The following is a 57,671-nucleotide window of genomic DNA, read 5'->3' as shown; positions in this document are numbered from 1 at the left end:
CGTCCCTTGAGGTAATGCAGCGTGATGCAACCCGCATGCGCGGTGACAAACCCTTTGTATTTACATCGTTGCGCGGCGGCAAAGGTGCGTCAGACATTGTTGAATTGCTTGCCAGCATCGGCGGATTTAATGCACCGGACTAGACCATCACAGCATCGTATAGGTCCTGCCGATCCAAGCCTTTAGCGGGCTTGTGAAAGCTGACCTCGCCGCGTTTCATCACCGTAAATTCGCCCCCCAGTTCGAAGGCAAAATCGAAGAACTGTTCGACTAGGATAATTGCCATATCGCCTTGCTCACACAGGATGCGAATGACGTTTCCAATTTGTTGAATAATGTTGGGCTGAATGCCTTCGGTCGGTTCATCAAGTAGCAAAACCTTAGGTCGCGTAATCAACGCGCGGGCGATCGCGAGCTGTTGCTGTTGCCCACCGGACAGATCCCCGCCTCTGCGCGCAGCCATTTCCTTTAGAACAGGAAACAGCTCATAGATTTGCTCTGGCACGCCATGTTCCGCCTTGTCTAGACATGCAAAGCCAGTCTCAAGGTTTTCAACAACGCTCAACATTGGAAAAATTTCGCGCCCTTGAGGAACATAGGCGATGCCCGCTTTCGCCGCATCAAACGCGCTCAAGTGTGATTGAGGCGCGCCATCAAGCTCGATTGTACCGTGTTCATAGGGGTGACGGCCTGCGATGGCTTTGAGCAAACTGGTTTTACCAACGCCATTAGTACCCATCACGCAGGTCACCTCACCCGCTTTCGCACTAAGCGAAACGCCATTGAGGATCTGACTTTGACCGTATTTCAGAGTGAGGTCTTGAACATTCAACATAGATTAGCGCCCCAGATAGACATCAACGACGTCTTTGTTCTTTGTCACATGATCGAGCGAGCCTTCTGCCAACACGGAGCCTTGATGCAAAACAGTTACTTTGCAGTTCAAGCGTCGCACAAAATCCATGTCATGCTCGACCACGATGACGGCGCGTGTTTTGGCGGCCCGCACAAGAATGTCTGTCGTCTGTTCGCGCTCAATAGTGGACATGCCGGCAGCGGGTTCATCAACAAGCAAAAGGCGCGGATCTTGTGCAAGCAACATCCCGATCTCTAGCCACTGTTTTTGACCATGGCTGAGCGCACCGGAGATCTGATCCAATGCATCTGACAATCCAATCTCATCACTTATCGCGCGCACCCGTTCTTCTGTGTCCACGCTTGCGCGATTGAGCAACAAATCAAGTGGTCGACGCGGGTTCTTGAGCGCGAGCGTGATGTTCTCACGCACAGTCTGCTCTTCGAACACTGTTGGTTTTTGAAATTTGCGACCAATCCCTGCCTGCGCAATTTGGCTTTCTGACATGCCGAGCAACGACATAGATTTTTCACCCCAGATGACATAACCTTCGTCCGGCTTTGTCTTGCCCGTCACGATATCCATAAAGGTAGTTTTTCCTGCCCCATTTGGACCGATGATCGCACGTAGTTCTGGTTCGGCAATTTGCAGCGAGAGGTTATTGATCGCTTTAAATCCATCAAAACTGACACTGACTCCCGAAACTTCCAAAAGCGTGTTCATGACTGTTTTCCTTTACGTGCGAGCAGATCAAACAAGCCACCGATGCCTTTGGGAAAAAACAAAGTAACGGCAACGAATGTCAGACCCAGCAGCACAAGCCACCAATCCGTCCAATTGATCACATAAATTCCAAGGTTGATGTCGGGCGCACTGCCACCGGTGAACCAAGATGACATAAGGGACACAACCGCAGCACCAATCACCGCACCATAAAGCCGCCCACGCCCACCGATGGCCACCCAAACAGCCAAATAGATTGAAGCGATCGGCGCAATTTCTGCAGGGTTTATAATGCCCGCTTGCGGATAGTAAAGCGCACCGGCGATGCCTGCCACCATGGCAGTGACGGTAAAAATGAACAGCTTATAGCTTTCCACGTGATACCCCAAGAAACGCACCCGCGCTTCGTTGTCACGAATAGCGCGAATGACAGAGCCGAACCTGCCAGAGGTCATCCAAGCAAACAAAAGATACCCTGAACCCAGCGCCGCGGCAGATGCCCAAAAGAACCAAAGTGACAGCGTGGCTTGGGAAGTCTCTTCTAGCCCAGGGATGTTTTGAAGACCCGACAAGCCATTATTGCCGCGCAGACCTGTATCATTCTGAAAGAAGTACAAGGACAGTGCGAGGGTCATCGCTTGGGTCAAGATGGACAGATAAACCCCCGTAACACGGCTTCTAAAGGCCAACCAACCGAATACAAAAGCCAGCAAGCCAGGCACCAAGACGACAGCAAGCAGTTGCAATGTGAGTGAATGCGAGAATGCCCAGATCGCTGGGAATTCAGAACTGCCAACAACGCCAAATATCTGGCTGCCAATCGCTGTCGTAATTTCGTCTGGCGTTGGCGGTAGGATGTTATTTTCAAGGGATGAGACGACAATATCTTTGGTTCGCTCGTACATGAGCCACATGCCAATTGCATAGCCACCGATGCCAAAGAACGCGAAATGCCCAAGACTTAGAATACCACAATAGCCCCAAACCACATCCATTGCGACAGCAACAAGGCATAGGCACAAAGTCTTGCCCAAGGTCTTTAGAAACGACGTAGAAATCAGAGCAGTACCGGCCGCCTCGCTCATGATCGACACCAGCGCGGTAAAAAGTGAGAGGCCCAACAAAAACCAAAGCACAGATGGGTTTTTAGCAATGAATGAATTGTTCATAATCAATCTCCTGCCGCGCGGCCCTTGAGGGCCACGATGCCTTTGGGGCGAAATTGGATGAATAAGATGACAAACAAGATCATATAGGTTTGCGCTGCCAATGTGTTTGACGGGTTTAGCCATTCGATCCCTTTTTGACCAAAGCCAATCATTGCGGCCCCAGCGAGCGTGCCCCAAACGTTGCCGACCCCGCCGACAACCACAGTCATGAAACTTTGTACGATGTAGTCGGAACCCATTTCTGACGTGACCTTGGCATATAGCCCAATCGCCACCCCCGCGATGCCTGCGATGCCGGACCCAAGCCCAAAGGTCATCATGTTGATCCGGTCCGGATTAATCCCCATCGATGACGCCATGCCGGGGTTTTGTGTGACTGCGCGCACTTCCAAACCAAGTCGCGTGCGCTTGAGGATATAGATAATCAGCCCAAGGAACATCAGCGCCAGCACAAATATAGCGATGCGGATATAGCTGATCTGGATCACATCGTTCAGCACCCACGCACCCGCGAGCCAGTCAGGTGATGTTAGCGGGCGGGCTTGCGTGCCAAAGATATTCTTGGCCAATTGCTGCAATGCAATCGAAATACCAAAGGTGGCCAGCAGCGTTTCCAAAGGACGACGATACAGACGGCGGATCACCAAACGTTCCATCATCACCCCTGCGCCGAAAGTAACCACAAAAGCCAACGGCAAAGCGACAATCAAAGACAGCGTATAGTTGGTAATAAAGAGCTGCACGACATAGCCTGTATAAGCTCCCATCATGATAAACTCACCATGGGCCATATTGATCACCCCCATGACGCCAAAGGTGATCGCCAGACCAATCGCCGCAAGGAAAAAGATAGAAGCAAGCGACAAAGCATCCAACGTCAAATCCACGGTTTGCGCGGTCGCAACACGGCTTTCCACGGCATCCAATGTGGTTTGCGCAGCAGTTGTAATTTCAACGTTCGATTCATCATATATCTCGTAAAATACATGCTCAGAAAGCGCTGCATCACGCACGGTTTCAGTGATGAGAACAGGAACTACACCATCGGCTGCGAGCACTGCGTAAGCAGCCTCACGGTTTGCCGGATCATTCATCTGCGTTAACGCAAACCCACCGATACGCCCATCAACTATGTTTGCTTCTAGTGCTGATTTGATCTCTGCGCTTGTCTGCTTGGCAGGGGCAAAGCCTGCCTCGACCAACGCGGCGTATGATGCATCAGGTGCCTCCATGGGATCAAACTGCGTCGCGATATTCCCATCTGGAAGGGATTTGGCTACATCGGTTTTCGTATTCAAAATCTGGTTCAAAACAGCGCGGGCCTCTACCGATGTATCAGAGGACAAGCTGTTGATAGCGGTGATGCGATCTTGAGCGTCCTCCGCAAAGCGCGCAGACAAAAAATTCGCCAATTGGATCTTGCGTGCCTTCAGAGCGACATTCACTTCGGGCTCAATAGAAGCCAGTAACGGGCCAAGCTGCGCAGCCGAAGGGCGGCGAGCAATTGAGGCTACAGCAGTTTCGCGGCGCGACAGATCAGGATCGATCAATTGAAACTGCACCAAAGCAGTTGCAATCAAACGCCTAACGCCTCCATTGGGTTTAAGCTGTTTAAAATCTAATTTGGCCGCAGAGCTCGTGGCTTGGGTGTCTATATCAGTCAGCGAAATGCTATCGCCTTCTGCTATTCCGATAAAGAACATCCCGTCGTCACGCTGCCACACGTTTTTCTCGGCCCATTGCTCCAAAAAATCAGTCGCTTGAGGCAAACCAGAGGCAACAATATCATCAATCGTTGCGCTCACGGAATTGCGCGAAGGCTTCGCTATCTCGGCTTCATGGGTCTGTAAAATCGGTTGAAGTGTTTGTGCGATCGCGGCGAATGCGCTGCAGATCACCATGATTAAAGCAAGAAGTGCAGAGCGCATCAGAAGTCTTTCAATTAAGGAGTGACAGGCGCACAGAGATTTCGAGGGAGAGACTGCGCGCCTGCCAGCAAGGCTTAGTAGTTAGATGTCAGCTGAATGCAGGTTTCTGTTTCAACGTTATACATACCACAGCCAAGGTCTTTCCAATCTGACTTGAGCACTGCAGATGCTGGCAAGAAATCTGTCCAAGCATCGCCTGGCACTTCGGTCGTCTGGCTAATGATGTCGAATTGACCATCCGCCTGGATCTCACCAATCAGGACAGGCTTCGCCAAATGGTGGTTTGGCAACATGACCGCAGTACCGCCGGTCAGGTTAGGGAATTCCTGTCCATACATCGCTGTACGCACCGCATCGACATCTGTTGTTCCAGCCGCTGTCGCCGCGTTCACCCACATGTTGAAGCCAATATAGTGTGCTTCCATCGGATCGTTTGTCACACGCTCTTCACCCGCAAAGGCTTTCCATGCTGCGATGAAGTCTGTGTTCGCGTCAGATTCGGCAGATTGGAAATAGTTCCAGGCTGCCAAGTGGCCCACCAGGTTGGATGTATCCAAGCCTGACAACTCTTCCTCACCAACAGAGAAGGCAACGACGGGAATATCGTCAGCCGAGATGCCCGCAGCAGTCAGCTCTTTGTAAAATCCAATGTTTGCATCACCGTTGATCGTGGAAATCACGCCAACTTGCTTGCCATCTTCACCCAGCGCCACGACGTCCGCGACAATGGTAGCCCAATCAGATTGGCCAAATGGCGTGTAGTTCACAAAAATATCTTCCGACGCGATACCCTTGTCCATGAGATAGGACTCAAGAATGTTGTTCGTCGTACGCGGATAAACATAGTCTGTCCCCAACAATGCGAACTTTTCGACGCCCAGTTCTTCAAGGAAATAGTCTGTCGCAGGAATTGCTTGCTGGTTTGGCGCGGCACCTGTGTAAAACACGTTCTTGGAGCTTTCTTCGCCCTCGTACTGCACGGGGTAGAAGAGCAAACCGTTCAATTCTTCGATGACAGGCAAGACGGATTTGCGTGACACAGAAGTCCAGTTGCCAAAGATCACATCGACTTCGTTAACTGTCAAAAGCTCACGCGCTTTTTCAGCAAACAACGGCCAATCTGATGCAGGATCGACAACGACAGCTTCCAATTCACAGCCAAGCAAGCCGCCTTTGGCATTTTGCTGTTCGATCAGCATGAGCATCGCGTCTTTCAGCGTTGTTTCAGAAATCGCCATAGACCCAGACAAGGAATGTAAAACACCGACTTTGATTGGGTCAGCACATTCAGCGACAGCAGCGGAACCAGCGACGCAAAGGACGCTAGCAGAGAGTGTTGAGAGCAGAGTGGAACGAAGTGACAAAGGAAAATCCCCTAAAATTTCGCGGCGCATAACGTGCGTTTGCTAGGCAAGGCCCAGTCTAAATGCTATGCGAGTTACGCAGCTTCTTGTTGCAGCCATGCGGGGGTCGTTATCTGCCAGGATTGCACCCTCGCGTGGCACTGAAATGTCCGTCCTCGGACAACCAGACCCTTGTTCACTGACGTTCAAAACGAAAGCGGTCGGGACACCAATTATTTTAATACACCGATTTTTGCTGAAAATTTTATCAACCGGCGTCGAGCTGCTTAAATTTTTTGCGTAATTTGCAGCCTGCGAAACGATCACTTTAGATAAACTCCGCTTGATCAACGGCTTTGACCAAAATTATTAGGCTCGCCGGCCCTCTGAGACAGGTTTCAGAATCTGCTTGTCAGAAACAATTATTTGAGGATTTTACTGCTGCATTTCCAATGAGACGTTATCGCATCCAATTGATGTTCCGGTAACGCATATAATTCATCGAGCACGCGTGACGCGACGTGACCGTCTTGGACGAGGATGTGCATCGCATATCCTAAAGTGGTGATTGTTGTGGGCAGCATATTACAGCCTACCGTATCGCCGTCGACAATGATCAGGGGGAAATACCTCTATATAATCTCATCTTCATCAAAAAGGGGGGCTTCTTCAAGCTGAGTGGCCAAATCATCCACCGCAGCTTCCGCCAAATCTGCAGACTGAACAGCTGCGACATGCAACAATGCGTCGCCTTCATGAACGATGGGCATCATAGCGCGGCCCACGATGATACCCGAATAGCGCGTTATCACGTCAATTTCATCGTCCCCAAAAGGATCAGAAATTGCGGCGACGACATCGCCCTCTTCGACAAGATCACCCTCACTTTTGAACATGCGAAGCAACCCACCAGCGGGTGCACGAAGCCAATTGCTGTTAGAACATAGAATTGAACGCGCTTTGGGCTTGGCGATACCTGCCACGCGCAGCATCTTAACGGCTTTTAGCACACGCAAAATTCCAGCCACTCCCGCACGCACGGACATTTCATCAAACCGCATGCCTTCCCCTGCTTCGTATAGCAGGACATCAACGCCGATCTTCTTGGCCTCTTGGCGCAAACTGCCATCACGCAACGCACTGGTCAGAATAACCGGCGCACCAAATTCCTTAGCCAAAGCCAATGTCTTTTTGTTGCTCGCTGAGACGCGCATTTGCGGCAAGTTTGTCCGGTGAACTGCCGCTGAATGAAGATCAATCCCCAACGAGCAACGCAAAACAATTTCTTCCATAAAAATATGTGCAAGTCGCGACGCCAAGGATCCATTTGGCGAGCCCGGGAAACAACGGTTTAAGTCACGACGGTCCGGTAAATACCGCGAGTGATTGAGAAAACCGAAGGTGTTCACAATCGGCACAACGATCAGCGTGCCATGCAGGGACTTGAGGTTTTTTGTACGCAACAAACGCCGCACAATTTCCACACCGATGACTTCGTCACCATGGATGCCAGCGCTGACAAAAATCGTAGGCCCCTCACGACGGCCATGAATAACATGCGCAGAAAGCGTGACGGGCGTATGATCTGACAGCGTGCTGACAGGGATATTGACGGTTCTACGTGTTCCAGCCGCGATCTGCTCGCCTGCGATCTCGAAACTAGCGCGTTTGCTCATCCTTTGCCCTTCGTTTTGGTCGCGTTGGGTTTCGCGTGTTTTTCAAGGTATTCAATGATCTTGCCCGCAATGTCCAAGCCGGTTGCTTTTTCTACGCCCTCTAATCCTGGCGACGAGTTCACTTCCATCACCACGGGTCCGTGATTGGCGCGCAGCATATCGACACCGCATACGTTTAACCCCATCGCTTTGGCCGCTCGAATAGCCGTGGAACGTTCTTCTGGTGAGAGCTTGATCACCTCTGCAGACCCGCCGCGATGCAAGTTAGAGCGAAAATCCCCATCCGCGCCGGTCCGTTTCATTGCGGCCACCACTTTGCCACCAACGACGATAGCGCGGATATCAGACCCGCCCGCTTCTTTGATAAACTCTTGCAACAGGATGTTGACGCCAGCCCCACGAAAAGCTTCGACCACAGACTTCGCAGATCGCTTGGTATCCGCCAGAACAACCCCGATCCCTTGCGTGCCTTCCAAAAGCTTGATGACAACAGGAGCGCCGCCTGCAAGTTCCAGCACTTCTTCGGTTTGCTTGGGATCATGTGCAAATGTCGTGACAGGTAGACCGATACCGTCGCGCGCAAGCAACTGCATAGAACGCAATTTATCCCGAGACCGGCCAATCCCCACGCTTTCGTTCAAAGGGTAAACACCCTGCATTTCAAACTGCCGCAACACCGCCGTGCCGTAAAATGTGATTGAAGCGCCAATGCGCGGAATAACAGCGTCATAGCCCACGAGCTTTTCGCCATTGTAATACACTTCAGGCCTGCGCGAAGCGATGTTCATATAGCAGCGCAATGTATTGATGATATCCAGCGTATGCCCGCGTTCTTCTGCGGCTTCTTTCAGACGTTTGTGGCTGTAGAGTTCGGCATTTCGAGCAAGCATTGCGATCTTCATAGCTTTGATCCTTCAAAAGAGGGTTTGTCGCTTACAAGGTATGATTGGCTTGGATGCACGACGATGTTTTTGTTGCGAAGGGCGCGGCGGCCCAAAATAAGAGGGAAGCGCATTGTTCCCCGATCTGTCAGTGAAATATCAATTTTCCATTTGCGGCCAGCAAGGATCAAAGCCGTGCGAATAACGATGCGTGTTTCCGGCGTCCCGCTGGTATTGGTAATATCGCGTTTGGTGAACACCGGGAATTCACAGATCTGTTGCACAGATCCGTGCATGGCCGGCGGGCGAAAGCGCACCCATTTGACGCCCTCTTTGTGAAAAACGGTGATGTCTTCTGCATGCAGCGCTGTCGTCTTTGCCCCTGTATCGACCTTAATTGCAAAATCATTTAGGCCAAGTTCGGGTAGGCTGATACATTCACGCCAGCCAATCACGCTAAGGGGGTGTAAGACGTGCTGTGAGACATTTTTCATTTTAAGAATTTCAATCAATAAAGGAGTGATCGTCTATCATGCGCGATACCGGTGCGATATACCAGCACATCTGTAAGCGCTCGCAGCACGAACGTTTGGTTTGCTCGCCTCACTGCGCACGGCATGTTCATTGACGTACACTACGGCGGCGACGTCACTTAAACTCTGGTAATGCGTCGCGTTCTATGGCGCTATGGGACCAACGACAGCGACCCATTTGAAGAGAACACCATGGCATTCAGAACAGCAATTATCGGCTTAGGCATTATGGGACAGCGTATGCTTGAGAATATGTCGCTGCACCCTGAATTTGCTGTCACTGCAATTTGGGATCCAGACCCAACCGCCTGCGACACCGCCAAGAAAATGGCTCCCACGGCACATCAAGCGTTAAGTGCTGAAGATGCAATTGCACATGCGGATCTTGTCTATCTTGCCTGCCCGCCAGCGCCCCGCAAGGCCTACGCGATTGCTGCCGCACAGCAAGGCAAAGCTGTATTCCTTGAGAAACCGTTGGGCATTGACGTGGACGAAAGCCGCGAAATGGTCACCGCGCTTAAAGCCTTGGGCGTGCCTGCTGCTGTCAACTTCACACAAGCCGCCGGTGCCCCCTTGCGAGACGTTTCAGACGCGATTGAAACCGGCGCGCTGGGTCAGCTCATGGGCGTTGATATCATTGTGACCTATGCAAATTGGCCACGTGAATGGCAAAAGGCGGCAGACTGGCTGCGCTTTCGCGATGAGGGCGGCATGACCCGTGAAGTGATCTCGCACTTTTTGTTCTTTAGTGAGCGTGTTCTGGGACCCTTGGAATTGGTCTGGGCGCATTCCAGCTACCCAGAACAGTCGGATTTGTGCGAAACACATGTCGCAGCGCGATTGCTAAACGCCGAAGGGCTTCCTGTGACGCTGATGGGCAGTGTCGGTGGCGCGCAGCCTGACAGACAAGAAGTCACGATAAAGGGCTCAAAAACCAGCAGACGCATTTCCAACTTTTTGAATGACGCCATATCGTCTGGCGGCGACTTCATACCAACTGGAGACACGCCAGCCGACCCTAGAGCCACCGGTTTGAAAGCCCAATTGGATCATCTCGCGCTATGCTTGCACGGCAAACCGAACCGCTTGGCAACGTTGGATGAAGCGTTGAGAGTGCAAATCTTGATTGAAACGATCTTGGCCGAAAGTAAGTAAATCGAAGGCATACGCTATGACACATCAAACCTTGAGCGCATCGATTGAAACTTGTCATTGGGGCTATTTCGACGCAACGCTCGTACCGGCAATGACAATAGAAAGTGGCGACGAAATTACAATCGACACCATTTCCGGCGGCCCGCAGAATTTACCCAGTTCCGGCTTCCAAGTTCCGCCAGAACTTCTTGAGTTACATGCTGCTGGCGTTCCTGCGATGCCGGGGCATATTCTCACGGGTCCTGTCGCCGTTTCAGGCGCTTTGCCCGGCGATGTCTTGCAAGTTGATATATTGGAAGTGTCGCTGCGCCAAGACTGGGGCTTCAACTTCTTTGGTCCGTTGAAAGGCACGCTGCCAAACGATTTCCCCAACCAACACCAGACCATCATCCCGCTTGATGCAAAGCGCGGTATCGCGACATTGCCTTGGGGATTGGAATTGGAGCTTTCCCCTTTTTTTGGTGTGATGGGCGTCGCGCCGCCCCCAGCTTGGGGCCGCATTTCCACGATTGAGCCAAGGGTTCATGGTGGCAATCTCGACAATAAAGAGCTGATTGCCGGCACGACACTTTATCTGCCTGTTTTTGCTGAAGGAGCATTGTTTTCGTGCGGCGACGGTCACGGCGCGCAAGGCGATGGCGAAGTCTGCGTCACAGCGATCGAAACTGCGCTGCGCGGACGGTTTCGCCTGACGGTATTAAAAGACAAAGGGCTCAGCTATCCACAGGCAGAGACCAAAACTCATTACATCACGATGGGCATGGCACCTGACCTTGAAGTCTGCGTTGAAATGGCCTTACGCGATATGATCACACTTGTTTCACAACGTGCCGGCATTAGCGCCGAAGACGCCTATATGCTTTGTAGCTTGGCTGGGGATCTGCGCATCACACAGACCGTCAATCGCGAAAAAGGCGTCCATATGATGATGGCAAAACACTTGATTGACGGGTTTTGAACGCGCGTTAAATCGAAACATAACTTGAAAGAAAGTACTCTCATGGAATTTCGTGCGAACCATCACTACCCATCGCGTCGCTCAGCAGTTTTCGCAGATAACATGGTTGCAACGTCCCACCCTTTGGCCGCGCAAGCAGGTCTGACAATGCTCAAGCGCGGCGGCAACGCAGTGGATGCAGCGATTGCCACAGCGATTACACTAACCCTTGTCGAACCCTCCGGAAACGGAGTCGGGTCTGACGCCTTTGCAATTGTTTGGAATGGAAAAGAATTGCATGGTCTCAATGCATCAGGACGCTCCCCCGCAGCTTGGACACCAGAGCGTTTTGCACAGCACAAAGAAATGCCATTCCGAGGCTGGGAAAGCGTGACAGTGCCCGGTGCCGTCTCCGCTTGGGTAGCTTTGTCAGAACGATTTAGTGCCTTGCCATTCAGCGAGCTTTTTGAACCAGCGATCAATTATGCGCAAAACGGCTTTATCGTTACGCCCGTGATAGCGCAACTTTGGCAGCGCGCTGCCGTTGAACTTGGCGAATACCCGGGGTTTGCAGAAGCCTTTTTGCCCAACGGCCAACCCCCAAAAGCAGGCGAGCGATTTATAAACAAGCCCTTGGCCAAGACCTTTAAGCAAATTGCAGATACAAAAGGCGAGGCGTTTTATAAAGGACCATTAGCCCAATCCATATGTGATTTTGCATCGCAACATGGCGCTGCTCTTACTCTTGACGACATGGCCGCCCACAAAGCAGATTGGTGCGGTACCATCGCTCAAAAATTTGATGATGTGGAGCTGCATGAAATCCCGCCAAACGGTCAGGGGATAGCAGCACTTATGGCTTTGGGCATTCTATCACACACGTCTATTCGCGAGCTTAGCGCAGATGATCCACGTGCGTTTCATCTTCAGATTGAAGCCATGAAACTTGCCCTAGTGGATGTTGAAAACTTCGTCGCCGATCCAGAACATATGACAGATGTGTCAGCGTCTGATCTTTTGGATGAAACCTATCTCGCGACCCGCGCGGCTCTAATCGATCCAGAAAAAGCGCAAGACTTTAACATTGGCGCGCCCAAAAATGGTGGCACGGTCTATCTGAGCGCCGCAGACGCCTCTGGCATGATGGTATCGTTCATTCAGTCGAATTATGCGGGATTTGGCTCCGGCGTTGTCGTGCCCGAGACTGGCATTGCACTTCAAAATCGCGGTGCCGGTTTCTCGACAGATCCAAGCAATCAAAATTGCGTCGGCCCAAACAAGCGACCATTCCAAACGATCATTCCGGGATTTTTAAAAGGGCCAAACGGCCCAATCATGAGCTTTGGTGTGATGGGCGGCCCAATGCAAGCCCAAGGGCATGTGCAAATGGTATTGCGCACGCAACTTTGGAAACAGGACCCCCAAATGGCGGTTGATGCACCGCGCTGGCGATTTGTCAAAGGGATGAGCATCGCGTGTGAAGATACAATGCCCAGCGCAACAATAGCGGCACTGTCTGCAATGGGGCACGAGATCTCGCTTGAATCCCCTGACAACGCCTTTGGCTTTGGCGGTGCGCAGCTAATTTGTAGGCTCGATGATCAAGGATATGCCGCCGGTTCAGACCCGCGCAAAGACGGTGCCGCAATGGGCTTTTAGTGCACGACCTTGGCCATATAAGAACTTCACTCGTCTGCGCCGTATCGCGCGCCACGTTCTAATTGTTCTTTCGTGCCGATCACATCGTTCAAACCATCAAAATCGAACATACGCTCTGCAAACGGTTTATTCGATCCATTGCTCCGCAGGCTTTGATAATAGTCTTTCGCGGTACGCGCCAATGCACGCACAATCCCGCCCGGAAAAATAACGATTGAAAACCCTTGTTCTTCTAAGTCATCAGCGCCTGTAATCGGTGTCGCACCCCCTTCCACCATATTCGCTAGTAGCGGGATACGCGCTGAAAATTGCGTTCCGATGGTTTCAAGCTGCGCGCGCGTTTTTGGGGCCTCAATAAACAACACGTCTGCTCCAGCTTCAATATAGGTCTGCGCACGATCAAGCGCTGCAGAAAACCCCTCCACCGCGATTGCGTCGGTGCGCGCAATGATCAAAGTGTCTTCACTTGCGCGCGCATCAGCCATCGCAGCAATCTTGCCAGCCATTTCAGCGCTTGAGATCAACGTTTTATCTGCAAGGTGCCCGCACCGCTTGGGATAGGTTTGATCCTCCAGCTGCAAAGCCGAAGCACCTGCACGCTCATAGACTCGCATCGTGCGTTGCGCATTCAGCGCGTTTCCAAACCCTGTGTCCGCATCAATAATCACAGGCAAAGGCGTGCGGTCGGCAATCAGCGCCATTGTGTCAGCCATCTCGCTTGCAGTGCTTAGCCCAATGTCTGGGCGGCCTAACCGCGTGTAGGCGACTGCGGCTCCACTTAAATAAAGCGCCTCAAATCCGGCATCAGTGGCCAATGCAGCGCTCAAACCATCATAGACGCCAGGGGCCATCAAAATCTTGTTGCTTTGCAAACGGGTTTTCAGGCTCATGCTGCGCCCTCCAACCATGTTTGCGCATCTGCACAGCTCATCTGATGTGAGACCGTCCCAAGCGATAAGAGCGTCGCATCATGAACGTCTTGGTTGAAAGCCGCGCATCCATCACTAAGCATGACCGTTTCGATATTGCGCAGATGTGCGTCGCGCAGGGTCGAGGCAACACCGCCATTGGTAACGATCCCGCAGACAATCAGGTTTTCCACCCCAACAGCGCGCATGATGTATTCAAGGCGAGTTTGGTAAAAGGCAGAATAAGCAACCTTTTCAACAACAAAATCCGCTGGATACAAGGTATCAACAACCGTGTGGCCAAACGATCCCGGCGCAAAGTCGCCTTTGCCAAGAAAGGGACGTAGCTCTTTCAAATGCGGTGCAATTAATGGTGTGCCGTCGCGGTCTGGCACCAAGGTAAACTGAGCAGAGAAATAGCGCCCCCCATGCGCGCGCAACGCCGCGATCAAGGGTGCCACCCGATCAGGCAAAGCAGCAATCGAGGCGGCTGATTGGCCTGCCCGGCCATAAGCTCCCTCAGGATGTATAAAGTCGTTTTGCAGATCAATACTGAGCAAGGCTGTGCGGGACAGGTCCCAAGTTCTTGGGTTACTCATGACGCCACCTTTTGTGTCTCGATAATCGTATTGCCAAAGGCATCGACGCGCCCTTCCAGATCTGGCTCAATCAACACTGTCGTATCGGGTTGAGTAAGAATTGCCGGGCCTTTGATCACGGTGCCGACGGGCAAGCTCAGGCGATCATAAATCGCAGTTTCATGCCACTTTGAGCCGAAATGCACGCGGCGATGCGAAACCGCTTCAACACGGCCGCCCCCATTTGGTGCCAAGGTCGCAAGGTCAAACTTGGGCCTTTTGCCGGTCACCGCACTGCGCAGGTTCAAAATACGACGCACACCGCCATTGAGCAGACGTCCAAAACTAGCTTGGTAGGCAGCATCGAACGCCGTTTCGATTTGCTCCTTCGTAGGCACGACAACCTGACCATCAATCACCTCGACAATGATCGGCACGGGCACCGTGTGGGTTTGACCAATATAGGCCATGTCCAACTCAAAACTCAGCTCGCGGCTCTCAAATTTAGTGCGCGACGCATCAAGCAAGGCCATGCCCTGATCCACATGGGATTGCATAAAGCTTGCAAGGACATCCGCATCCAACGCTGCGACCAAAGTGTTAATCGTTTGCACGAAGTCCTGCCGCATATCCGCGATGACACATCCCATTGCAGAGGTCACACCAGGATAACGCGGCACAATCGCGCGCGCGATCCCAGTCTCTGCGAGCATCGCTCCAGCATGAAGCGCGCCACCCCCACCAAACGGCATGAACGCAAAGCGTTTTGGATCAAATCCACGTTCAATCCCCACCAAACGGATCGCACCCGCCATCCGGCTGTTCGCCACAGTTAAAATCGCTTCCGCCGCTTGCAAAGTCGTCAACCCCAATGGGCTTCCTACGTGAACATCAATTGCATGAGACGCGGCTTCCACATCAAGCCGTTCCAATTTGCCGCCAATCGGATTGTCCGGATCAATGCGCCCTAAAACGACATTTGCGTCAGTCACTGTGGGGCGATCATTGCCCAAACCATAAGCCACCGGACCGGGGTTAGAACCAGCGCTTTCAGGGCCAATATTCAACAATCCACCCTTGTCGACCCAAGCAATTGAACCACCGCCGGCACCAATTGTCGTGATCTCAATCATCGGTGTACGCACCACCATCCCAAAATCAATCGACGTTTGCGGTGACAAAATAGATTCGCCATTGTGGATCAGTGACACGTCAAAACTAGTACCCCCCATGTCGCCGGTAATCACATTGTCAAAACCAGCAGACCCAGCAATGTAGCCCGCTGCGATAACACCTGCTGCGGGACCAGACAAAGCTGTGCGCACGGGCAATTTACATGCGGTATCAACGGCCATCACGCCACCATTGGATTGCACGATCATGAATTCGCCATCAAAGCCGCCATCGCGCAGCGCGGTTTCCAATCGACCCAGATAGCCAGAGATTTCAGGCTGCAAATAAGCATTCAATGCTGTCGTAGAAAAGCGTTCGAACTCACGAATTTCAGGCAAAATCTCGTGGCTGGCCGAAACATGCGCATTTGGCCAGATGTCACGTACCGCCGCCACGGCCTTCGCTTCGTTCGTGGAATTGGCATAGGCGTTTGCAAACAAGATCGCGACCGCCTCGCACCCATCACGCTGTAATTGTTGCGCAGCATCGCGCACCGCATCTATGTCTACCGGCGTTCGGATAGAGCCATCCGCTAAAGTCCGCTCAGGCACTTCCAAACGGTTACGTCGATCCACAACAGGATCAAAATCACCACGCAAACCCCATGTACGCGGCCTATCGCGACGACGCATTTCCAAAACATCACGCAAGCCGGTGGTACAGATCACGCCTGTCTTGGCGCCTTTGCGCTCCAGCAAAGCGTTCGTTCCTGCCGTCGTGCCATGCACAACCACCGAAACATCCCTAAGATCAGTGACCTCCTGCTTGATCCCATCCAAAAAACCGCCCGATTGATCAGGGCGTGTTGTGGGAACTTTAGCAACGGTGGCAGTCCCCTCATCTTCATTCAAAACGAAGACATCTGTAAATGTGCCGCCAACATCGACACCAATCATACGTTTGTTCATGGTCCAGCCTCGCGCCAATCTATGCCATAGGCTTGATCCGCCGCATTGGCACTCACCAGTCCGCGCGCAACGTCACGCGCGATATCACGCGCCGCGCGCGCCGATGCAGGGCCATATCCCCCCCCACCTGGGGTTTCCAAACGGACAGCTTGGCCTTGGCGCAATTTTATGCCGCGCATCTTGGAGACCAGCGGCGGGTTTTGCCAACCCTCGTCTTGCTCATAAGAAAAGACATTCATTGCCCCCTCTTCACCTTGCACAATGCCTTTGGGTGCGAATTTCCCACGCTCTCCAAACAAGAAGGCTTCGGCACCGTTGTCCTCTAGAACTTCGATTTCGTAGATTGCCCCCACACCGCCGCGCTGTGTGCCATGCCCGCCACTGTCTGCGCGCAGGCCCCATGTTCGAAACATCACCGGATAGGCCGCTTCAAGAATCTCCATCGGCGGGATTGTCGCTGTCGAGATAGGCGCATTTCCGTGATTCAATCCATCGGTTTCGACAGATCCACCATGCCCCCCACCATAAAAGCTGAACATCACCCAAGGTTGCCCGTTCGCGCGTTTTCCCGCAATCGACAGCGCGTTAATCGTGCCATAAGCATTCGCGACGACGCGCGTTGGGGCCGCCTTGGCGAAGGCGGAAAACACTACATCAATCATACGCAAAATTGTTTCCGTGTACCCACCTGTGGGCGCTGGGAACACTGCTGATAAAAGCGACCCTTCAGGCACAATCACATCAATCGGACGCATTACACCGGCGTTGGCGGGCAATGCGGGAAAGATGTGTTTCACCGCGACATAGGCTGTCGCGACCGTCGTTGGCAGCGCAATATTCACAGGCCCTGCGCATTGCGGCGCTGATCCCGTAAAATCGAGCGTCATTTGATCGTCTTTGATTTCGAGAGCGACTTTAATTGAGAGCGGTTCATCCACGATCCCATCGTTGTCCAGAAAATCCTCGGCCTCCCAACGCCCATTCGGAAGGTCTGTCAGCTCTGCGCGCATCAAAGCTTCTGCGCGGTGACCCAGCGCATCAAGCGCCGAAGCGACCGTTGGGCCGCTATATTCATCAAGCAGCTCATCCATCCGCTTGATACCCAAGTCGAGCGCACCAAGCTGACCGTTCAAATCCCCCATCGCAGATTGCGGCAAACGCGTGTTTCGCAATAAAATATCGATGATGTCTTGATTGATCTTGCCTGCACGCGCCAGTTTGACAGGGGGCAGTACAAACGCTTCCTGAAACACGTCTGTCGCAGCAGGATTATAATTCCCTGGCACCGCGCCGCCCACATCATGCCAATGCCCCACCGAAGCTAAGTAGCAAAACAGTTGTCCGTCGCGGTAATAGGGCCGCACAAGCCGCATGTCGCTTAAGTGTGTGCCGCCGATATGCGCATCGTTGAAAATGTAGATGTCCCCATCTGTAAGGTCACCGTCTTTTGCCGCCTTTTCGATAACGGCCTGCACCGCGAAGGACATGACCCCAACAAAAATGGGCAGCCCTGATTTGCCCTGAACCAAAGTGTCACCTGTCGAAGCGTGATAGAGCCCATGGCTCGCGTCATGTGCTTCCGCGATGATCGGATTAAAGGCTGCGCGAAACAGGGTTGCGTCCATCTCATCCGCAATTTGCTCCATCCGCCCGGCAAGAACGGACAGGGTGATTGGGTCAATTTCCATCATGCATTCGCCTTTGTTTCTGCGATGTCATTCCAAACCTCTTGTTTGATTAACTTGTCTGCAACGACCTCGAAGCGATCAATGAAGCGGATACCTTCAAACGCGGTTCCATCGGGCCATTCCCCCGAAAGCGTCCCACGACAGTACACGATCGCGGCATGACTTTCGCTAGGTATGGCATCAAACCCGTCATAGGTTTTGGTGACAAATTTATAACGTGGGGCAGACCACGCGATCAGCTCTTGCAACTTGTGCATGGGAGCCGTTCCAGGAAAAGTCATTTCAAAACCATCGGCAAGGAAGCTCTGCGCAAGTGCGATATCGCGCGCCTCCATCGCCGCAAGGAAAGAGCGAACAAGCTGCACCGGATCCATCAAAGCTGTGCCCAAGCAGAGCGTGACTTCTGGATCATTTTCTTGAAGCTTTCGATAACTGCAATCAGCATTCTGCCCTCCAAAGCCAACCTGTATTTTTTGCAATACAACTTGTGTATCTTCTGTAAGTCAACTTTTACTTGCAATACAGCGACTATCTGTATTTCTTTCTCACACACCGCTTCAACAAGTCGTATTCTAAAAGGGCGCCCAATATTGGAAAGCCAAAGTTCAACCCTGTTGCCCGAAGGCGCAAAAGCGCGGCGTGTTTACTTGTCACTGCATGATCAAATCACCGATGGTCGTTTGTGTGACGGCGAAACGCTTCCGGGTGAACAACGGCTTGCTGAAACTTATTCGGTGTCGCGAGTCACAGTCAGGCGTGCCTTGGATGCCCTCAATGAACGCGGCTTGATCGAAAAGCGCGTTGGCAGCGGCACCCGCGTGCGCAGCAAAGCCATAAGCGACAAACGTACGGCTTTGAATTTCAACACGCTGATGCCGCAACTTGTTGAAATGGGACAAGCGACGACGGCGCGACTTTTGTCATTCTCATACAGCCACCCACCCTTTCAGGTGGCCAAAGCGTTAGGGCTGGATCCTGCTGAAAAGGCGCAAATTGCTATCCGCGTGCGTGCATCAGACGGAGTGCCCTTTTCGTATCTTACGACCTATGTGCCTACACTGGTCGCTCAAAACTACTCTGAAAATGATCTCGCCACGACGCCTTTGTTCAAATTGCTCGAGCGCAGCGGCGTGCAAATCGACGCCGCGCATCAGTCTGTGTCGGCGGCTCTCGCTGGGCCAGAGGTGGCCGAAGCGCTTAATGTAGCGGAAGGGTCTGCCTTGCTTTCGCTAAAGCGCGTGGTGCGGGATGCGACGGGCAAAGGGGTCGAATTTTTGTCCGGACTCTATCGCCCCGATATGTTCAGTCTTGAGATGCCATTGACCCGCGTTGGCGATGGCATGGGGCGTCACTGGGAGCCGGCGATCGGTCAAAGCGATCAGGGCGATCAAGGCCCAGCAGAGCAAGTAAAGCTATGACCCAGCCGCAAACACTTCTGGATAAGCTATGGACCTCTCATGAAGTTTTGAAACGCGAGGATGGTGTTTCGCTGCTCGCCGTGGATCGTCATCTTGTGCACGAGGGGTCGCATCATGCCTTCGCCAAGATTGGCGCGCGCAAATTTGCGGTCGCCGCCCCTGACCTAACCTTCGCAATTGTTGATCACTACGCCCCCACGCGAGAGCGTGCGCAGATCAAGGATCCACAAGTTGCGTATATGATCGAAACACTCCGCTCGAATGCGCGTCAGCACGGTTTGGAGATTTTCGACTTGCACAACCCCGCGCAAGGCATCGTGCATGTGGTTGGACCTGAACAAGGCATCACACTGCCCGGCCTGCTGATAAATTGTGGTGATAGCCACACATCGACCCATGGTGCCTTTGGCGCGCTGGCATTTGGCATAGGCGCGACCGAAGTTGCTCATGTGCTTGCGACGCAAACCATCTGGCAAAAGAAGCCAAAGGCGATGCGGATCACTGTCGATGGCACACTTAGTGCTGGTGTAAGTGCAAAAGACATCGCATTGAACTGGATTGCTAGTTTGGGCACCGGTGGCGCGCAAGGTCACGCAGTGGAATATGCCGGCAGCGCAATTCGCGCGCTCTCGATGGAGGCCCGCATGACACTTTGCAACCTCTCGATTGAAGGCGGGGCGCGCTTTGGCATGATTGCCCCTGACGAGACGACCAGAGCCTTTATCAAAGGGCGCCCTTATGCACCTAAAGGTGACGACTGGCATACTGCAACCACCGCATGGGACGCGCTTTGCTCCGACGAAGGGGCCACTTTCGACATCGATGTACACATAGACGCTGCAGATATCGCCCCGACTGTCACATGGGGCAATAGCCCGGAACAAGCCTTGCCAGTGACTGCGAGGCTACCGGTTGAATATGCGCAGAATCCTCAGACGAAAGAGGCACTTGAGTACATGGGGCTCATTGCAGGGCAACCGCTTGAAGGCACGCCCGTTGATCAGGTGTTTATCGGTTCATGCACCAATGGCCGCATCGAAGATTTGCGCGCCGCAGCCAATGTTTTACAAGGGCGCCGCGCAAAAGTACCTGGACTGGTATCCCCCGGCTCACAACTCATAAAAGCGCAGGCAGAGCGCGAAGGATTGGACAAAATATTCATCGATGCCGGTTTGGAGTGGGCCGCTTCAGGATGTTCGATGTGCGTCGGCATGAACGGCGATCTTGTGCCAAGCGGCAAGCGCTGCGCCTCCTCCACAAACCGCAACTTCAAAGGCCGCCAAGGCCGTGGATCGCGCACACATTTGATGTCACCTGCCATGGTGGCCGCAGCGGCGGTGACCGGCAAAATATACGATGTTCGCAAACTGCTAAACGAAGGTGATCTGTAGTGGCAGGCTGGCGCACACATCATGGACAAGCAGTTGCTTTGGCGCGCGCTAATGTTGACACAGATCAGCTAATTCCAGCGCGTTTTATGTCCGTGCCACGCACACAAGGATATGGCGATTACCTTCTCCATGATCTGCGCCGCACTGAGGCAGGCGAACTGCGCAGTGATTTCGTGATAAACCAGTTTTCAAATGCAACTGTGCTCATTGCAGGCCCCAACTTTGGTAGCGGATCATCCCGTGAGGCTGCGGTCTATGCCCTTGTCGACGCAGGGTTTCGCGCTGTTTTTGCCCCCAGCTTCGGCGACATTTTTTCAAGCAACGCTGTAAACAACGGGCTCTTGCCTGCGCATATCGAAGTGGCGACATACGAAAATTTGCTTACGCAACTCGGCGCGGGCACCTGCGAAGCATCGATCAATCTGGATGATCAGACAGCGTTAATTGGCTATGAGAATACCGATTTCACGCTTGATGAAACCTGGCGCATAAAGCTAATAAATGGATGGGACGACATTGATTTGACGCAACACCACAGCGATGAAATTGCGCGTTTCAAAACGAAATATAGTCAATCAAACCCTTGGGTTCTGCCAGCCCGCCCAACTAAATCCTAAAATACTGCGCGCTGCACCATCCCAAAAAGATCCCTTGGATCGTCTGGGTCAGCAAGAAGATCGAGCTCAACGAAATGCCCTGTGCGCTCTAATTGGTCCTTAATGTACCTCAGAGCTGAAAAGTCTTCTGTCGCGAAACCCACACTATCGAAAAGCGTGATTTGACCCTCTGACGTGCGACCTTGCGCCTGACCTGCCATCACCTGCCAAAGCTCGGTCACAGGATGATCTTCGGCCAACTGTTGGATTTCACCCTCGATGCGGGTTTGCGGTGGATATTCAACAAAAATGTCTGAGCGCAACAAGATATCTTTATGCAGTTCGGTTTTGCCCGGACAGTCCCCACCGATTGCATTGATGTGGATGCCGGAGCCAATCATATTGTCCGTCAAAATGGTCGCATATTGCTTGTCTGCAGTACACGTCGTCACAATCTGAGCACCTGCCACAGCCTCTTCCGCGCTAGAGCACGCAACAACGTTGAGACCACTTTCAGCCAAATTGCGCACTGTTTTTTGCGTCGCTGTCGGGTCGATATCAAAAAGGCGAACAGTTTCTATGCCCACAACTTCCTTGAACGCAAGCGCCTGAAATTCACATTGCGCGCCATTGCCAATCACCGCCATGGTTTTGGAGTTTTTGGGTGCAAGATATTTAGCCACCAGTGCAGAAGTCGCTGCGGTACGCAACGCGGTCAAAATAGTCATTTCGGAAAAGAGAACGGGATACCCATTGTCTACACGCGCCAAAACGCCAAATGCAGTCACCGTTTGAAAGCCGCGTGCCATATTGGCGGGATGACCATTCACATATTTAAAGCCATAGGTTTCGCCATCGCTTGTGGGCATCAGTTCGATCACGCCTTCCTTGGAATGCGCAGCAACACGTGGCGTTTTATCGAACGTATCCCAACGCAAGAAATCCGCTTCAATGTAGTCTGCGATTTCCGCGATGATCTTTGCAGGCCCAATCGTATTCACGATTTTCATCATGTTATCGACGCTTACAAAAGGAACCATCGCCAATTTAGAAGGGGTCAGTTGAGAAGAGGCAGTCATTGCATATCTTTCTTCAGTGGTCACTTAAGCACGATCAGTAGCTGCGGGTCGGTCTATCCAAGACTTTGCGGCCCAGTAGACTGGCGCACAGATCAACCATCAGCGTGGCAGTACGCCCACGCTCATCAAGGAATGGATTGAGTTCGACCAGATCAAGCGAGGTCACCAAGCCACTGTCACAAAGCATTTCCATGATCAGATGTGCTTCTCTGAAGGTCGCACCGCCTGGAACAGTTGTACCGACGGCAGGTGCGATATTAGGCTCCAGGAAATCGACATCCAAGCTTACATGCAAAACGCCATTGGCGTCTTTGACCCTTTGAAGGAATTGCCGCAAAGGATCTGCAACGCCACGTTCATCAATCGCACGCATATCGTGAACGTCGATGTTACATTGCGCAAGATGATCGTTTTCGGACGGATCAACCGAACGAATACCCATCATACAAACATTCATTGGATCAATAGGATGCCGCAACACGGGATATACGTTTTCAAACCCCGCTTGCCCCGTAAAATAGGCAACTGGCGTTCCATGCAGATTGCCGCTGGTCGTTGTCAGTGGGGAGTGAATGTCTGGGTGCGCGTCAAGCCATAACACAAACTGCGTGCGCCCATTTTCGGCGGCGTATCGCGCTACTCCGGGAACTGTTCCAATCGACAGCGCGTGATCACCCCCAAGAAAAATCGGCAAATCTGAAGTCTTTATCGCGTTATAGGCCGCATCTTCCAAAGCAGTCGCCCAACCCACAATCTCGCTCAGGTGATGGATTGCTTCATTTTGATGCGGCGCAACAGGCGGGGTTTTCCCTGCGATATTACCAACGTCATGCACTTTGTACCCAAGCGCTTCGATCGTTGGTTTCAAACCCGCGGTTCGAAAGGCGTCGGGGCCCATTACGCATCCCAACTGACTTGAGCCACAATCGACAGGGGCACCGACTAATGTGCAGTTTAACATGTGATGCGTCCTCATTGAGTTGGTCTCTCAAGAGTATTTCGCATCACACGATGTACAAATAGACATAAAATTGCACATTTTGTTACTTATTTTCATCAAATCGATTAGACTATTGTTCACATTGAAAGAAGGTGCGCTGATGAGCGAATTAACGATAACAGATAGAAAACTGCTTGCGCTTCTCAGGCAAAATGCACGGGCATCTGTCACAACAATCGCGCAAGAGCTTGGCCTGTCGCGGGCAACCGTGCAAACCAGCCTAGAGCGACTTTTGAACTCGAACGTCATTCAACGCTTCACAATCGATGTCGATGCCTCTGTTGGCCTTGATCTCATAAAAGCGGTCATGACGATTGAGGTCCAAGGCAATTTAACTTCTTCCGTCGTAAAAGCCCTCAAGCGTATGCCCGAGATCGTAAGCCTTCACAGCACCAATGGCGCTTGGGATCTTGTTGCTCAGATTGAAACCTCAAGCTTGCCTGAATTTGATGAATTGCTGCGCCGCACTCGGGAGATCAGTGGCATTTTGAACAGTGAGACAAGTATTTTGCTTAACACTGCGAAATGATCCGGCGAACCGAGGAGTTAGCAGTCGCAAAACTCGGGAGCAGTTACACCCCAAAGTTCACATTTTCGACCCATCATAGATCACCTGTCCGCTTCGCCACTTGGTGTTCATCTTCGATCAGCCCGATTTTCCAATAGCCAGCGATATAGGTATCTTCGCGCGGCACATGTTTTTCATTTGCCAGAAATCCGCGCAGTGAACGGATCACGCCAGATTCTCCGGCGATACAGGTTTGAACACGGCCCGCGGGCCATTCCATAGAACGCAGAAACGCTTCTTGCGCCGTTGAGGGGGTATGCGGATACGGGTGAATGAGCCAGTGCACCGCAATACCCTCAGGTGAGTCGATCTCCTGACGATCCTCTTGCGACGTAACTTCAAAAATCGCCACACCTTTCGCATCACGTGGCATCGCCTCTAAGGCGGCGGCGGCAACGGGAAGTGCTGAAGGATCTGCTGCGACCAAATACCAATCAGCGCTAAATTCAACTAATTTGGGCATGCCCGGCCCACCAAACCCTAAAAAGTCACCAGACTTGGCATGACTTGCCCATCGCGAGGCAGGCCCGTCATCCCCATGTGCCACAAAATCGATGGTCAGTTCTTGCGTCGCTGAATCGAACTTTCGCACTGTATAGGTCCGCCGCACTGGCGCAGGGCCAATTTTCAAACGCTCAGCAAAGCGGTCTTTGGTTTCGTTCGGTTCGGGGATCATCAGTTTGCAATTTGCGCCCTCACGGCCCTCTGGAAAACCTGCCAGCTCGGGGCCTGCGAAAACCACACGGATCATGTTTGGTGTCAGCCGCCAAGCTGTTTTCACGCTTAGCAGCCTTGGGCCAGCGCGACCCGCATTTTTGTTTCCTTGCTTCCGCATCGTAGCAGGTAATGCCATGATATTTTGCCTATTTTTTAAGACTTCTAAACATGCGCTCAACTCATTCTGATGAGCCTGTACGTCATCTGATTTCATTGAGAATACAGCAAACAAAAGAGTGACGAAAGTAACTTCAGAGTGTTCTGAAATAACGTTCCAAACGAACCTGCGGCCATAGTCCGCAACATTCCAACGGCGGATATGCTTAGAGGGATCGCAGTGAAAATTTCTATTTTGCCCCTACCACAATGTAAAAAAAGTGACGCAGCGTAAGCGCTATTTCCGCATAGCGGAATTGACTCCCGCAGGGTTCGCATTGTTCACTCCTTACAGACCCGAAGGGTGCATGTGCTGCAAACCAAGGGTCACTATGGGAGGAATTTATGCACTTATTCAAATTAGCAGCGGTGATTTCTATCGCATCAAGCGCTGTCTTCGCTGACGGCCATGATCTACCAAAGCAACTGACATGGACCGCCTACGGGACAGGATCTGCAGGCTATAACCAATCCGTCGCGATTGGTGCAGCATTGCAAGCAACGAGCGGCGTCAACCTACGGGTTCTGCCAGGCAAGAACGACATTGCCCGCACAGAACCCCTTCGCCAGGGTAAGGTACAATTTTCGGCGAACGGCGTGGGTGGATCGTTCATGGCCCAAGAAGGCGTGTTCCAATTTGGCGCAGAAAACTGGGGGCCACAGCCCGTGCGCGTTTTGGCCGCCAACAATGGTGGTGCCGTTGGCCTATCGCTCGCTGTTGCGGCAGAAGCTTGCGAAAAGGCAGGTAAGCCCGGATGCGAAGGGTTCACCTACGCGGATCTCAAAGGGATGCGCGTTGCTTGGGTCAAAGGAGCGCCCGCGCTGAATGTGAATAACGGCGCATATCTCGCGTATGGCGGATTGACATGGGACGATGTCGAGAAGGTCGAATTTGGCGGCTTTGGCGACAGCTGGGCTGGCATGATCGATGGCTCCGTGGATGCTGCATTCGCCTCGACCAATTCAGGACGCGCTTATGAGGCCGCCTCTGGTCCGCGCGGTGTTTATTGGCCCCCTATTGATGCAAGCAACACAGAAGGCGTCGCGCGCATGCAATCCATCGCGCCGTTCTTTACACCAATGACTGCCACGGTCGGCGCAACGATCGATGACACCGACGGCGTCGCAACTGCAGGCTATGCCTACCCTGTTTTGATGACCTACGCGGTGCAAGACGAAGGTCTGACCTATAACATGACCAAAGCGATGTATGAGAACTTTGACAGCTTCAAAGGCAACGCTCCGGGCATCAATGGTTGGGCGCTTGATAAACAAAACTTCCAATGGGTTGCGCCCTATCATGAAGGTGCCGTGCGCTATTACACGGAAATCGGCGTCTGGACCGATGAAGCTCAAGCGCACAACGACAACCTTGTTGCGCGCCAAGCTGCGCTTATGGCGGCTTGGGAAGAGCTGAAGGCAGAAGCGCCCGCAGATTGGGAAGCGGCATGGGACGCAAAGCGTCGCGAGGCTCTTGAAGCAGGTGGATTTGCGGTCGTTTTCTAAACGAACCACTGCGTGAAACAGATGGGCCTACGGGCCCACCTGACCCTTTCATCCGAACGTCGTCTTGACCCAAAAATTGAGCATGAAATGACAGAGCAAACCGGTGCGAGCGATCGCGGCAGTTCAGCCATTGAAGCTGAACGCAAAGCAGAGCAAATGACCTTTAGCGGTGCTGCGCGTTGGATGATCATTGTGTTCACACTCGCAGCGATTGGTGTGGCGATAAACCAGCTCTTTAATCTGCGCTTGGGTGGATATTCTTTGCTTGAGGGGATGTATCTTTATGTGCTCGCAGGTTTGTTCTTAAGTCTTACTTTCATCACCTTTCGTGCTTTCGGCCCCCCCTCTTCGCAGGTCCCGATCTATGATTGGGTTCTCGCTATAGCGACGCTGATGGTGACAAGTTTCTTTGTGTTCACCGCTGATGCAAGCTTGGATGGCGGTTGGGAATACGCCGCCCCTGAACGCGCGGTTTGGGCGTCTATCGCGCTTTACATTCTAATCCTTGAAGGGACGCGGCGCGCTGGCGGAATGGTATTGTTCTGCATCGTTCTTGTCTTTTCACTTTATCCCACTTTTGCAGAACATGTACCGGACCCTTTGAATGGCTTCACTCAACCATTCACCGATGTGATCCCATACTTCATGATCTCATCTGAAGCCTCTTTCGGCATACCTATGCGCGCCTTTGGCAATCTTGTAATCGGCTTTATCCTATTCGGTGCAGTTTTACAGTTCACCGGCGGCGGCAAGTTTTTCAACAACCTCGCGATGGCGCTTGTCGGCGGATATCGCGGTGGTGCTGCGAAAGTTTCGATCTTTGCCTCAGGCTTTATGGGGTCAATGTCCGGCTCTGTGATTTCAAATGTTTTGACCACTGGAGCCGTCTCTATCCCCGCTATGAAAAAGACAGGGTTTTCCGCGCGCTATGCAGCCGCAACCGAAGCCTGTGCGTCAACTGGCGGCGTCTTGATGCCCCCGATCATGGGGGCAACCGCTTTTGTTATCGCGTCGTGGCTGAGCCGCCCATATGTCGAAATCATGTTGGCTGCGGCCATACCATCATTGCTATATTTCTTCGGGCTATTCGTGCAAATCGATGCCTACTCCGCACGTCGCGGTTTGAAAGGTTTACCCAAAGTAGATCGCCCTGCGGTCATGCAAACCATGCGCGAAGGGTGGCTTTACATCGCGGTCTTTGGACTTTTGATTTTCCTCATGGTGGCCTTTCGTTGGGAAAAAACTGCACCGTTTTACGCGGTAGCTTTGCTTCTTGCGGTGAACCAATTCAACAAGAACGACCGTGTTTCATGGCAGGGGTTTCTCAACATTATCGTCTCAGTCGGGCGCACTTTGTCAGAACTTGTCGCAGTGCTGCTCGGGATCGGCATGATCGTTGGGGCGTTTCAGGCTACAGGCCTCACTGGCCCGCTCGCCAATGAATTGGTGCATATGGCTGGCAGCTCATTGACCATGTTGTTGATAATGGGCGCGGTCACATCTTTCATCTTTGGCATGGGGATGACCGTCACCGCTTGCTACATCTTCTTGGCGGTTGTTTTAGCCCCAGCACTTGTACAGGCAGGACTAAACGAACTCGCGGTACATTTGTTCATTCTCTATTGGGGCATGGTCAGCTTTATCACACCGCCGGTGGCTTTGGGCGCATTCGCCGCTGCATCAATGGCAGGCGCGAACGCATTTAGCACCGGATTTGAAGCCATGAAATTAGGTGGCGTCATTTATGTGATCCCGTTCTTTTTCGTGTTGAATCCAGCGTTGATTGGCCAAGGTCCGATGCTGGAAGTCGCAATTGTGCTCGGCTGTGCGCTGATCGGGGTTTGGTTCTTGTCTGCAGCCCTACAAGGCTACGTCGCTTTTGTTGGACCTCTTAATTCAAGCTCACTTAGCACGTTATTGCGCGTGATATTGTTTTTTGCGGGTTTGTGCATCGCAGCCCCCATCGGCGGGATCGCTGGGTTGAGCCATCTGATGCTCACACTAGTTGGCTTTGCAATCGCAATCCCACCGCTTGCCTTCGCGCGGCGCGCAGCACAAAACTAGCCGTTCCAATCACACGGTGCAGGGGCCAAGCAAACGTGATCAAAACTTTGAGGGATATTCCCCAAATTCAAACTTTGCTGGACCAGCCTTTGATCAAGGCGCTTCAGGCAGAGCATGGGCATGCACAAATTGTAGATGCACTGCGCCAGATTACTGTCACAGCACGTCGTGATTTACGCGACAACCTCGATGCTAACCTCCCTCCCTTTGACAGCAGGCAATTTAGTGAAATCGTGGAGGAGACAATCAAAACAGCGAACGCGCCTTCGCTTAAAACGGTGATCAACGCGACGGGTATTTTGATCCACACCAATCTGGGGCGCGCTTGTTTGGCACCTGAAGCAGTCGCCGCGATGCAGGCTGTCGCAGATGCGCCCTCCAACCTTGAGTTCGATTTGAAGACTGGGAAGCGCGGCTCGCGCCACGCGCATGTGGAAGCGTTGATCTGCGCGCTCACAGGCGCTCAAGCGGCGGTTGTCGTAAACAATTGTGCCGCCGCAGTTCTGCTAAGTCTGATGGCGACCGCGGCGGGTCGCAATGTCGTGGCCTCTCGTGGTGAGTTGATTGAAATTGGCGGCTCATTCCGCTTGCCTGACGTCATTGCGCAAAGCGGTGCGGCTTTGCGCGAGGTGGGCGCAACCAACAAAACAAGAGCACGCGACTACGCTGAAGCCATCGATGAAGACACAGCCGTTTTGTTAAAAAGCCACACGAGCAACTTCAAAATCATAGGCTTCACCGCCGCACCCAACAGGCGCGATCTGGCTCGCTTGGCACAAGAAAACAATGTGATTTTGATGGAGGACCTTGGCAGCGGTGTCTTGATTGACTTGGCCCCCTATGGATTGGTTGATGAACCTGTCGTCACTGACATTCTCAAGGCCGGTGTCGATCTGGTTATGTTTTCAGGCGATAAATTGCTTGGCGGCCCGCAGGCTGGGATCATTGCCGGGCGCGCAGACATCATCAACGATCTTAAATCGCACCCTTTGATGCGGGCGGTGCGTATCGACAAACTCTCACTTGCGGCGCTTGAAGCGACGTTGCGGCTTTATCGCCCGCCCTATGATCCAACCCAGAAAATTCCTGTCCTTCGAATGGTATCAGAACCTTTAGAAGCCGTTCAAAAACGCGCAGAGCGTTTAGCACAAGACTTCAAACATCTCGGCCTCGAAGATGTCGAAGTCTTTCAAAGCACTTGCCAAGTGGGTGCTGGGACTTTGCCGGGACAAGGCCTTGCAAGTTTTGCAGTCTCAATAGCACTGCAGGGCATGTCACCAGATCAGCTGGCCGCGAAATTACGACAGAGCGAAACGCCCGTGATCGGGCGGATCAAGAACGACAGAAGCATCTTTGATGTCCGTGGCCTAAGCGATACAGACGTTTTGGGCATAAGTGCCGCTGTCAGCGCTATTCTAAAACAATGAAAACTTGCTGCACCGTCGTAATTGGTCATGTGGACCATGGCAAAACATCGCTGGTGCGTGCGTTGACAGGAACCGATACAGACCGTTTGCCCGAAGAGAAAGCGCGCGGCTTATCCATCACAAACGGCTTTGCCTATTGCACATATGACAGCGGTATCATCGATTTGGTCGACGCTCCCGGACACAAAGATTTTATTCAAGCGATGATCTCTGGCGCATCCGGTGCGCAAGCCGCTTTGATCGTGATCTCACTCGTGGACGGTGTCTGTGAACAGACCTTGGAGCATCTGCGCATTGCTGCGTTGCTTGGGATTTCACAGGCTATAATCGCTATAACCAAAGCAGATACCTGTCCTTCCAATGATCGGCCAAAACAACTTGCCAAGATCAAAGCCACGCTATCCCAAACCCCATATGCAAAAGCACCTTTGATCGTATGTTCGGCACAATCCGGTGAAGGTATCGAGGTGCTGAACAGGGCATTGGAAAACCTGCTCCAGCGATCCTGTCTAAACGTTTCGTCACCCTATAGCTTTTTACCGATTGATCGCAGTTTCAACCTCACTGGGAAAGGCACGGTTGTGACTGGGACGTTACTTGGCCAAGCGATCACGAGTGACGATAGGCTAGTTCTGCAACCCCAAGGCCGTGAAGTATCAATCCGTAGTTTGCAAAGCCGGGGTTCCACGCGTGATCATGTTCAACCGGGTGAGCGAATGGCGGCGAACCTGAGGGGGATCAACCCCAATGATATTGCACGCGGCTCTGTGCTATGTACGCAGGGTTTGGGTGCACCCACTCAAAATGTCGATGTGCATCTGGAAATCTTGCCAAAGCAAACGCGACGGTTGAAACACATGCAAGATGTGCGCATCTTGTTTGGTGCATCGAGCGCCGTCGCTCAGCTGCGTTTATTCAAAGGGGGCAACCAAGGGTTCGCGCAGTTACGCTTTAGCAAACCTGTCGTTTGTTTCGCCGGTCAGGTCGGCATTTTAAGGTGTTTGTCCCCATCCGAAACGATTGGAAAAGCCGTATTTTTAGACCCTCAAGCAATACCTACAGGTTCCGGAGACCGTGAACGTTTGAACGTGTTGGAGGCTGCGCAAAAAGGTGATCCAAACGCCATCGCTGATGCTTTGATCAAGCAAGGAAACGGCGTTGCAAAAGCCCATAACATCGCAAAGGTCGCACGCCTGAGATTAGATGATCTTCTTACAGCGCTTAGTTCAAATTTTCAAAACCTGAACGATGATTATCTGAGCAGCCAAGAACAGATCGAGAGCGCCAAAGAAGCAGTGCTTCAGGCCATCGCACAGTATCACGACGCCCACCCACTGCGATCAAGCGCGCCGCGCAAAGTGATCGACCTTAGATCTTTCGCACAGTGGTTGCTAAACCACGTCGAAGATAAGCTCGTCGCGGATGGGATATTGCTGAAACAAGCAAACAAAGTTGCGCTTGTCTCTCACAACCCAATGAAGCTGATCAGCGATGCCCAGCGCCGCGTACTTGATGAGATCGAAACAGCCTATCAGCGCGCAGGGATCAATGAGCTGGCTTTGGAAGCTTTTCCAAAAAACGACGAAACGGCCGAACTGACACAACTGTTGATCGAAACGAAACGCTTGACCCTCTTGCACAATGTCGCGCTCAACCAGTTCCTGATCTTTCATGTCGACGCAATAACAGATGCCGCTGACACACTAAACGCGGTCTTCCCAGAGACCCACACCTTCACAACATCCCAAGCCCGCGTCGCACTTGGCACAAGTCGAAAAATAATCGTGCCTTTGCTTGAGCACTTCGATGCCCATGGCATGACCGTTCGCGACAAAGACACCCGCTACGTTGTACCCATGAAAACAGTTTCCCAGAACCATGGTACTTGATAGGCTCATCAGACACGGAGGTGACTGGAGTCTGGTGGCTTCCCTGGTCTTCAAAACCATGGACGCGTCGAAACGGCGTGTGGTGGGTTCGATTCCCATCCACCTCCGCCATAGAACTTTAGCTGTGTGGCTCTCTGCATGACACCGCGCAAAGGAGAACAGATATGAGCAAAGCGCCAAAGGACTTCTTATTGAACGATTTGTCTGGGGTGCCTCATGGCTTTCCAAGCAAGCGCGCCAGTTTGATCTGTTTCGTGAAAGAGGACTGCGAGACCTGCAACACTGCAGCCCCTGTTTTGGAAGCACTGAAACAGGCGCATGGTGACGCGGTAGACGTTCTTTTGATTGCCCAGTCAGGTGAAGCAAATGCAATCTTTGCTGAACGGCACAGCCTTTCCATGCCTGTGCTTGATGATACGTCGTGCCAAACTGCGTTTGAATGGGATATCGAAAGCGTCCCGTCCGTTTTCTGGATTGATGACGCAGGCGATATAAAATCCCACTTCGAGGGTTTTATTCGTGCGGATTGGGAAACTCTTGCTGCTGAAATGAGCAAAGACACGGCACAAGCCGCCGCGCAAATAGACTGGGCAAGCCTGCCAGAATGGCGCCCTGGCTGCGGATCCAAACATCTTGATCCCACGATCCATAACAAACTACGCGCTGCAGCCGAAAACAGCCCGATACATGCGCGTCAAATCGACATTGCCAGCAGCGACGACGTGGCTGAGTTTATGTTTGACCAGGGGTTTTCAGATGGGCTTCCCTTGGTGCCACCAACACCTGAGCGGGTTATGCGCATGCTTTCCGGCACACAACGCGACCCTCAAGAGGTTGTGGCCGCTGTCCCACCCAACATGGGGGAGGCGACAGTCGAAAAAATCGCGATCAACGCTGTCATGGCAGGGTGTAAGCCTGAATACTTGCCAGTTGTGATTGCCGCGGTTGAGGCCGCGTGCACCGATGAGTTTAACATCCACGGCGTGACCGCAACCACCATGGGCGCATCCCCTGTTATGGTGGTCAATGGCCCGATCCGCGACAAAATTGGTATGAATAAGGGTCTGGGTGCTTTGGGTGCGGGCAATCGTGCCAATGCAACAATCGGGCGCGCGCTTCGTTTAGTGGTGCGAAACGTGGGCGGCGCATCGACGGGTGGGGTTGAACGCTCTACGCTTGGTAATCCGATGAAATTTACCATGTGCTTTGCGGAACATGAAGAACGTTCGCCTTGGCCTGCCCTTCATGTGGAGCGTGGGTTTGATGCGCAGGATTCTGTTGTGACCCTTTTCGCAATGACCAGTGGCCCGATGCATATCGTCGATCAGCGTTCGCGCAGTCCGCATGACATTGCGGATACGTTGGGGCTTGGATTGGACGGCGTGTTTTCACCCAAAATGCGCAACATACCCGTGGATGCTGTGTTGGTCGTTTGCCCAGAACACATTGATACGTTGATGAAAGACGGGGAATTTTCAAAAGACGCGCTGAGGGCGCACATCCAAAGCGTAACGGCCCGCCCAGACGCCGAACAAAGCGTCGATGCAGCATTGCGCAGCGACACCAAAAGCGATGCCCCCGTGGGAGCCAAATTCGCCAGTTCCGAATATATCCACATCGTGGTTGCAGGTTCGGAAGCGGGTAAGTTTTCATCGGCGTTTCATGGTTGGGTCACAGGTGCAACTGGGTCGCTCTCGGTGTCAAAAAAGATCGGCGTGTAATGCACAAGCGCTGCTGAAAACGGCCCAACGTACTCAAGCAAAGATTGACGCCGGCGTGTTGCTCCTTAGACTATTTCCTAGAGAAGGGAGCCAGTATGACAACAATTCTCGACCCAACAGACGAACGCGTCCCTGTTGAGCGGCAGGTCACTACACGGACCGGCAGTTTAGCGGGCGTCATTGCGCTGTTGGACATCTCAAAACCACGCGGCAATGTGCTGCTGGATGAGGTAGAGCAACTTTTGGAAAAGGCCGCACCGGAACTCTCCGTGCGGCGTTATTCCAAGCCGACGTATGCGAAACCTTGCCCAGATGCGTTGCGTCACAAAATTCGTGACGAATGCGACTACCTCGTAGAAGCGCTGGCCGACTGAGGATCTTGTACGACGTGCAGTATGCACGACAACGTCTGGTTTGAAATCCAGGGGATCCCGGCAGTCGCCATTGCGTCAAGTGAGTTCGCGCAAGCCGCGAAAGCACAGCGCGCTGCACTAGGTATGAACGATGCACATTATGCGTTAGTGCCACATCCTATTCAGGATGCGACTGACGATGAAATGCGCGCCAAAGCGCAAGGTGTCTTCGATCAGATCATCGCGGCGCTTACGCTGAACTAAGAAAACATACGCAGCCGTATTCAATCTGCGGCTGCGTTTTCATTTGAGGACTATGATGATGAAACTGACGAAAGTGTGTGACGGGCTTGCGTTCCCTGAGGGGCCTATTGCAATGGCAGATGGCTCTGTCATCCTTGTGGAAATCAAACGCCAAACGCTTTCGCGCGTGCATCCCGATGGCCGTATCGAGGTCATCGCAGACCTTGGTGGTGGACCTAACGGCGCAGCAGTCGGGCCGGATGGCATGATTTACGTCTGCAACAATGGCGGTTTCGTTTGGACGCAGAAAGACGGCATCACACGCCCTGTCGGCACCCCAAACGATTACGAAACAGGATCAATCCAGCGCGTTGACCCCGTGACCGGTGCTTTTGAGACGATCTATCAAAGCTGCGATGGTCAACCTTTGCGCGGCCCCAATGACATCGTATTTGATGCACAAGGGGGCTTTTATTTCACAGACCTTGGCAAGACGACGCCCGAATACGTGCATCACGGGGCGTTCTATTATGCGCAAACCGACGGCAGCGCTATTCGCCGCGTGCATGGGCCTATGATTACCCCTAACGGCATTGGGCTTTCGCCGGACGATCAGACGGTACATGTCGCCGAAACCCGAACAGGGCGCGTGTGGAGCTTTAATTTGATCGAGCCGGGACACATTGGACAAGTTCGTTTTGACATGCCGGGCCGTCTGGTCACGACGTTACCAGATTATCAGTTGCTTGACAGTTTGGCGGTACAAGCTGATGGGCAGATTTGTGTCGCCACTTTGATGCGCGGCGGCATATCCACCGTACCTTTGGACGGCGGTGACGTCACATTTCTAGAGTTGCCGGGCGATCCCTACGTCACCAATATTTGCTTTGGCGGGCCGGACATGAGAGATGCTTGGATCACAGCATCGGGCACAGGATGCCTTTATCACACGCGCTGGCCCAGCCCCGGTTTGAAGCTAAACTTTAACGGCTAAGCCCCTGTCGCTTACTCCCAATAGGGTGCGCGAAGATCTTTCTTTAAGATTTTGCCAATCGTGCTGCGCGGCAGAACATCTCGGGTCTCAATGTCTGAAAGACGTTGGCTTTTACCAAGCTTTGCATTGGCGCGCTCTCTGATCTGCTCTGCACTGCGCGTTGCATCTGCGCGCAGAACAACAAGGCCAAGTGGCGTTTCCCCCCATGCATCTGAAGGCACTCCGATAACAGCGACATCCGACACATCAGGATCATCCAAAAGAACCAGTTCAAGATCATTCGCATAGATATTAAGTCCACCAGAAATAATCATATCCTTTTTACGATCTGACAGAACAAGGAACCCATCGGGGTCAAATGACCCCATATCACCAGATCGGAAGTAGATGTCACCCGCGTCATTGCGCCAGATATACTCAGACGTCAGATCATCGCGACCATAGTACCCCGCCATCATAGTGGGTCCACGCCCGCAGATTTCACCGACCTGCCCTTGCGATACTTCTTTGCCGTTTGTGTCGATTAAACAAATGTCATTGCCGGGCGCGAGCTGCCCCACAGTATGTAACTTTGTTGGATGTTCATCCGCCACCAAAACTGTGACACCGCCCCCTTCTGTAAGTCCATAATATTCGATCAATTTCCCTGGAAACCGCGCAAGAACATCTGCCTTCACATCAGCGCGCAAGGGGGCCGAGGTTGAAAATTTCACCCGCATTGAGCTCAGATCAAACCTATCGAAATCTGACACATCCATGATGCGTTTATATTGAACGGGAACCAACATCGTATGTGTGATCTTTTCACGCTCAACAATTTCGAGGTAAGCGCGCGCATCAAATTTTGGCATCAGATAAACTGTGGACCCACCAAACAGCGTTGGAATGAACGAAACGATTGTTGTGTTGGAATAAAGCGGCGTCGAGATTAGCGTGCGTGCTTTGTCATCGTATCCGTTGGGCGACACGCGATCCATCTGAGCAGCGCGCATTTGATGGTTTTGAACGATCCCTTTCGGGGTCCCTGTTGTGCCTGAAGAATAGATCAGATTGAACGGATCACTCATTTCGATCGCAATCATAGGATCATGCGTTTCAGCGTTTGCGAGCGCGTCTTCGTAGGCCTCAAAACCATCCATTCTAAAATCGAGCGCGAAGCGCGTTATCGGTAGTGTTTGAACAAAGTCGCTCACCAAATCAAAATACTGTTCTGCTATAAAAATTGCCTTTGGCTGGCATTCTAACAGCATCTTATGAAGCGCCTCCGACGAAGCCATCGAAGACAGCGGCGTCACGCACCCCCCTGCCCGCAAAATCCCCAAGAACAGTTCCGCATAGGCAATAGAGTTGGGCGAAAGGATCGCGACATTATCGCCTTTGCGTAGCCCAAGCCTCAGCAACAGGTTCGCAATTTTGTTGATCCTCGTGTCAAGCTGACCCCAACTCACCTTTGCATCACCACACACCAAAGCGCAGTTTTCAGGGTGAGCTTTGGCATTTTCACGGATACGAGCCACAACAGTTTCGCTGGGTGGGTTTCCCGAAAACGGCGGATTTATTGCAATCATCTAAGCAGCTCCCGTTTTGGCCAGCTCGCAAGCGTAGCCCATATGACGTTTACGCGTTCACAATGACGCTTACCTGTTCAAATTGCCAATGTTCCGCCAAGTCGTTTGGGAATTCAGTTGAATAAATTCGATGACAATTGAATTCGCACTCCGTTAAGCTGTGTAGACGCATTTGAAAGGACATCCTATGAACGGTGCAGATTCACTGGTTAAGACGTTTTTGAACAATTCAGTCGATACGGTATTCGCTAATCCCGGAACCTCTGAAATGCACTTCGTGGCGGCTTTGGACGATCACCCGGAAATGAATTGCGTCTTGTGCTTGTTTGAGGGTGGCACGACAGGAGCCGCAGACGGCTATTACCGCATGAAACGCGATGTCGCTGGCACGCTTTTGCATCTTGCACCGGGTTTCGGCAACGCCTTTGCAAATCTACACAATGCGCGAAAAGCGGGCTCAGGCATCGTCAATGTTGTCGGGGATCACGCCACTCAACACTTGCGATATGAGAGCCCGTTGAAAGGCGATATTCTTGGTATCAGCCATTCGATCAGTCATTGGACCCGCGTATCAGGCGACGCTGATAGTGTTGCATCCGATGGCGCAGCGGCCATTCAGGCCGCGCGGGCTGAGAACGGACAAATCGCGACACTGGTTCTGCCAGCAGATACGGCTTGGAACGACGTTACGCGGACACAAGCGCCTTTGGCTGGATCCCAAAGCCTTCATCGCCCTTCGCAGCAAGACATTGAAGCCGCAGCCCAGCGTTTGAAAACACCCGGAGCCGCGCTTTTGATCGGCGATGCGGCCCTCTTTGGGTCGTTGCGCGCGCTTGCTGGCAAGATCGCAGCGGCCACAGGGTGTCGTCTGATGGCTGACACGTTGATTCCACGTATTTCAAAAGGGGCAGGAACAGCAAAGATTGACCAGTTGGTTTATGCTGTGGAGCCAAAGATCAACCAACTGATCGGCACGTCTTCGATCACTCTGATCGGCGCTGACAGGCCAGTCGCATTTTTTGCCTATCCTGATAAGCCAAGTGTGCCTGAACCTGCGGATTGTGTAATTGCTGATTTATGTGCGCGCACAGACGATGTGGAATGGACGCTTACGGCGTTAGCGGACGCTGTTGGTGTCACCTCCAAAACCCAGATGACAAGCGTCCAACTTGACTTGCCCGACATTCCAAGCGGTTCAATGACATTAGAAAAAGTGGGTCAGGCCTTGGCGGCCTTGATACCCGAAAATGCGATTGTCTGTAATGAATCCGTCACGTCCGGACACAAGATTTTACCCCTGATCGGCAAAGCGCGCCCACACGAAATGCTTGCAGGAACTGGAGGCGCGATTGGCTTATGTTTGCCCTGCGCCACAGGCGCAGCCATCGCAGCCCCCGAGCGCAAGGTCATCGCCCTTACAGGCGATGGGTCTGCGATGTATACGTTGCAATCCCTGTGGACAATGGCACGCGAAAACCTCGACATAACTGTCATCGTATTTGCAAATCGCGGCTATCAAATTTTGCGTAATGAGCTGACGAACGTCGGCGTCGGGCAAGTTGGTAAAAATGCGCAAGCAATGTTTGACGTCGAAAACCCAACGCTTGATTGGGTGTCTTTGGCAAAAGGCCACGGGATCCCCGCAACGCGTGCAGAAGATATCGACAGCTTTGTAAAAGCACTGATTGCTGGATTGGCAGAGCCTGGACCATCCCTGATCGAAGTGGTGTGCCCTGTTTAATGCCCCCTTGCTTCAGCGCTGCTGCGAACTTACAGATTTACACAGGATAAATAATCCCTCCCAACAGTTTGAGCGCAAAACAGATGTCTACCGGTGTTTCTTCTCATGTTACCGGCTACGCGGCGGCTTGGTGCATCGTTCTTGTCTGGTCTTTTTGGTTGATCGTGAGCCGTGTTGCGAATGACAGCGGACTTACGATTTATGATCTGGCTGCGCTACGCTACGGATTGGCGTCGCTGATCGCAGTACCGCTTTGTATCTATTACAAGCCTTGGCGCGGGTTGCGGCTTTTTCAGATTGCTGTGCTGTCATTCATTTTGGGGCCTATCTACATCCTCTTTGTGTTTTCCGGTTTTCTCTACGCGCCGGCCGCGCATGGCGGGATTTTTATGAACGGTGTTTTGCCGCTTATCAGTATCCTTTTTGCAATTGTTTTGATGCGCGTTCTGCCAAGCGCAAAACAAGTGATCGGGGGTCTGCTGATTTTTGTATCAGCCATTGTTCTGGCTTGGGACGCGAGCGCAACCAGCAATGCAGATGCTTGGATTGGGGATTTGTTATTCTTGACAGGAGCCTTATTTTTCTCCGCATATATGATCTTGGCAGAACGCTGGCAGCTTGGCGCGATGCAAATCATATTTTGTGGAACAGTCGTAAATGCCGCATATTATCTGCCTATTTGGGCCATTTGGTTGCCCTCGGGCATGACAGAATCACCCTTTGGCCCTTTTATGCTTCAGGCAATATATCAAGGCTTCGTTCCCAACCTCATTGGCCTTCTCTTTGTCGCACACGCATCGCGTACGATTGGCAATGGGAACACCTCTTTCATTTTGGCAGCCGTTCCGGGCGGTGGTGCGTTACTCGGCGCGTTGATCTTGGGCGAGACGCTAAACCTGCCCAGTATCTTGGCGCTTTTCATTTTAACTGCAGGTTTGTTGATGAGTGTGCGCCGACGCTCTGTTTGATTAATATCGCAAGGTTCAAACACCTCACGTTGAGGCATGGCCACAAGAAATACATAGCATTGTGTTTATCAATTTTCATGATGCATCCAGTGGCTTTAGGATCCGCTCATCATTCGCTTTAGCGTATTTGTCTGCAAGAAAGGTCCTGCCCATGGTTACACCAAATTCCGTCATTACACTTGGCACCGCTGGTGGCCCGGTGGCAAACCCGCTACGCGCGCAACCTGCTCATGTCGTCATGAATGGCGATGCTCCAATTCTGATCGATTGTGGTGAAGGCGCGATGGGGCAGCTCAAAAGGGCCGGCATCGAATACCGTGATGTGCACCACCTCTTTCTGACACATCATCACTTCGATCATATCGGGAGCCTTTTCGCCTGCCTTGGCCTGAATATGATGACACAGCGCCAAAAACCGCTGACGATCTACGGACCACCAGGCACCAAAAAAATCATCGATGCGCTTTGCGTTGCTTGCAACGTGCCGCAAGAAATCGGCTTTGGTGTACCGGGCCAAGTTTTGCCCCATCCCAAGGACTTCGTGCAGGTTACTGAAATCGTCCCTGGCGATGTGATTGAAATTGACGGGATGAAGGTCACTAATTGCGAGAACACCCACTACCGTGGCGAAGAAGATTTTGGCAAAGAAGGGTATCTGTCATTGTCCTTGCGCTTTGACCTTCCCGAGCGCAGCGTCGTGGTCACTGGCGACACAGGTCCCTGCAACGCCTTACAAGAATTGGCGATGGGTGCAGACATCATGATCGGTGAAATGATGGATTCCGCCGCGACAATGGTGCGCATTCGCGCGATGAATCCCCAGATGCCAGAAGAACGGCTGCAAATGATCGGCAGCCATATGGCGGAGCATCATTTGGGACCAGAAGAGATCGCTGAGTTGGCTCAAAACTGTGGGGTTAAGAAAGTCGTATCAGTGCATTTCCCACCAGGCTTTCCAAACCCCGCTGCAATGCCGGCCTATTTAGAGCGCATCAAAGCCAAGTATGATGGTGACTTTGAATTCGGCGAGGATTGCGCAGAATATTAACGCCTTTTTCTAAGGCTTAACCCAAAGCAAAATTTCAAAGGCTGCCGCGTGCCAAAATGCACGTTGGCAGCTTTTTATATTTATGAACTCCAGCCGAACTATTCATTCGTGAAACAGACAAGCAGAATGAATAGTTAAGCAAATGGCCCCGAAAGCTTGTGACATGGAAAATCACAAAGAAAAGGCACGACAAGCTAAAGTGACGCAGATCAATGCCTAAAAGAGCCGGCTGGGGACAGTCCCTGCCGGCTCTTGTTTATCTTTTAGAGCGCATGCCGCAGGACTACCCGCCCGCTTAATTCATCGTTGAAGGCAGCCACAGCGAGAGGGCGGGAAACGCAACAATCAAAAGGATCTTAATAAAGTCGGCGATGATGAATGGAACAACGCCCTTCATGACAGTGCCAAGCCTGATGCTGGAATCGATACTGCGAATGATGAAAAGGTTCATTCCAAAGGGTGGCGTGATCATACCAATCTCAACCACCACCAGCATCAAGACGCCCCAGAACAACATGTCGTATCCAAGATCAAGAATGATCGGCGTCACCACAGGAAGGGTAATAATCATGACCCCGAAACTGTCCATGATCGACCCAAGCAGCAAGTAGATCACAATCAGCAACCCAAGAATGAAGATTGGACGCGCATCAATACTCGCGATCCAGTTGCTGATCATCTCCGGCGCTCCACCGAGATTGATAAAGAACGAAAACATCAATCCGCCAAAAATGAGCGCATAAATCATCGCCGTTGTCGCTGTTGTTTCAGAGAAGACTTGCAACATACTGCTGCGGTTCAACCGACCGCGCAGCAAGGCCAATAAAAACGCGCAGACGGCACCGACTGCGGCACTCTCTGTCGCTGTGAATATCCCGCTATACAGACCGCCAATCACCACGCCAAACATTACAATAACGGGAAACGACCCAGTCAGCGCGTCGCGCAACTCTGTGAAGGAGCCGCCCTCCGCCTTGGGGGCCGCGTCAGGGGTGATCCGCACAATAAAGAAAACGGCCGCAAAATATAAGAACACCGCTAAGAGCGCTGGAAGCATTGCAGCGACAAACAAGGCTCCAATGGATTCTTCCGTGAGAAGGGCAAACAGAATGATCACACCTGATGGTGGAACCAACGCGCCAAGCGTACCACCCGCAGCCACGCTAGATGTTGCGAGCTTTTGCGAATATCCAGCTTTCGCCATCGCTGGCAAAGCCATACGTCCGAAAGTCGCAGACGTCGCAATAGAGTTTCCAGAAACCGCACCAAAACCTGCGCAGCCAGCAATCGTGGCATAAGCCAACCCACCGCGAAAACGACCCAAGATTGCATGGCCCAAGCGAAACAAATCATCCGAAACACCCGCAGCGACGGCGAAGGCCCCCATAATTAGAAACATCGGCAATGTCGCAACTTGCTCGTTGCGCAGAAATTCCGCCGCGTCGCCGGCAAAAGTGTTCATCGATGCATTCGCACCAATAAAGGCGACACACCCCCCGACGCCAATCATCGCTGTAACCGTGGCCAGTGGAAGTTGAAGCAACACAGCAAGCCAGAGCAAAAGGAAACCTATCAATGCGGCACTTCCCGGCCGCATCATCGCAAAAGTGCTGTAGCCATCTAGGTCAACAATCGCCCAAATTCCAAGACCGCCGACAATCGCAACAAAGGTAGCAAGAAGTATAAGAACAGCTGGATGAGAGCGGGCTTCGCTTTTGGTTAAGCGCGCTTCAAAAAAGTCCTGAGCAAGATTGAAAACCTGCACAACCGCAGCCGCAGCCATTGCGACAGAAATCGCAAAATACGTTGGTGCAAAAGGCAACTGTAAAAGCGCACTGGCGCGCCCCTGACTTTGATATCGCACCGCAAGGCCCCAAAGGCGCCATGCCAGAATAGCGAAAAAGATCAGCAACATGAATGATCCAGCCACACGAAGCCACGCCGTCAACCGTGGTGCTGTGATATGCGCCAATAAGTCGATCTTGAGGTTAACCCGGTTGGCCGCACCCGCAGGCAATGTCAGTGCAATCGCAATTGCGAAAACTGTCGACATAATTTCATTCAGCGCAAAAACTGACACGCCAAACAACCAGCGCCCCAATACGTCAAACACAATGGCGAGCGCGCCGATAAGCGCCGCCGAAATCGACAGCACCGAAATCGCACCTGTTATGGTGCGTACCCAGTCCATTGCTGCGGGCACTTTGGCTTCTTGTTCCATTTAATGGGTTCCTCCCAAAACCTTTGGCATTCAAGCATCAATCAGCGCGACAGGCCGACACCACCCTGCCGAGCCGTTCTCTACTTTGACGGGCAAAGCTATGACCTCAAATCCCGTGGCCGGGAGTTGATCGAGATTTGCAAGCTTTTCCATATGGCAATAAATGCTGTCTGCACCGGCCTTGTGGCCTTCCCAGAAATTGGACCAATCCCCTGTTTCGCGCGCTTTTGCTGCCTGCATCATCAAGGGGGGATCCCAGCTCCAAGCATCTGTGCCACAAACTTTGACACCCCGTTCGGTCAAGTAAAGCGTTGCTTCGCGCCCCATGCCACAGCCTTTTGCGACGTAGTCATCTTGCCCGTAACGCGCGCCAGCGGCGGTGTTGACCAAGACAATGTCACCGGCTTGCAAACTATGTCCAATGCGCGCGAGCTCGGCTTCAACTTCAGCGGCGCTGATTGTATGGCCATTGGGAAACGCGCGAAAATCTAGCTTTACGCCGTGACCAAAGCACCACTCCAGCGGCACTTGATCAATCTTGAGCGCAGGTTCGCCACCATTCATCGTCGGATGGTAATGCCAAGGCGCATCCATGTGCGTGCCATTGTGCGTAGAGATGACGCAACGCTCGACAGAGGCCCCTGCCCCATCGCGTTGCTGCGATACAGGTACACCAAACAATTTTTCAAATTCTGCGGCACCTGTGGCGTGATCTATATAGTTAATTTCAGGGCCAAGACCGGGCGGATCAGATTTGACGCGATCTGTCAGCGCAACTGAAAGATCAATAATTTTACGTGCCATGATGCATCCTTATTAAGTAAGCGCTACGCCGCCTGATCAATTGATAATCCAACTGTGAACACAGCGCCGTCGCGTACGGTCAAATGAACAGGCTCCAAAGCTTGCCCGAGGCATGGCCCCAATTCACAAACGCCATCTTCAATTCGAAACAACGCACCGTGACTGGCACACACAATCTTGCTGTGATCACCGTTTAAAAATTCGTCCTTTTTCCACGCCATCGGCGCACGGTCATAATGCGGACAAGTGTTTACATATCCGTAGACGCGCTCCCCTTGGCGCACCAACAAGACACGGTCGCGGCCACGCTTGTCAGGTACCGCCCCTTTTGAGCGGCCATCGGCAATATCATCAAGATTGCACAGAAATCTCTCTTGCCCGCTCATTTCTTGCCGGGAGGCGGCCCGCCTGGCGCCCATTTTTCAACGTTCTCGAACAGGAACATCTGCGACGCCTCTTTAGACATCGGTGTTTCGCGTTCAACCCATTCACCATCATGTTTGTCCATATCGGCGTCGTATTCGATATGTGTGCCAAGGGGTGAATTGAAATACCAAAACCAGTTTGAACCAAACTTGTGACGCCCGGGGCCCCAAAAGCTTTCATAGCCCTTTTTGACCATGCGCGATCCCGCCAACATCAATTCGGTTGGTCCCTGCATATGAAACGCTAGATGCTCCAAACCCTGCATGTAATCGGGCGTTTGAATCATGAATAGAACATGGTGGTCGTCGTTTGCTTGCGGGCGCAAGAACGGGCCTGTGTTGGTGAACTTATCGGTGACAACGAATCCCAAGCGCTCGATATAGAAGTTTGCCGCTTCTTCCATGTTTGGCAAAAAATATACGATATGGCTGAGCGTGCGCGGCTTGGCAGCTGCGTCTTCATTGGCACCAACGACATTCACGCCGCGCCCACCTTTGGACCCTGGTGAGTTGATCAGCTCACCGGGCAAATCTAGCGCGATACGCTTGGTGATACGAAAGGCAATTTCAAAACCGCTGTCATCGGTGCTGCAGATTGTTCCATCGGATGTTTTTGTGACATCGCGGTCTTTGGACAGCTCTGCTTCAATCTGGTCAAGCGTCTCTTGATCCTCAACGCCCCAAATCGTTTGGCGCAGCATGCTTGCTGTTTTCAATGGCGCAGGAAGCGAGGGGTCTTCTTTGGAACGCACAGAAATTGCGGTGCCGTCCAATGCTGTAAAACGCCCATTACCTACGGATTCCAGACCGTAGTCGCTTAAGAACGTCTCGCTTGCTTGAATATTGTCCACACCAAAGACGAGCTCGTCAGGTCCAACTATGCGCATTTACGAAAACTCCCAATTCGTTTGCTCGGATCGTAGTCATAGATTAGACATTAAAAAAATTGGAACTTTGGATGCATTGCATTGATCAGATCAATACTTTAGCTTGGACGAAGGTCAATCGGCACGAGGAAATCAAATGCGGTTCAAGCGGCTCGATCTCAACTTACTCGTTGCTTTGGATCACATGCTTGAGCTTCGTTCTGTCAGCGCTGCGGCCGAGAAAATGTTCATGAGCCAATCCGCGATGTCCAACGCGCTTACCCGCATTCGCACCTATTTTGATGACCCGCTTTTGGTGCAGGTCGGGCGGCGTATGGAACTCACTCCACGCGCAGAAGCGCTTCGCCCTGCAATTCGCGACATCTTGGTCCGCGTCGAAGCAACCATTGACACTGAGTTAGAATTCGATCCAGCAGGGTCCAAGCGCATTTTCAACGTGCTGCTGTCCGATTATTCGATGCGGATTTTGATGCCGCATGTTTTCGCAATGGCGCATGAGCAAAAAGCATCAGTCGGTTTCAATTTGCTCCCTCAAACTGGCACGCCCTACACTTTGCTTGAACGCGGTGAAGTGGATCTGTTGGTAACGCCGGAACAATTCACCTCCAAAGACCATCCAGCAGCAATGCTCTTTCAAGATGAATATGTTGTTGTCGCATGCAAACGCGGCGCTTACGCCGATGTCAAAATGGATAAATCGACCTTCGAGGCAGCATCCCACGTTGCAATGGTGCCCCCCAATAATGCTGGCGCTGTTGAATCAGAAATTTTGGGGGTCGCGGGCATCACTCGCAAAGTTGATGTCACTTCGTTTTCCTTCTCGAACTTACCTCACCTTGTTGTAGGAACCGATAGAATTGCGACCATTCATAAGCATCTCGCCAACATTGTCGCCGAGCGAAGCAAGCTCTCGATTTACCCTCTTCCTGTTGAAAGCCCGATCCTTAAACAGATGATTCAATGGCATGCTTATCGTGATCTCGATCCTGGCATTACATGGCTACGTTCCCTCTTTGAAAGCGCCGCGAAGCGGATGATTGAACATTCACAAAATCAATAGTTCTGATTGCATCTTTCCATTTTTAAAATGCATGATCTGGGCCTACTCTTGGCAAAATTGCTATGGGAGGCATGCGCTATGGAATTGGGTTCAACGCTCATCATCGGGGGTGGTATCGGTGGCTTGACCACGGCGATCGCGCTGCGTCGCCAAGGGTTTCCTGTAGAGATTATCGAACGTGATCCCGATTGGACGGTCTACGGTGTTGGCATCATCCAGCAAATGAACGTCATTCGCGCCATGAAGCAGTTGGATTTACTGGATGCATATCTTTCAAAAGCTGCAGGCTTTGATCAAACGACAATTTTTGTTGGCCCGGGTGGCGTGCAAGATGCACAGTTTTCAACGCCGCGCCTTGCTGGTCCTGATTATCCGTCAAATGCCGGCATCCGCCGCCGCGACCTGCAAAGTGTTCTTGCCGCACGCGTTGATGAACTGGGCGCGACTGTCCGTCTTGGGCTGACCGTGGCTGACATGAACGATGATGGCGAAGGGGTCGATGTGACCTTCTCTGATGGAAGCAAAGGTCGCTATGATATCGTGATTGGCGCGGACGGCGTGTTTAGCCAAACCCGCGAAAAAATCTTACCAGACGCACCAAAACCCAATTACACAGGTCAGTGGGTCTGGCGCTATAACCTACCTATGCCCTCAGACATGGACGGCATTCAAATTTTCGCGGGCCCTTGCAATGGCGGCCTCGTCCCGATGGCTGATGGCCTGATGTATATGTTCCTTCTGAGCACACAGGACGCGGACTTTGTTCTACCAACCGAAGGTGCCGCTGAAGCCATGCGCAATTGCGTACACATGGCCCCTCCACAACTGGCAAAGCTTTTGCCACAGATTACAGATGACGCAGGCGTCGTAGCCCGCCCCCTTGAAACGGTCTTTGTGGAGGGTGATTGGCATCAGGGCCGTACCGTGCTCATCGGGGATGCGATACACGCCTCCACCCCCCATCTTGCACAGGGTGCAGGCATGGCGATTGAAGATGGTATCGTTTTGGCGGAAGAACTCAGTAACGCTGCGACGGTCGAAGACGCCTTTACGGCCTATCGCAATCGCCGCTTTGCACGCGTACAACACGTCGCTGAAAACTCGATCCGTATTGGCGATATGCAAATGGGCAAAATTGACCCCTTTGATGTTGGCGCACTCACAGGCCAGACCATCGGCATGATGGTTCAACCGATCTAAATCAACACACTTACAAACCTTCAGGAGCCTGCCAAATGGCCATGTTCGACTATTTCCCCAACTATGTTTGGAACCTTTCTGTCTCTATCGCGATGGCGAGTGGTGCCGAGCTGGGCGAAATCATGGATATGTGCCAGCCCCTTCTGGCCAAAGCTGAAGGCGGTGAAGACGCCGGGACACCTGACTTCATGCGCGAATGGATGAAGATGGCTGATAAGCTGGTTGAGCTTGCCGAAGAAGACGAGGCCAAAGGCCGGCTCCTGTCCGCAGGTCCAAAACTACAACGCGCAGCGCTGTATTATCTAACTGCGGAACGTATGCAGGCCCACGGAAGCGAAAACCGTCTTGAGACGTTCAAGAAGGGCATCGCATTTTTCCTCAAAGGGACCAAATTCAGTGGCGAAGACGTCACCCGTGTTGAAGTTCCCTATGGCGACACCACACTTGCGGCGATCTTCACACCTGCCATCGGTGTCGAAGGCCCTGCCCCCACGGTGGTTTATCTCAACGGTCTCGATAGCAACAAAGAGCTGCTTTATTGGTCTCGCCTACCTCAGGAACTCGCTAAGCGCGGTATCGCTTCGCTTTGTGTGGATCAGCCCGGAACGGGAGAAAGCCTTCGCTTGCAAGATTTACCCGCAACGTGGAAGGCTGAAGACTACGGCACGCCGATTTTCGACTATCTTGCTGCGCGAGATGATGTTGATGAAAAGCGCATTGGCATCACTGGAATCTCGCTCGGCGGGTTTTACGTTCCGCGCATCGCTGCGAACGAGCCCCGCTATGCATCCGGTGCCGTATGGGGCGCGAACCACAATTGGGCTGAAGTACAGCAAAAACGTCTGAAGCGTGAGGGTGAAAATCCGGTACCGCACTACTGGCAACACGTGCGATGGGTGTTTGGTGCAACTGATATGGATGATTTTTTCGCAAAGGCTGAAGGCATGACGCTCAATGGCCAGATGGAAAAGATCAAGATGCCATTCCTCGTTACACACGGCGCGCATGATCGACAAATCAACCTTGATTACGCCCACCAAAGCTATGACCAACTGACAAATTCTGTTCAACGTAAGTTGAAAATTTTCACAGAGCGCGAAGGCGGTGTTGAACACGTTGGCGCAGACAACATGAGCTTTGGCCGCGGCTATATCGCAGATTGGTTCGCTGAAACTTTAGGTGGACGGCTAGAATAACAGAGCGTCGACGAAAGGTATAAGATGGTACTGCCAAATATCCGCCGGGTCGTGACGGCACATGATGCAAAGGGCAAAGCGGTCGTTCACTCGGACGGTGACTTGCCCCATGTGACCCGACCAAGCGGTCAACCTGGCTTGGCGTTTCATGAAATATGGAACACCAATGCCATGCCTGCCCCGCTCCATTTCACCGAAACGGAGCCAACGGATCGGCACCGCGACACTGCACCGCCTGCAAATGGCACGATCATCCGCATCGTGGATATCCCGCCTGAGGGCAAAGGGGGCCTAGATTTCGACAAAGACGCCACGCGCAAGTTGTTTGAAGCCGTCGGCTTGGGCGAAAACGCAGAGCATACAGTCAAAGGACGCCATCCTTTGATGCATCGCACAGAAAGCGTTGACTATGGTATCGTCCTATCTGGTGAAATCGTCCTTGTTCTAGACGAAGAAGAAATCCCACTCAGTGTTGGTAGTATCGTTGTGCAACGCGGCACGATCCACGCCTGGGCCAACCGATCCGACGAAATTTGCCGAATTGCTTTCATTCTGACCGACGCCAGTTTCGATCCAGAACTGAAAGCCGCACAAGCTGCCCATGATGCACATGTTAAAGCAACGCACTTATGATGAAGTTTGTAATCACAAGGACAAACGGGCTTTTCGCACAAGCGATCCTTAGCGAGGGTATCGCAAATTTCAGCACGGATCCGAAACTAAGTGAGCACGCGGGAGATTTACTTTGAAATTAGCAACACTGAACGATGGCACACCAGATGGTCGCCTCCATGTCGTGAGCACCGATCTAACCCGCGCAGAGCCCGCTGAAGGCGTGCAAACATTGCAAGCTTTGATGGAAGATTGGGACGGGCTTTCGCCAGCACTCGAAGCACAATACGCTCGGGTCAATCAAGGCACTGGCAGCGCGTTTGAGCCAGAAGAAGCGCTTGCTCCGCTGCCTCGCGCTTGGCAATGGCTTGATGGATCCGCCTATGACAGTCACGGCGATCTTATGCAGAAAGTGTTCAAGCTGGACCCATCACCAAAGGGGCGCCCGCTTATGTATCAGGGCATGTCCCATCAATTCCTCGCCCCTTGTGAAGACGTTCCTTTGCCAACCGAAGAAGACGGGATCGACTTCGAGGGCGAGTTTGGCGTGATCTGTGATGCTGTTCCAATGGGCACCTCTGCTAAGGATGCGCGCGCGCATATTCGTCTGCTCGTTCAGATCAATGACTGGTCATTGCGCACAGTCGCCCCCATAGAGATGAAGACAGGCTTTGGCTGGATTCAAGCCAAACCCGCGTGCTCAATCGCGCCAATAGCCGTCACGCCAGATGAGTTGGGCGACGCATGGCGCGATGCGCGTGTGGATCTTCCTTTGAATGTTACTTTGAACGAAGCAAGTTTTGGCGCTGCAGAGGGCTATCATATGTCCTATGGCTTTGACGAGCTGCTCGCCCATGCCGCGCGCACGCGCAAGCTGGTGGCTGGAACGGTGCTTGGATCAGGCACGGTTTCCAATGAGAATTTTCGTGAGATCGGATCATCGTGCATCGCCGAGCGCAGAGGCATCGAAATGCTCGACAAAGGCGCTCCTGAAACACCCTATATGGCGTTTGGCGATCACGTGGAAATGGAATGCACCTTGCGAGATGGCTCAAACCTATTTGGCAAGATTTCGCAACGCGTTGTGCAAGGCTAATCGCAGCACGATTGTTTAATGTAGCGGATAAAGGTGCCCGAAAACCTATCAGCTTTTCGCATGAAAAAGACTGGCATCTCGTTAGATGCCAGTGAAACCGCAGTATCAATGGATGTTGGTATGCTAAGGGCACAGTCTCAGGACTTATAGCCAGAACATAACGGTTGTTGTGAGTGCACACAGCTTACTCAACAGCGCTCTGGCTCCAGTATAATCGCTCATCTGACCAGCGGTTGTGAAGACACGAATAGCTCGCCCAGTCGTGCCGTTCAAAGTGTTTAGCGTTATGTGGTTTTAAGGGTCCTGAACCTAGTTCAGTTTAACAGGAAAGTTCACAGGCCCTCGAAAGCCGAAACCGCGGAACTTTACGGCAGACGGGTCTGGCAGTGTCATATTTGGAAAGCGCTCAAACAGCCGTGGCAGCAAAATGTCAGCCAACATACGTCGCGCGATATGTTTGCCCTGACAAAAATGTGGCCCGTTGCCAAAGGCTTGATGGGGATACTTATCGCGGGTGATGTCAAAGCGGTGACCATCGGTCCAAATGTCTTCATCGTGATTCGCGGATGCTTGTATGGTCATGACAGTCTCTCCCTTTGGAATCAGAATGCCACGTATTTCAGTATCTTGCGTTGCCAGACGCGAGCTTGCCTGGATAGGCGCAACCCAGCGCACGCCTTCATCAAAGGCATCGCCCCATGCGTTATTCGCAATTGCGTGGTCGTGTTGATCAGGATCAATCAACAAGCCAAACAATATCGTAAGCAAAGCATCGCGCGGCTCGTTCAGGCCGCCACCGATTGCAATTTTAATGTTCGATCTGATTTGGCTCAGCTCGATCGGATCATCTGACGTGACCATAGCGCAAAGCGCGCTGGGATTGGGCTCTGCTTTGTGTTTTTGCGCTGCCAGCTCCATCGCAGCATCCATTTCAGCATTGGCCACATCACAATCAGCGAACAAGGCAGGGTCCCACCCAAAATTTCCGGCTCCGTCAATCAGCACTTGTGACCAGCGGATCATATCCGCGTCGCTCACCTCTGGCAGGCCAAGCAACTGTGCCAAACAACGCGCCGCAAAGGGGCTGGAGAGCGCATGGAACAAATCAACTGTCTCACCTTTGGGCAACCCTGCAACGAAGTCATCCGCAATGCGTTCATAGATCGGCATCCAATGGTTTTTGATATTGCTGGCGCTATAAGCGGGCGCCATTGCCATACGTTCACGCATGTGCTCCGCACCATCTTTGCGCATCAACGTATGAGCCCCAAAAGCGCGGCGCATCGGCGTGTTTGGGTCATTCGAGCTGAATACGACAGGGTCATCTTTAACCAGTTTCGTGTCTTCAGCTTTGGTCAATAAAACGCGGTTTACCGAAGCCACTTTGATCACTGGCGCATCACTACGCAAACGACGGTAAATTGGGTAAGGATCAAGTACGAGATCGGCGATGGAGATGTCGGTATCGATAGGCAAACTACTCATATTAGCACGCGGGCCTTTCTTTTTCTTGACCTTACCTTCGGGATCGAACCTTCAAAGCCGCAAACCAAAACAGGCGTGAGCTTAGTGGTTCGTTTCACACTGATCCAAGCCGACATTGCGACACTTTGCAAGGGCAGGAATTGATCCCCGATTTCCAAGCCTCTTTGTTCCTAGCCCAATCACAGCATCACACGCAGGGGCCCTTGCACGCGCAACCTGCGCGACTGGCGCGCAAAAACCTAGATTTTGTGACCCAGAAAATGCCCGATCTGATCAACCTAACCTTGGGTCTGGCACTGATCGAAACAAAGTGCACTCAACGATGCTCCCAATTGGGAAGACGCGCTTATAGGTTTTAGGGGCGGTCTAACGCAATGAACGGATCACAAATTGCACGCCTTCAGAATTAAAGCCTTTTAACGAAGAGGCCAACTTTGCACACACGGATCGACAATATCGATCAACATCAGGCAAGCGCCGAGCCCAAAGCACTGGGCTGTCAAAATCGCGAAAACTTGGATGTAGTCCAGCATGCCCGTTTACTTTTACTCTTCACCCAAGAGCGCCTAAAAGAGATCAAAGGTTTGGCACGTAAGTCTCCCTGTTAATACGAAGGCGATCTGATGATCAAAAAAGCCAAATTGCACCCACGCAATCAACATTTAAACGGATATGACTTCGAGCGTTTGGTCGCCGATTTACCTGAACTGGAAGCTTTCACAGTCTTTAATCCTGCTGGCAAAACAACGATAGATTTTCAAGACCCTGATGCGGTTCGTATGCTTAATCGAGCCTTGCTAAAATCACATTACAACATTGATTTTTGGGAGCTGCCTGCGAACTATTTGTGCCCGCCGATCCCGGGCCGTGTCGATTACATTCACTTCCTCGCGGACTTGCTCGCCGAAAATAACAATCGTGAAATCCCGCATGGCAAACACATCAACGTGTTAGACATCGGGACAGGTGCGAGCCTAGTCTATCCGCTTATCGGTCAGCGCGAATACGGCTGGAGCTTTACGGGTGTGGATGTAGATGCAGGCGCGATCAAATCTGCGCGCAAAATTTGTCAGCTCAACAAGCTTTCTATCGACATCAAACACCAAACCGTCCCTAGTAATATCTTCCAAGGCGTAATCGACCCGCGGGACTTTTTTCATCTGAGCATGTGCAATCCGCCTTTTCATGCCTCCAAAGAGAAAGCGAAAGAAGGCACACAACGCAAATGGCGTAACCTTGGTAAAGGACACTCTCAAAAGCTTAATTTTGGCGGTCAAAACGCTGAACTTTGGTACCCGGGCGGCGAGATCGCCTTCATCGCGCGCATGATTGAGCAAAGCGTCGACTTTGCTGAAAGGTGCTTGTGGTTTACCACATTGGTGTCAAAAAAGAGCAACCTTCAGCCCATAAGTAGAATTCTAAGATCTGCTAAAGTTGCTGACTATAAAGTCGTGGAAATGGCGCAAGGGCAGAAAACAAGCCGTTTCGTCGCTTGGAGTTTTTTTAAGAAAAGAAAGCGTTCTTCGGTTCTGGCTGATGCTCGTGACGAGATCAGCAGCTAGAGGAAAATGCTGCAATGATGCGACAAAGCAAACACGCTCCTTAACTTCTATATCCTTATGGTCCTATGCCAGCGTCGTAGCGTAAGCATTGCATCAAGTTTTACTCTTCACGGCCCATACCTGCTGCTCACCGAGGGTCATGATACTGCGGCCGCAGCCCGCTTTGAAGATAGCCTGCGGGTCAATAAACTGCACCTCAGGCCAGACTACCAAAATCGTAGAAATAGTGCGGGCCTACATAAGAGCGTTATTGAGAGAGCCAGTCTTCTTGGCATTCCAATCAGACTAAGAGTTCTAACAACAAACCCTGCTCTAAAGTTCGATCTGCGTGCAGGCTTTTCCGTAGAGGCAGAGACTGCTGAGAGGCGAACGCTCGTTATTAACTCACATCTACAATTTGGTATTTAAGGGCTCCTTGCCGCCAATAGGTCGGTCGCAGTATGTCCGTCTTTCAAGCCGCACTGCGCCAGTGAGGACGGCCCAATGCTGACTTCGAACACTGGGTCGGTTGCTGTGGTTGCAGTCCGCACACCGGACATTGCCGAACGCGGCGGTTGTAGAACTTATCCATGACGTTAGGTGCTGCAAGCAAACTCCCCAGAGCAATCACTCAGGTGTCGACAAACTGTCGAACAAGAACGTGCCGGCCGGGCCCAATGCACTGTCCTTCAATTTCGCAGCAACAATATTGAAGCTTGGCATAATATTAGACGACCCCCATTCCGCAGGATGAAGTTCCACAAGGTTCCCAAGCGCTAAATCCGCCTCCACCATTGGCCTTGGCATTGACCCCCAGCCAATCCCCTCCTTGATCAGATCGTAGCGCAAACGCATTTCACTGACGTGCCATTGGTTTACACCAATCACCCCGTAGTCTGGGGCGTTGCTGGGCGCTTTGGGAATGGAAACCACAATTTGAAGATGATCTCGCATCGCCTCCTTTGGGAAATTTGGTGGTAATTGCGCAAGGGGGTGATCCGGCGTGGCAACCGCGATTAAATCCAGCTTTGTCACAAATCGACTTACCAAGGCCGGTTCCGGGTCGGGAGACATAATGAAAAGGCCAAGATCCGCCTGATAATCTACAAGTTGCTGGCCGGCATCTCGGGGATTTACGGCAATAGTCCGCAATTGCACCATCGGAAATTCAGCATGAAAGCGGCGCAGCGTTTGCGAGAACATCGACAGCGGTAAAAACGTTGAAATCAAGAGCACAAGCTCAGCTTCGACCCCTTTCGAGACAGACTGCGCCTGCACACGAAACTCCGCCAGATCATCCATCACACGACGCACACGTGGTAATAGCGCGCGACCTTCTTCCGTCAGAGTCGGGCGGTATTGAGCGCGGTCAAAAAGAACCACGCCTGTTTGATCTTCAAGCTTTTGAATGGCGTAGGTCACAGCTGATTGCGCACGCCCCAATTTGCGGGCTGCGGCGGCAAAGCTGCCTTCCTCGACGATAGCAAGGAAAACAGCGAATTGATCAAGTGTAATTGCGTCCATCTCGATCAATTTATCGGAACATGATCTTCGAAACTATCCCTATTTTTTTGTAGGCAGGACACGCTTAGATCATTGGCAGACGCAACAAACACACACACGAAAGGGTCTTCTAATGACTTATGCTTCTACATATGACGCGCCGGCTTCGAAGGGCGCAAACATCGGCATTTGGGTCGCGCAGGTTTTGGGCGCGACCTTGTTCATCATGTCTGGCGTGATGAAAACAATGACGCCCATCCCCGAGCTTTCGGTCATGATGCCGTGGGTGGGTGAATATTCCGCCACCTTCGTCCGCTTCATCGGCGTGATCGACATTGCTGGTGGTCTGGGCCTTCTGTTGTCTTCGCTCACACGCATCATGCCACGCCTAACCGTGATCGCCGCTGCGACCTGTGTCACGCTTCAAGTCCTTGCCATCGGATTTCACGCCATGCGCAGCGAATTCGACGTTCTACCGCTGAACGCAGTCTACATCGCCCTTGCCCTGATCGTGCTGTGGGGCCGTGGCCGCAAAACACCTATCGCAGCACGCAACTAAATCAGAACCGCTTCAGCCAACAGCTGAAGCTGCACCTTCTCTCAATCAGAAAGGTCTATCATGAAAATCTACAACGGAAACTTCTCGGCCAACGCGCTGCGTGTACGCGCCGTCGCACTTGAACTTGGGCTGGACTTTGAGACTGTTGAAATCAACGTCATGGGCGGCGAAAACAAGTCGGAAGACTATCTGTCGATCAACCCTAATGGCAAAGTCCCAGCCCTTGAGGACGATGGTTTTATCATTTGGGAAAGCCGCGCGATCACAACCTATCTTGCGGGTAAGCGCCCTGATGCGGGTCTCTATCCCGATGACATCAAACAGCGCGCGATCGTCGATCAGTGGTCCTACTGGCAAACGGTTCATCTTGGCCCTGCGATGTCAAAGGTCATTTTTGAGCGGTTCTTCAAGCCGAAGTTCAAAATGGGCGAAACCAATGACGCCGAAATCGAGACTGGCCTGAAAGACATCGCGCAGTTCATGCCTGTGCTCGAGGCTGGCTTGAGCGGCAAAGACTGGATTGCGAACGATTTGTCCGTAGCAGACTTCGCTTTGGCCAGTGCCTTCGTCTTTCGCAAAGAAGGCGACATCTCGCTAAACGACTACCCGAATGTTGGGGGCTGGATTGCGCGGATGGAAAGCCGTCGCTCTTGGCAGGATGCAGTCGCACCACTCGTCGCCATGATGGCCTAAACAATCTTCGTTTTATGAACACTCAGGGGTGGCGACACTCTGCGCCCTCCTCAAAACAACGAGGCTAATATGTCAAACACACTTCCAACTTATTTTATCTCACACGGTGGTGGCCCTTGGCCTTGGGTCCCCCCGATGCGAGAATTTTTTGCACCACTTGAAGCGTCACTGAAGCAGATGGTCGCAGACTTTGGCGAAAAGCCCAAAGCGATCCTGATGATCTCAGGGCACTGGGAAGAAGATGATGTTGCGATCATGGGCTCCTCCAAACCACCGATGATCTACGACTACTCTGGGTTTCCGCCCCATACTTACGAGATCCAGTACAGCGCATCTGGCGCGCCTGATGTTGCCGCGCGTGCGCTTGATCTACTCCAAAGCGTTGGGATCAAAGCACACATTGACCCGTCGCGCGGCTATGATCACGGGCTCTACGCTCCGATGGAAGTCATGTATCCGAATGCGGACATGCCGATCTTTCAGGTGTCGATGCTGAAATCCTATGATCCAGCCGATCACATCGCCATTGGCCGCGCGCTGAAACCGTTGCGTGACGAAGGGATCATGATCGTCGGATCAGGTTTGAGCTTTCACAATCTTCGGCTGATGCGCGGTGAAGGCGCGGCCCCCTCCGCCGAGTTCGACGCTTGGCTGTTTGACACCATGAATGCTGCACCAGATGCGCGCCACGCTGCAATCTTGAACTGGGAAACCGCCCCAGCGGCCCGCATTTGCCACGCACAAGAGGATCATTTGGTGCCGCTCTTCGTCGCCCTTGGTGCCGCAGAGAACGAACTCGCAGAGCGAATTTTTCACCACACAAGTGAAACAAGCGGCATCACCGTTTCAAATTACAAATTCGGCTGATTGCATGATGCAAAAGCTTTCACAAAAGGAAAGAACATGAAACTTTTGGTATTAGGTGCCACTGGGCGCACTGGACAACACATCGTTGAGCAAGGCCTCGCAAAAGGTCACGTGATCACAGCACTGGCCCGCGACCCCAGCAAGGTCAAACCGCGAGACGGGCTAACAGTGCTCAAGGGTACCCCGACAAATGCAACCGACGTCGCAAACGCTGCCGAGGGCGCGGAGGCTATTCTTGTTGCCTTGAACAATCCGCGCGCGTCGGATGCGCCTTGGGCCAAACCCCTTGGCACTGATCCAATCCTGACAAACGTCGCCAAAAACATCACCGCTTTGGGAAAAAAACGGGTCGTCTTTTTATCGGCAATCGGTGTGGGTGACAGCCTTGATGACACTGCATGGTTCATGCGATTCATGATAAAGCGCACAAACCTGAAATATGCTTACGCCGATCATAACACCGCCGAGCAAACCTTCCGCTCGTCTGATACAGACTGGACACTCGTGCGTGCAATGGGCCTGTCCAATAGCGACAAAGCAAAGCCTTTGGTCGTCGGCACTGCGACAACACCAAAACCCGGCATGATGGTACGCCGTAGTGCTGTGGCCGCCTTTATGCTCTCAGCGGCGAAAAATGGCAGCCATATTCGCGAAACTCCGGTAATTTCGGAAAAATAGAAACGGTTGAATGAGACCCACGGGCTGTCGGTTAGTTTTGGGCGGACAGCCCAATAAACACATCTAAGCTCAGACTTAATAACCAGAATACGAGAGCAACAGCGAAACGCTTGCTGAGTCTGACCGGCCCCTCCCCCAAGGCCGCGTGCTACGCCCGATATTCCTTCTTTTCATTTTTCAAACTGCTGACGCCTTGTAATCCAACTGGGCTTTGTTGCACAAATCGGGCACTGTAGGATTCACTGTGTGAATCCAGCGTGATAGCTCGCGGACATGAGCAGT

51 protein-coding genes and 1 tRNA gene (1 of these 52 running past the window's edge) are annotated in these 57,671 nt (G+C 52.3%); 29 read left to right on the top strand and 23 right to left on the bottom strand.

Going from position 1 to position 57,671, the window contains the following annotated elements; translation table 11 throughout:
* Positions 1–143, top strand: the 3' portion of a protein-coding gene (gene ureG, locus ACTG3Z_RS01730; protein ID WP_439140923.1) for an urease accessory protein UreG. It extends 481 nt beyond the left edge of the window; the window shows 143 of its 624 coding nt (coding positions 482–624); its start codon lies beyond the left edge, outside the window; it ends in the stop codon at positions 141–143.
* Here ureG and urtE read toward each other — a convergent pair.
* The 8 genes from urtE to ACTG3Z_RS01690 all read right to left on the bottom strand — a co-directional run bounded on the left by urtE (position 140) and on the right by ACTG3Z_RS01690 (position 9,070).
* The gene (urtE, locus tag ACTG3Z_RS01725; protein ID WP_439140922.1) at positions 140–835 is read right to left on the bottom strand and encodes an urea ABC transporter ATP-binding subunit UrtE; all 696 of its coding nucleotides are present in this window, start codon (positions 833–835) and stop codon (positions 140–142) included. The genes ureG and urtE overlap by 4 nt on opposite strands.
* Before the next feature lie 3 nt (positions 836–838).
* Positions 839–1,579 (bottom strand): urea ABC transporter ATP-binding protein UrtD, encoded by a 741-nt coding sequence (urtD, locus tag ACTG3Z_RS01720; protein ID WP_439140921.1) that lies wholly within the window; start codon positions 1,577–1,579, stop codon positions 839–841.
* Positions 1,576–2,748, bottom strand: a complete 1,173-nt coding sequence (urtC, locus tag ACTG3Z_RS01715; RefSeq protein ID WP_439140920.1) for an urea ABC transporter permease subunit UrtC — start codon at positions 2,746–2,748, stop codon at positions 1,576–1,578. Before urtC ends, urtD begins: the two co-directional genes overlap by 4 nt.
* A 2-nt stretch (positions 2,749–2,750) precedes the next feature.
* Positions 2,751–4,676 carry an urea ABC transporter permease subunit UrtB gene (urtB, locus tag ACTG3Z_RS01710; RefSeq protein WP_439140919.1) on the bottom strand — a complete coding sequence of 642 codons (1,926 nt, stop codon included), beginning with the start codon at positions 4,674–4,676 and terminating at the stop codon, positions 2,751–2,753.
* 74 nt (positions 4,677–4,750) lie between these two features.
* Complete coding sequence (gene urtA, locus ACTG3Z_RS01705) at positions 4,751–6,040, bottom strand: urea ABC transporter substrate-binding protein (protein ID WP_439140918.1); 1,290 nt, start codon at positions 6,038–6,040, stop codon at positions 4,751–4,753.
* A 611-nt stretch (positions 6,041–6,651) separates the two neighbouring features.
* Positions 6,652–7,695: a succinylglutamate desuccinylase/aspartoacylase family protein gene (locus tag ACTG3Z_RS01700; RefSeq protein WP_439140917.1), complete on the bottom strand. Its 1,044-nt coding sequence runs from the start codon at positions 7,693–7,695 to the stop codon at positions 6,652–6,654.
* The gene (gene rimK / locus ACTG3Z_RS01695; RefSeq protein WP_439140916.1) at positions 7,692–8,597 is read right to left on the bottom strand and encodes a 30S ribosomal protein S6--L-glutamate ligase; all 906 of its coding nucleotides are present in this window, start codon (positions 8,595–8,597) and stop codon (positions 7,692–7,694) included. The genes ACTG3Z_RS01700 and rimK overlap by 4 nt, the downstream gene beginning before the upstream one ends.
* Complete coding sequence (locus tag ACTG3Z_RS01690; RefSeq protein WP_439140915.1) at positions 8,594–9,070, bottom strand: ATP-dependent zinc protease family protein; 477 nt, start codon at positions 9,068–9,070, stop codon at positions 8,594–8,596. The genes rimK and ACTG3Z_RS01690 overlap by 4 nt, the downstream gene beginning before the upstream one ends.
* Before the next feature lie 231 nt (positions 9,071–9,301).
* Here ACTG3Z_RS01690 and ACTG3Z_RS01685 point away from each other — a divergent pair, with 231 nt between their 5' ends.
* From ACTG3Z_RS01685 to ACTG3Z_RS01675, 3 genes are read left to right on the top strand one after another with little or no spacing between them, the layout of a single operon-like run.
* Positions 9,302–10,264 (top strand): Gfo/Idh/MocA family protein, encoded by a 963-nt coding sequence (locus tag ACTG3Z_RS01685; protein WP_439140914.1) that lies wholly within the window; start codon positions 9,302–9,304, stop codon positions 10,262–10,264.
* A gap of 16 nt (positions 10,265–10,280) precedes the next feature.
* Positions 10,281–11,222, top strand: coding sequence for an acetamidase/formamidase family protein (locus ACTG3Z_RS01680; RefSeq protein ID WP_439140913.1), 942 nt, complete (start codon positions 10,281–10,283; stop codon positions 11,220–11,222).
* 42 nt (positions 11,223–11,264) lie between these two features.
* A complete protein-coding gene (locus ACTG3Z_RS01675; RefSeq protein WP_439140912.1) occupies positions 11,265–12,860 on the top strand; it encodes a gamma-glutamyltransferase family protein in 1,596 nt (531 codons plus the stop codon).
* A 26-nt stretch (positions 12,861–12,886) separates the two neighbouring features.
* On the opposite strand, the gene ACTG3Z_RS01670 is transcribed toward ACTG3Z_RS01675, so the two are convergent.
* From ACTG3Z_RS01670 to ACTG3Z_RS01650, 5 genes are read right to left on the bottom strand one after another with little or no spacing between them, the layout of a single operon-like run.
* The gene (locus tag ACTG3Z_RS01670) at positions 12,887–13,750 is read right to left on the bottom strand and encodes an isocitrate lyase/PEP mutase family protein (RefSeq protein ID WP_439140911.1); all 864 of its coding nucleotides are present in this window, start codon (positions 13,748–13,750) and stop codon (positions 12,887–12,889) included.
* Positions 13,747–14,367, bottom strand: coding sequence for a cysteine hydrolase family protein (locus tag ACTG3Z_RS01665; RefSeq protein WP_439140910.1), 621 nt, complete (start codon positions 14,365–14,367; stop codon positions 13,747–13,749). The genes ACTG3Z_RS01670 and ACTG3Z_RS01665 overlap by 4 nt, the downstream gene beginning before the upstream one ends.
* Positions 14,364–16,427, bottom strand: coding sequence for a hydantoinase/oxoprolinase family protein (locus ACTG3Z_RS01660; RefSeq protein WP_439140909.1), 2,064 nt, complete (start codon positions 16,425–16,427; stop codon positions 14,364–14,366). Before ACTG3Z_RS01660 ends, ACTG3Z_RS01665 begins: the two co-directional genes overlap by 4 nt.
* Positions 16,424–18,118, bottom strand: a complete 1,695-nt coding sequence (locus ACTG3Z_RS01655) for a hydantoinase B/oxoprolinase family protein (RefSeq protein ID WP_439140908.1) — start codon at positions 18,116–18,118, stop codon at positions 16,424–16,426. The genes ACTG3Z_RS01660 and ACTG3Z_RS01655 overlap by 4 nt, the downstream gene beginning before the upstream one ends.
* Complete coding sequence (locus ACTG3Z_RS01650; RefSeq protein ID WP_439140907.1) at positions 18,115–18,594, bottom strand: nuclear transport factor 2 family protein; 480 nt, start codon at positions 18,592–18,594, stop codon at positions 18,115–18,117. Before ACTG3Z_RS01650 ends, ACTG3Z_RS01655 begins: the two co-directional genes overlap by 4 nt.
* A gap of 111 nt (positions 18,595–18,705) precedes the next feature.
* On the opposite strand from ACTG3Z_RS01650, the gene ACTG3Z_RS01645 reads away from it, so the two are divergent.
* From ACTG3Z_RS01645 to leuD, 3 genes are read left to right on the top strand one after another with little or no spacing between them, the layout of a single operon-like run.
* On the top strand, positions 18,706–19,533 hold the full coding sequence (locus tag ACTG3Z_RS01645) for a GntR family transcriptional regulator (protein ID WP_439140906.1): 828 nt from the start codon (positions 18,706–18,708) through the stop codon (positions 19,531–19,533).
* Entirely contained in the window at positions 19,530–20,924 is a 1,395-nt protein-coding gene (gene leuC / locus ACTG3Z_RS01640; RefSeq protein ID WP_439140905.1) for a 3-isopropylmalate dehydratase large subunit, read from the top strand. Before ACTG3Z_RS01645 ends, leuC begins: the two co-directional genes overlap by 4 nt.
* The gene (leuD, locus tag ACTG3Z_RS01635) at positions 20,924–21,541 is read left to right on the top strand and encodes a 3-isopropylmalate dehydratase small subunit (RefSeq protein WP_439140904.1); all 618 of its coding nucleotides are present in this window, start codon (positions 20,924–20,926) and stop codon (positions 21,539–21,541) included. The genes leuC and leuD overlap by 1 nt, the downstream gene beginning before the upstream one ends.
* Here the strand turns inward: leuD and ACTG3Z_RS01630 are convergent.
* Together ACTG3Z_RS01630 and rocF are read right to left on the bottom strand one after the other, a co-directional pair.
* Positions 21,538–22,599 carry an ornithine cyclodeaminase gene (locus tag ACTG3Z_RS01630; protein ID WP_439140903.1) on the bottom strand — a complete coding sequence of 354 codons (1,062 nt, stop codon included), beginning with the start codon at positions 22,597–22,599 and terminating at the stop codon, positions 21,538–21,540. The two genes, leuD and ACTG3Z_RS01630, sit on opposite strands and share 4 nt — an antisense overlap.
* Positions 22,600–22,633: 34 nt before the next feature.
* A complete protein-coding gene (gene rocF / locus ACTG3Z_RS01625) occupies positions 22,634–23,560 on the bottom strand; it encodes an arginase (RefSeq protein WP_439140902.1) in 927 nt (308 codons plus the stop codon).
* A gap of 139 nt (positions 23,561–23,699) precedes the next feature.
* Here rocF and ACTG3Z_RS01620 point away from each other — a divergent pair, with 139 nt between their 5' ends.
* Positions 23,700–24,128 carry an Lrp/AsnC family transcriptional regulator gene (locus tag ACTG3Z_RS01620; RefSeq protein ID WP_439140901.1) on the top strand — a complete coding sequence of 143 codons (429 nt, stop codon included), beginning with the start codon at positions 23,700–23,702 and terminating at the stop codon, positions 24,126–24,128.
* 73 nt (positions 24,129–24,201) lie between these two features.
* Here ACTG3Z_RS01620 and ACTG3Z_RS01615 read toward each other — a convergent pair whose 3' ends face one another.
* A complete protein-coding gene (locus tag ACTG3Z_RS01615; protein ID WP_439140900.1) occupies positions 24,202–25,020 on the bottom strand; it encodes a siderophore-interacting protein in 819 nt (272 codons plus the stop codon).
* Between the two features lie 365 nt (positions 25,021–25,385).
* Here ACTG3Z_RS01615 and ACTG3Z_RS01610 point away from each other — a divergent pair, with 365 nt between their 5' ends.
* The 8 genes from ACTG3Z_RS01610 (at position 25,386) to ACTG3Z_RS01575 (ending at position 35,237) form a co-directional block, all read left to right on the top strand.
* Positions 25,386–26,546: a TAXI family TRAP transporter solute-binding subunit gene (locus ACTG3Z_RS01610; RefSeq protein WP_439140899.1), complete on the top strand. Its 1,161-nt coding sequence runs from the start codon at positions 25,386–25,388 to the stop codon at positions 26,544–26,546.
* An 87-nt stretch (positions 26,547–26,633) separates the two neighbouring features.
* Positions 26,634–28,610: a TRAP transporter permease gene (locus tag ACTG3Z_RS01605; RefSeq protein WP_439140898.1), complete on the top strand. Its 1,977-nt coding sequence runs from the start codon at positions 26,634–26,636 to the stop codon at positions 28,608–28,610.
* A gap of 35 nt (positions 28,611–28,645) precedes the next feature.
* Complete coding sequence (gene selA, locus ACTG3Z_RS01600) at positions 28,646–30,037, top strand: L-seryl-tRNA(Sec) selenium transferase (protein ID WP_439140897.1); 1,392 nt, start codon at positions 28,646–28,648, stop codon at positions 30,035–30,037.
* Positions 30,034–31,926, top strand: a complete 1,893-nt coding sequence (gene selB, locus ACTG3Z_RS01595; protein WP_439140896.1) for a selenocysteine-specific translation elongation factor — start codon at positions 30,034–30,036, stop codon at positions 31,924–31,926. Before selA ends, selB begins: the two co-directional genes overlap by 4 nt.
* 16 nt (positions 31,927–31,942) lie before the next feature.
* Positions 31,943–32,037: transfer RNA gene (locus ACTG3Z_RS01590), tRNA-Sec, on the top strand.
* A 53-nt stretch (positions 32,038–32,090) separates the two neighbouring features.
* Positions 32,091–33,647, top strand: a complete 1,557-nt coding sequence (locus ACTG3Z_RS01585) for a TlpA family protein disulfide reductase (RefSeq protein WP_439140895.1) — start codon at positions 32,091–32,093, stop codon at positions 33,645–33,647.
* A 95-nt stretch (positions 33,648–33,742) separates the two neighbouring features.
* Positions 33,743–34,264, top strand: a complete 522-nt coding sequence (locus tag ACTG3Z_RS01580) for a UGSC family (seleno)protein (protein WP_439140894.1) — start codon at positions 33,743–33,745, stop codon at positions 34,262–34,264.
* A 58-nt stretch (positions 34,265–34,322) separates the two neighbouring features.
* Complete coding sequence (locus ACTG3Z_RS01575; protein ID WP_439140893.1) at positions 34,323–35,237, top strand: SMP-30/gluconolactonase/LRE family protein; 915 nt, start codon at positions 34,323–34,325, stop codon at positions 35,235–35,237.
* 11 nt (positions 35,238–35,248) lie between these two features.
* Here ACTG3Z_RS01575 and ACTG3Z_RS01570 read toward each other — a convergent pair whose 3' ends face one another.
* Entirely contained in the window at positions 35,249–36,805 is a 1,557-nt protein-coding gene (locus ACTG3Z_RS01570) for a class I adenylate-forming enzyme family protein (RefSeq protein ID WP_439140892.1), read from the bottom strand.
* A gap of 187 nt (positions 36,806–36,992) precedes the next feature.
* Between ACTG3Z_RS01570 and ACTG3Z_RS01565 the strand changes: the two genes are divergently transcribed.
* From ACTG3Z_RS01565 to ACTG3Z_RS01555, 3 genes are all read left to right on the top strand, one after another.
* Positions 36,993–38,546, top strand: a complete 1,554-nt coding sequence (locus ACTG3Z_RS01565; protein WP_439140891.1) for an acetolactate synthase large subunit — start codon at positions 36,993–36,995, stop codon at positions 38,544–38,546.
* Positions 38,547–38,629: 83 nt separating this feature from the next.
* Positions 38,630–39,514 carry a DMT family transporter gene (locus tag ACTG3Z_RS01560; protein WP_439140890.1) on the top strand — a complete coding sequence of 295 codons (885 nt, stop codon included), beginning with the start codon at positions 38,630–38,632 and terminating at the stop codon, positions 39,512–39,514.
* Between the two features lie 151 nt (positions 39,515–39,665).
* Complete coding sequence (locus ACTG3Z_RS01555; protein WP_439140889.1) at positions 39,666–40,562, top strand: MBL fold metallo-hydrolase; 897 nt, start codon at positions 39,666–39,668, stop codon at positions 40,560–40,562.
* Positions 40,563–40,857: 295 nt separating this feature from the next.
* Here ACTG3Z_RS01555 and ACTG3Z_RS01550 read toward each other — a convergent pair whose 3' ends face one another.
* Genes ACTG3Z_RS01550 through ACTG3Z_RS01535 form a run of 4 tightly spaced genes read right to left on the bottom strand, consistent with a single transcriptional unit; the run spans position 40,858 to position 44,899 of the window.
* Positions 40,858–42,783 (bottom strand): TRAP transporter large permease, encoded by a 1,926-nt coding sequence (locus ACTG3Z_RS01550; protein WP_439140888.1) that lies wholly within the window; start codon positions 42,781–42,783, stop codon positions 40,858–40,860.
* Between the two features lie 30 nt (positions 42,784–42,813).
* Entirely contained in the window at positions 42,814–43,587 is a 774-nt protein-coding gene (locus ACTG3Z_RS01545; RefSeq protein WP_439140887.1) for a cyclase family protein, read from the bottom strand.
* A gap of 23 nt (positions 43,588–43,610) precedes the next feature.
* Positions 43,611–43,973: a Rieske (2Fe-2S) protein gene (locus tag ACTG3Z_RS01540; protein WP_439140886.1), complete on the bottom strand. Its 363-nt coding sequence runs from the start codon at positions 43,971–43,973 to the stop codon at positions 43,611–43,613.
* The gene (locus tag ACTG3Z_RS01535) at positions 43,970–44,899 is read right to left on the bottom strand and encodes a VOC family protein (protein ID WP_439140885.1); all 930 of its coding nucleotides are present in this window, start codon (positions 44,897–44,899) and stop codon (positions 43,970–43,972) included. Before ACTG3Z_RS01535 ends, ACTG3Z_RS01540 begins: the two co-directional genes overlap by 4 nt.
* Positions 44,900–45,035: 136 nt before the next feature.
* On the opposite strand from ACTG3Z_RS01535, the gene ACTG3Z_RS01530 reads away from it, so the two are divergent.
* The 5 genes from ACTG3Z_RS01530 (at position 45,036) to ACTG3Z_RS01510 (ending at position 50,063) form a co-directional block, all read left to right on the top strand.
* Positions 45,036–45,959: a LysR family transcriptional regulator gene (locus tag ACTG3Z_RS01530; RefSeq protein WP_439140884.1), complete on the top strand. Its 924-nt coding sequence runs from the start codon at positions 45,036–45,038 to the stop codon at positions 45,957–45,959.
* 78 nt (positions 45,960–46,037) lie between these two features.
* A complete protein-coding gene (locus ACTG3Z_RS01525; protein ID WP_439140883.1) occupies positions 46,038–47,159 on the top strand; it encodes an FAD-dependent monooxygenase in 1,122 nt (373 codons plus the stop codon).
* Between the two features lie 35 nt (positions 47,160–47,194).
* On the top strand, positions 47,195–48,355 hold the full coding sequence (locus ACTG3Z_RS01520; protein ID WP_439140882.1) for an alpha/beta hydrolase family protein: 1,161 nt from the start codon (positions 47,195–47,197) through the stop codon (positions 48,353–48,355).
* Positions 48,356–48,379: 24 nt separating this feature from the next.
* Positions 48,380–48,988: a cupin domain-containing protein gene (locus ACTG3Z_RS01515; protein ID WP_439140881.1), complete on the top strand. Its 609-nt coding sequence runs from the start codon at positions 48,380–48,382 to the stop codon at positions 48,986–48,988.
* A gap of 112 nt (positions 48,989–49,100) precedes the next feature.
* Positions 49,101–50,063 (top strand): fumarylacetoacetate hydrolase family protein, encoded by a 963-nt coding sequence (locus ACTG3Z_RS01510; RefSeq protein WP_439140880.1) that lies wholly within the window; start codon positions 49,101–49,103, stop codon positions 50,061–50,063.
* Between the two features lie 309 nt (positions 50,064–50,372).
* On the opposite strand, the gene ACTG3Z_RS01505 is transcribed toward ACTG3Z_RS01510, so the two are convergent.
* Positions 50,373–51,548 (bottom strand): cytochrome P450, encoded by a 1,176-nt coding sequence (locus ACTG3Z_RS01505; protein WP_439140879.1) that lies wholly within the window; start codon positions 51,546–51,548, stop codon positions 50,373–50,375.
* Positions 51,549–52,171: 623 nt separating this feature from the next.
* On the opposite strand from ACTG3Z_RS01505, the gene rlmF reads away from it, so the two are divergent.
* On the top strand, positions 52,172–53,110 hold the full coding sequence (rlmF, locus tag ACTG3Z_RS01500; protein ID WP_439140878.1) for a 23S rRNA (adenine(1618)-N(6))-methyltransferase RlmF: 939 nt from the start codon (positions 52,172–52,174) through the stop codon (positions 53,108–53,110).
* Between the two features lie 606 nt (positions 53,111–53,716).
* Here the strand turns inward: rlmF and ACTG3Z_RS01495 are convergent.
* Positions 53,717–54,613 (bottom strand): LysR family transcriptional regulator, encoded by an 897-nt coding sequence (locus ACTG3Z_RS01495; RefSeq protein ID WP_439140877.1) that lies wholly within the window; start codon positions 54,611–54,613, stop codon positions 53,717–53,719.
* A 112-nt stretch (positions 54,614–54,725) separates the two neighbouring features.
* Between ACTG3Z_RS01495 and ACTG3Z_RS01490 the strand changes: the two genes are divergently transcribed.
* The 4 genes from ACTG3Z_RS01490 (at position 54,726) to ACTG3Z_RS01475 (ending at position 57,389) form a co-directional block, all read left to right on the top strand.
* Positions 54,726–55,151, top strand: a complete 426-nt coding sequence (locus tag ACTG3Z_RS01490) for a DoxX family protein (protein ID WP_439140876.1) — start codon at positions 54,726–54,728, stop codon at positions 55,149–55,151.
* Positions 55,152–55,211: 60 nt separating this feature from the next.
* Entirely contained in the window at positions 55,212–55,844 is a 633-nt protein-coding gene (locus ACTG3Z_RS01485) for a glutathione S-transferase family protein (protein ID WP_439140875.1), read from the top strand.
* A 69-nt stretch (positions 55,845–55,913) separates the two neighbouring features.
* The gene (locus tag ACTG3Z_RS01480) at positions 55,914–56,711 is read left to right on the top strand and encodes a DODA-type extradiol aromatic ring-opening family dioxygenase (protein WP_439140874.1); all 798 of its coding nucleotides are present in this window, start codon (positions 55,914–55,916) and stop codon (positions 56,709–56,711) included.
* A gap of 36 nt (positions 56,712–56,747) precedes the next feature.
* The gene (locus ACTG3Z_RS01475; RefSeq protein WP_439140873.1) at positions 56,748–57,389 is read left to right on the top strand and encodes an NAD(P)-dependent oxidoreductase; all 642 of its coding nucleotides are present in this window, start codon (positions 56,748–56,750) and stop codon (positions 57,387–57,389) included.
* Positions 57,390–57,671: the final 282 nt, after the last annotated feature.

Source organism: Planktotalea sp., from assembly GCF_965659345.1.
GTDB lineage: Bacteria > Pseudomonadota > Alphaproteobacteria > Rhodobacterales > Rhodobacteraceae > Planktotalea.
The sequence above is the reverse complement of the archived record's forward strand: the minus strand, read 5'-3'. Positions and strand labels throughout refer to the sequence as shown.

Coding starts and splice junctions, on each gene's coding strand:
- urtE (WP_439140922.1), bottom strand. CDS start 835: ATGTTGAATGTTCAAGACCTCACTCTGAAATACGGTCAAAGTCAGATC.
- ACTG3Z_RS01550 (WP_439140888.1), bottom strand. CDS start 42,783: ATGGAACAAGAAGCCAAAGTGCCCGCAGCAATGGACTGGGTACGCACC.
- ACTG3Z_RS01530 (WP_439140884.1), top strand. CDS start 45,036: ATGCGGTTCAAGCGGCTCGATCTCAACTTACTCGTTGCTTTGGATCAC.
- ACTG3Z_RS01680 (WP_439140913.1), top strand. CDS start 10,281: ATGACACATCAAACCTTGAGCGCATCGATTGAAACTTGTCATTGGGGC.
- ACTG3Z_RS01560 (WP_439140890.1), top strand. CDS start 38,630: ATGTCTACCGGTGTTTCTTCTCATGTTACCGGCTACGCGGCGGCTTGG.
- ACTG3Z_RS01570 (WP_439140892.1), bottom strand. CDS start 36,805: ATGATTGCAATAAATCCGCCGTTTTCGGGAAACCCACCCAGCGAAACT.
- ACTG3Z_RS01495 (WP_439140877.1), bottom strand. CDS start 54,613: ATGGACGCAATTACACTTGATCAATTCGCTGTTTTCCTTGCTATCGTC.
- rocF (WP_439140902.1), bottom strand. CDS start 23,560: ATGTTAAACTGCACATTAGTCGGTGCCCCTGTCGATTGTGGCTCAAGT.
- ACTG3Z_RS01675 (WP_439140912.1), top strand. CDS start 11,265: ATGGAATTTCGTGCGAACCATCACTACCCATCGCGTCGCTCAGCAGTT.
- selB (WP_439140896.1), top strand. CDS start 30,034: ATGAAAACTTGCTGCACCGTCGTAATTGGTCATGTGGACCATGGCAAA.
- ACTG3Z_RS01555 (WP_439140889.1), top strand. CDS start 39,666: ATGGTTACACCAAATTCCGTCATTACACTTGGCACCGCTGGTGGCCCG.
- leuC (WP_439140905.1), top strand. CDS start 19,530: ATGACCCAGCCGCAAACACTTCTGGATAAGCTATGGACCTCTCATGAA.
- ACTG3Z_RS01610 (WP_439140899.1), top strand. CDS start 25,386: ATGCACTTATTCAAATTAGCAGCGGTGATTTCTATCGCATCAAGCGCT.
- urtC (WP_439140920.1), bottom strand. CDS start 2,748: ATGAACAATTCATTCATTGCTAAAAACCCATCTGTGCTTTGGTTTTTG.
- ACTG3Z_RS01575 (WP_439140893.1), top strand. CDS start 34,323: ATGAAACTGACGAAAGTGTGTGACGGGCTTGCGTTCCCTGAGGGGCCT.
- ACTG3Z_RS01700 (WP_439140917.1), bottom strand. CDS start 7,695: ATGAGCAAACGCGCTAGTTTCGAGATCGCAGGCGAGCAGATCGCGGCT.
- ACTG3Z_RS01475 (WP_439140873.1), top strand. CDS start 56,748: ATGAAACTTTTGGTATTAGGTGCCACTGGGCGCACTGGACAACACATC.
- ACTG3Z_RS01665 (WP_439140910.1), bottom strand. CDS start 14,367: ATGAGTAACCCAAGAACTTGGGACCTGTCCCGCACAGCCTTGCTCAGT.
- ACTG3Z_RS01660 (WP_439140909.1), bottom strand. CDS start 16,427: ATGAACAAACGTATGATTGGTGTCGATGTTGGCGGCACATTTACAGAT.
- ACTG3Z_RS01485 (WP_439140875.1), top strand. CDS start 55,212: ATGAAAATCTACAACGGAAACTTCTCGGCCAACGCGCTGCGTGTACGC.
- ACTG3Z_RS01585 (WP_439140895.1), top strand. CDS start 32,091: ATGAGCAAAGCGCCAAAGGACTTCTTATTGAACGATTTGTCTGGGGTG.
- ACTG3Z_RS01525 (WP_439140883.1), top strand. CDS start 46,038: ATGGAATTGGGTTCAACGCTCATCATCGGGGGTGGTATCGGTGGCTTG.
- ACTG3Z_RS01690 (WP_439140915.1), bottom strand. CDS start 9,070: ATGAAAAATGTCTCACAGCACGTCTTACACCCCCTTAGCGTGATTGGC.
- ACTG3Z_RS01670 (WP_439140911.1), bottom strand. CDS start 13,750: ATGAGCCTGAAAACCCGTTTGCAAAGCAACAAGATTTTGATGGCCCCT.
- ACTG3Z_RS01605 (WP_439140898.1), top strand. CDS start 26,634: ATGACAGAGCAAACCGGTGCGAGCGATCGCGGCAGTTCAGCCATTGAA.
- urtD (WP_439140921.1), bottom strand. CDS start 1,579: ATGAACACGCTTTTGGAAGTTTCGGGAGTCAGTGTCAGTTTTGATGGA.
- ACTG3Z_RS01540 (WP_439140886.1), bottom strand. CDS start 43,973: ATGAGCGGGCAAGAGAGATTTCTGTGCAATCTTGATGATATTGCCGAT.
- ACTG3Z_RS01565 (WP_439140891.1), top strand. CDS start 36,993: ATGAACGGTGCAGATTCACTGGTTAAGACGTTTTTGAACAATTCAGTC.
- ACTG3Z_RS01480 (WP_439140874.1), top strand. CDS start 55,914: ATGTCAAACACACTTCCAACTTATTTTATCTCACACGGTGGTGGCCCT.
- ACTG3Z_RS01630 (WP_439140903.1), bottom strand. CDS start 22,599: ATGACTGCCTCTTCTCAACTGACCCCTTCTAAATTGGCGATGGTTCCT.
- urtB (WP_439140919.1), bottom strand. CDS start 4,676: ATGCGCTCTGCACTTCTTGCTTTAATCATGGTGATCTGCAGCGCATTC.
- ACTG3Z_RS01490 (WP_439140876.1), top strand. CDS start 54,726: ATGACTTATGCTTCTACATATGACGCGCCGGCTTCGAAGGGCGCAAAC.
- rimK (WP_439140916.1), bottom strand. CDS start 8,597: ATGAAGATCGCAATGCTTGCTCGAAATGCCGAACTCTACAGCCACAAA.
- ACTG3Z_RS01515 (WP_439140881.1), top strand. CDS start 48,380: ATGGTACTGCCAAATATCCGCCGGGTCGTGACGGCACATGATGCAAAG.
- ACTG3Z_RS01505 (WP_439140879.1), bottom strand. CDS start 51,548: ATGAGTAGTTTGCCTATCGATACCGACATCTCCATCGCCGATCTCGTA.
- ACTG3Z_RS01620 (WP_439140901.1), top strand. CDS start 23,700: ATGAGCGAATTAACGATAACAGATAGAAAACTGCTTGCGCTTCTCAGG.
- ACTG3Z_RS01615 (WP_439140900.1), bottom strand. CDS start 25,020: ATGGCATTACCTGCTACGATGCGGAAGCAAGGAAACAAAAATGCGGGT.
- ACTG3Z_RS01545 (WP_439140887.1), bottom strand. CDS start 43,587: ATGGCACGTAAAATTATTGATCTTTCAGTTGCGCTGACAGATCGCGTC.
- ACTG3Z_RS01520 (WP_439140882.1), top strand. CDS start 47,195: ATGGCCATGTTCGACTATTTCCCCAACTATGTTTGGAACCTTTCTGTC.
- ACTG3Z_RS01685 (WP_439140914.1), top strand. CDS start 9,302: ATGGCATTCAGAACAGCAATTATCGGCTTAGGCATTATGGGACAGCGT.
- ACTG3Z_RS01655 (WP_439140908.1), bottom strand. CDS start 18,118: ATGATGGAAATTGACCCAATCACCCTGTCCGTTCTTGCCGGGCGGATG.
- ACTG3Z_RS01535 (WP_439140885.1), bottom strand. CDS start 44,899: ATGCGCATAGTTGGACCTGACGAGCTCGTCTTTGGTGTGGACAATATT.
- rlmF (WP_439140878.1), top strand. CDS start 52,172: ATGATCAAAAAAGCCAAATTGCACCCACGCAATCAACATTTAAACGGA.